General features: G+C 68.1%; 55 protein-coding genes and 11 pseudogenes (2 of these 66 running past the window's edge). 37 read left to right on the top strand and 29 right to left on the bottom strand.

Features of this window, described 5'->3' with window-relative positions:
* Together CP976_RS42265 and trxB are read left to right on the top strand one after the other, a co-directional pair.
* Positions 1-4, top strand: partial view of an arsenate reductase ArsC gene (locus tag CP976_RS42265; RefSeq protein WP_150485088.1) — the 3' end only. The gene continues 416 nt to the left of window position 1, outside the view; only the last 4 of its 420 coding nucleotides appear in the window; its start codon lies off the left edge, out of view; it ends in the stop codon at positions 2-4.
* A gap of 5 nt (positions 5-9) precedes the next feature.
* Positions 10-993 (top strand): thioredoxin-disulfide reductase, encoded by a 984-nt coding sequence (trxB, locus tag CP976_RS42260; RefSeq protein ID WP_150485748.1) that lies wholly within the window; start codon positions 10-12, stop codon positions 991-993.
* Between the two features lie 234 nt (positions 994-1,227).
* Here trxB and CP976_RS42255 read toward each other — a convergent pair whose 3' ends face one another.
* The gene (locus CP976_RS42255) at positions 1,228-1,797 is read right to left on the bottom strand and encodes a hypothetical protein (RefSeq protein ID WP_150485087.1); all 570 of its coding nucleotides are present in this window, start codon (positions 1,795-1,797) and stop codon (positions 1,228-1,230) included.
* A gap of 609 nt (positions 1,798-2,406) precedes the next feature.
* Here CP976_RS42255 and CP976_RS42250 point away from each other — a divergent pair.
* A complete protein-coding gene (locus CP976_RS42250; RefSeq protein WP_150485086.1) occupies positions 2,407-3,165 on the top strand; it encodes a hypothetical protein in 759 nt (252 codons plus the stop codon).
* 176 nt (positions 3,166-3,341) lie between these two features.
* Here the strand turns inward: CP976_RS42250 and CP976_RS43370 are convergent.
* From CP976_RS43370 to CP976_RS42220, 5 genes and pseudogenes are all read right to left on the bottom strand, one after another.
* Positions 3,342-3,715, bottom strand: a pseudogene (locus tag CP976_RS43370) (transposase family protein); the annotation flags it as partial.
* 364 nt (positions 3,716-4,079) lie between these two features.
* The gene (locus CP976_RS42240; protein ID WP_150485085.1) at positions 4,080-4,349 is read right to left on the bottom strand and encodes a hypothetical protein; all 270 of its coding nucleotides are present in this window, start codon (positions 4,347-4,349) and stop codon (positions 4,080-4,082) included.
* A gap of 143 nt (positions 4,350-4,492) precedes the next feature.
* Complete coding sequence (locus CP976_RS42235; RefSeq protein ID WP_150485084.1) at positions 4,493-5,455, bottom strand: quinone oxidoreductase family protein; 963 nt, start codon at positions 5,453-5,455, stop codon at positions 4,493-4,495.
* A 209-nt stretch (positions 5,456-5,664) separates the two neighbouring features.
* The gene (locus tag CP976_RS44210; RefSeq protein WP_229876575.1) at positions 5,665-6,045 is read right to left on the bottom strand and encodes a carboxymuconolactone decarboxylase family protein; all 381 of its coding nucleotides are present in this window, start codon (positions 6,043-6,045) and stop codon (positions 5,665-5,667) included.
* A gap of 415 nt (positions 6,046-6,460) precedes the next feature.
* Positions 6,461-7,366: a S41 family peptidase gene (locus tag CP976_RS42220; protein WP_150485083.1), complete on the bottom strand. Its 906-nt coding sequence runs from the start codon at positions 7,364-7,366 to the stop codon at positions 6,461-6,463.
* 95 nt (positions 7,367-7,461) lie between these two features.
* On the opposite strand from CP976_RS42220, the gene CP976_RS42215 reads away from it, so the two are divergent.
* The 3 genes and pseudogenes from CP976_RS42215 (at position 7,462) to CP976_RS43350 (ending at position 10,684) form a co-directional block, all read left to right on the top strand.
* On the top strand, positions 7,462-8,007 hold the full coding sequence (locus CP976_RS42215) for an ArsR/SmtB family transcription factor (protein WP_150485082.1): 546 nt from the start codon (positions 7,462-7,464) through the stop codon (positions 8,005-8,007).
* 677 nt (positions 8,008-8,684) lie between these two features.
* Positions 8,685-10,275, top strand: a pseudogene (locus CP976_RS44565) (Tn3 family transposase); the annotation flags it as partial.
* Between the two features lie 97 nt (positions 10,276-10,372).
* Positions 10,373-10,684 (top strand): Tn3 family transposase, encoded by a 312-nt coding sequence (locus CP976_RS43350; protein WP_208838958.1) that lies wholly within the window; start codon positions 10,373-10,375, stop codon positions 10,682-10,684.
* A gap of 48 nt (positions 10,685-10,732) precedes the next feature.
* Here CP976_RS43350 and CP976_RS42205 read toward each other — a convergent pair whose 3' ends face one another.
* Complete coding sequence (locus CP976_RS42205; protein ID WP_150485081.1) at positions 10,733-11,368, bottom strand: TetR/AcrR family transcriptional regulator; 636 nt, start codon at positions 11,366-11,368, stop codon at positions 10,733-10,735.
* 94 nt (positions 11,369-11,462) lie between these two features.
* On the opposite strand from CP976_RS42205, the gene CP976_RS42200 reads away from it, so the two are divergent.
* From CP976_RS42200 to CP976_RS42190, 3 genes are all read left to right on the top strand, one after another.
* Entirely contained in the window at positions 11,463-12,917 is a 1,455-nt protein-coding gene (locus CP976_RS42200; RefSeq protein ID WP_268250164.1) for an amidase, read from the top strand.
* Between the two features lie 3 nt (positions 12,918-12,920).
* On the top strand, positions 12,921-13,154 hold the full coding sequence (locus tag CP976_RS42195) for a helix-turn-helix domain-containing protein (protein WP_229876573.1): 234 nt from the start codon (positions 12,921-12,923) through the stop codon (positions 13,152-13,154).
* A gap of 266 nt (positions 13,155-13,420) precedes the next feature.
* Positions 13,421-14,296, top strand: a complete 876-nt coding sequence (locus tag CP976_RS42190; RefSeq protein ID WP_150485745.1) for an aminoglycoside phosphotransferase family protein — start codon at positions 13,421-13,423, stop codon at positions 14,294-14,296.
* Positions 14,297-14,517: 221 nt separating this feature from the next.
* Here the strand turns inward: CP976_RS42190 and CP976_RS42185 are convergent, their stop codons facing one another.
* From CP976_RS42185 to CP976_RS42175, 3 genes are read right to left on the bottom strand one after another with little or no spacing between them, the layout of a single operon-like run.
* Positions 14,518-15,033 (bottom strand): DUF6262 family protein, encoded by a 516-nt coding sequence (locus tag CP976_RS42185; protein ID WP_150485080.1) that lies wholly within the window; start codon positions 15,031-15,033, stop codon positions 14,518-14,520.
* On the bottom strand, positions 15,030-17,528 hold the full coding sequence (locus CP976_RS44200) for a tyrosine-type recombinase/integrase (protein WP_229876571.1): 2,499 nt from the start codon (positions 17,526-17,528) through the stop codon (positions 15,030-15,032). The genes CP976_RS42185 and CP976_RS44200 overlap by 4 nt, the downstream gene beginning before the upstream one ends.
* Positions 17,525-18,667, bottom strand: a complete 1,143-nt coding sequence (locus CP976_RS42175) for a tyrosine-type recombinase/integrase (RefSeq protein ID WP_150485079.1) — start codon at positions 18,665-18,667, stop codon at positions 17,525-17,527. Before CP976_RS42175 ends, CP976_RS44200 begins: the two co-directional genes overlap by 4 nt.
* A 314-nt stretch (positions 18,668-18,981) precedes the next feature.
* Between CP976_RS42175 and CP976_RS44795 the strand changes: the two genes are divergently transcribed.
* Positions 18,982-19,338, top strand: a complete 357-nt coding sequence (locus tag CP976_RS44795) for a Ku protein (protein WP_373304933.1) — start codon at positions 18,982-18,984, stop codon at positions 19,336-19,338.
* An 85-nt stretch (positions 19,339-19,423) separates the two neighbouring features.
* On the top strand, positions 19,424-19,606 hold the full coding sequence (locus CP976_RS44790) for a hypothetical protein (protein ID WP_373304932.1): 183 nt from the start codon (positions 19,424-19,426) through the stop codon (positions 19,604-19,606).
* Here CP976_RS44790 and CP976_RS42165 read toward each other — a convergent pair.
* On the bottom strand, positions 19,603-19,938 hold the full coding sequence (locus CP976_RS42165) for a DUF6233 domain-containing protein (protein ID WP_150485743.1): 336 nt from the start codon (positions 19,936-19,938) through the stop codon (positions 19,603-19,605). The genes CP976_RS44790 and CP976_RS42165 overlap by 4 nt on opposite strands.
* A 67-nt stretch (positions 19,939-20,005) precedes the next feature.
* Here CP976_RS42165 and CP976_RS43175 point away from each other — a divergent pair, with 67 nt between their 5' ends.
* The 9 genes and pseudogenes from CP976_RS43175 (at position 20,006) to CP976_RS42120 (ending at position 26,099) form a co-directional block, all read left to right on the top strand.
* On the top strand, positions 20,006-20,323 hold the full coding sequence (locus CP976_RS43175) for a hypothetical protein (RefSeq protein WP_167537237.1): 318 nt from the start codon (positions 20,006-20,008) through the stop codon (positions 20,321-20,323).
* Positions 20,254-20,454, top strand: a pseudogene (locus CP976_RS42160) (transposase); the annotation flags it as partial. The gene CP976_RS43175 and the pseudogene CP976_RS42160, both read left to right, overlap by 70 nt.
* Positions 20,455-20,781: 327 nt before the next feature.
* Positions 20,782-21,024, top strand: a complete 243-nt coding sequence (locus tag CP976_RS42150) for a hypothetical protein (RefSeq protein WP_373304936.1) — start codon at positions 20,782-20,784, stop codon at positions 21,022-21,024.
* A gap of 545 nt (positions 21,025-21,569) precedes the next feature.
* Positions 21,570-22,835, top strand: coding sequence for a nucleotide sugar dehydrogenase (locus CP976_RS42145; protein WP_150485078.1), 1,266 nt, complete (start codon positions 21,570-21,572; stop codon positions 22,833-22,835).
* Positions 22,836-22,862: 27 nt separating this feature from the next.
* The gene (locus CP976_RS42140; RefSeq protein WP_020269611.1) at positions 22,863-23,036 is read left to right on the top strand and encodes a hypothetical protein; all 174 of its coding nucleotides are present in this window, start codon (positions 22,863-22,865) and stop codon (positions 23,034-23,036) included.
* 38 nt (positions 23,037-23,074) lie between these two features.
* Positions 23,075-24,367 carry a glycosyltransferase family 2 protein gene (locus CP976_RS42135; RefSeq protein WP_229876569.1) on the top strand — a complete coding sequence of 431 codons (1,293 nt, stop codon included), beginning with the start codon at positions 23,075-23,077 and terminating at the stop codon, positions 24,365-24,367.
* A gap of 150 nt (positions 24,368-24,517) precedes the next feature.
* The gene (locus CP976_RS42130) at positions 24,518-25,414 is read left to right on the top strand and encodes an aminoglycoside phosphotransferase family protein (RefSeq protein ID WP_150485076.1); all 897 of its coding nucleotides are present in this window, start codon (positions 24,518-24,520) and stop codon (positions 25,412-25,414) included.
* A 60-nt stretch (positions 25,415-25,474) separates the two neighbouring features.
* Entirely contained in the window at positions 25,475-25,732 is a 258-nt protein-coding gene (locus CP976_RS42125) for a hypothetical protein (protein WP_190147056.1), read from the top strand.
* Between the two features lie 112 nt (positions 25,733-25,844).
* Entirely contained in the window at positions 25,845-26,099 is a 255-nt protein-coding gene (locus CP976_RS42120) for a hypothetical protein (protein WP_150485075.1), read from the top strand.
* 468 nt (positions 26,100-26,567) lie between these two features.
* Here the strand turns inward: CP976_RS42120 and CP976_RS42115 are convergent, their stop codons facing one another.
* Positions 26,568-26,768, bottom strand: a complete 201-nt coding sequence (locus CP976_RS42115; RefSeq protein ID WP_150485074.1) for a DUF5133 domain-containing protein — start codon at positions 26,766-26,768, stop codon at positions 26,568-26,570.
* A gap of 891 nt (positions 26,769-27,659) precedes the next feature.
* Between CP976_RS42115 and CP976_RS42105 the strand changes: the two genes are divergently transcribed.
* Positions 27,660-28,376, top strand: coding sequence for a site-specific integrase (locus CP976_RS42105; RefSeq protein WP_229876568.1), 717 nt, complete (start codon positions 27,660-27,662; stop codon positions 28,374-28,376).
* Positions 28,377-28,810: 434 nt separating this feature from the next.
* Here the strand turns inward: CP976_RS42105 and CP976_RS42100 are convergent, their stop codons facing one another.
* Positions 28,811-29,992: a cytochrome P450 gene (locus tag CP976_RS42100; RefSeq protein ID WP_150485072.1), complete on the bottom strand. Its 1,182-nt coding sequence runs from the start codon at positions 29,990-29,992 to the stop codon at positions 28,811-28,813.
* Positions 29,993-30,097: 105 nt separating this feature from the next.
* On the opposite strand from CP976_RS42100, the gene CP976_RS42095 reads away from it, so the two are divergent.
* Complete coding sequence (locus tag CP976_RS42095; protein ID WP_031144747.1) at positions 30,098-30,715, top strand: TetR/AcrR family transcriptional regulator; 618 nt, start codon at positions 30,098-30,100, stop codon at positions 30,713-30,715.
* Between the two features lie 81 nt (positions 30,716-30,796).
* Here CP976_RS42095 and istB read toward each other — a convergent pair whose 3' ends face one another.
* The 4 genes and pseudogenes from istB to CP976_RS42075 all read right to left on the bottom strand — a co-directional run bounded on the left by istB (position 30,797) and on the right by CP976_RS42075 (position 34,049).
* A complete protein-coding gene (istB, locus tag CP976_RS42090) occupies positions 30,797-31,594 on the bottom strand; it encodes an IS21-like element helper ATPase IstB (RefSeq protein WP_150485741.1) in 798 nt (265 codons plus the stop codon).
* A gap of 492 nt (positions 31,595-32,086) precedes the next feature.
* Positions 32,087-32,380: pseudogene (locus CP976_RS44785) on the bottom strand (Mu transposase domain-containing protein); the annotation flags it as partial.
* A 26-nt stretch (positions 32,381-32,406) separates the two neighbouring features.
* The gene (locus CP976_RS42080) at positions 32,407-33,177 is read right to left on the bottom strand and encodes a transposase (RefSeq protein WP_150485740.1); all 771 of its coding nucleotides are present in this window, start codon (positions 33,175-33,177) and stop codon (positions 32,407-32,409) included.
* 101 nt (positions 33,178-33,278) lie between these two features.
* Entirely contained in the window at positions 33,279-34,049 is a 771-nt protein-coding gene (locus CP976_RS42075) for a transposase (protein WP_150478511.1), read from the bottom strand.
* Between the two features lie 130 nt (positions 34,050-34,179).
* Here CP976_RS42075 and CP976_RS42070 point away from each other — a divergent pair, with 130 nt between their 5' ends.
* On the top strand, positions 34,180-34,629 hold the full coding sequence (locus CP976_RS42070; RefSeq protein WP_167537520.1) for a nuclear transport factor 2 family protein: 450 nt from the start codon (positions 34,180-34,182) through the stop codon (positions 34,627-34,629).
* Between the two features lie 22 nt (positions 34,630-34,651).
* On the opposite strand, the gene CP976_RS42065 is transcribed toward CP976_RS42070, so the two are convergent.
* The 3 genes and pseudogenes from CP976_RS42065 to CP976_RS44195 form a co-directional block, all read right to left on the bottom strand.
* A protein-coding gene (locus CP976_RS42065) for an IS5 family transposase (RefSeq protein WP_373304893.1) occupies positions 34,652-35,523 on the bottom strand; the annotation gives its coding sequence in 2 pieces (ribosomal slippage) (positions 34,652-35,169 and positions 35,169-35,523; 873 coding nt in all).
* 42 nt (positions 35,524-35,565) lie between these two features.
* Positions 35,566-35,835, bottom strand: coding sequence for a DUF6233 domain-containing protein (locus CP976_RS42060; RefSeq protein WP_150485071.1), 270 nt, complete (start codon positions 35,833-35,835; stop codon positions 35,566-35,568).
* A gap of 144 nt (positions 35,836-35,979) precedes the next feature.
* A pseudogene (locus CP976_RS44195) lies at positions 35,980-36,192 on the bottom strand (DUF2182 domain-containing protein); the annotation flags it as partial.
* 301 nt (positions 36,193-36,493) lie between these two features.
* Here CP976_RS44195 and CP976_RS42050 point away from each other — a divergent pair.
* The 3 genes and pseudogenes from CP976_RS42050 to CP976_RS42040 all read left to right on the top strand — a co-directional run.
* Positions 36,494-36,760: a hypothetical protein gene (locus CP976_RS42050; RefSeq protein ID WP_150485070.1), complete on the top strand. Its 267-nt coding sequence runs from the start codon at positions 36,494-36,496 to the stop codon at positions 36,758-36,760.
* A 307-nt stretch (positions 36,761-37,067) separates the two neighbouring features.
* Positions 37,068-37,247, top strand: coding sequence for a hypothetical protein (locus CP976_RS42045; RefSeq protein ID WP_150485069.1), 180 nt, complete (start codon positions 37,068-37,070; stop codon positions 37,245-37,247).
* Positions 37,248-37,323: 76 nt separating this feature from the next.
* A pseudogene (locus CP976_RS42040) lies at positions 37,324-37,563 on the top strand (IS5/IS1182 family transposase); the annotation flags it as partial.
* Between the two features lie 187 nt (positions 37,564-37,750).
* On the opposite strand, the gene CP976_RS44560 reads toward CP976_RS42040, so the two are convergent.
* On the bottom strand, positions 37,751-38,533 hold the full coding sequence (locus CP976_RS44560; RefSeq protein WP_150485068.1) for a Rid family hydrolase: 783 nt from the start codon (positions 38,531-38,533) through the stop codon (positions 37,751-37,753).
* Positions 38,534-38,605: 72 nt separating this feature from the next.
* Here CP976_RS44560 and CP976_RS42030 point away from each other — a divergent pair, with 72 nt between their 5' ends.
* Entirely contained in the window at positions 38,606-39,514 is a 909-nt protein-coding gene (locus CP976_RS42030; protein WP_150485067.1) for a LysR family transcriptional regulator, read from the top strand.
* 150 nt (positions 39,515-39,664) lie between these two features.
* Here CP976_RS42030 and CP976_RS42025 read toward each other — a convergent pair whose 3' ends face one another.
* Complete coding sequence (locus CP976_RS42025; protein WP_150485066.1) at positions 39,665-40,663, bottom strand: YdcF family protein; 999 nt, start codon at positions 40,661-40,663, stop codon at positions 39,665-39,667.
* A gap of 230 nt (positions 40,664-40,893) precedes the next feature.
* On the opposite strand from CP976_RS42025, the gene CP976_RS42020 reads away from it, so the two are divergent.
* The 7 genes from CP976_RS42020 to CP976_RS41985 all read left to right on the top strand — a co-directional run bounded on the left by CP976_RS42020 (position 40,894) and on the right by CP976_RS41985 (position 45,920).
* Positions 40,894-41,040, top strand: a complete 147-nt coding sequence (locus CP976_RS42020; RefSeq protein ID WP_268250151.1) for a hypothetical protein — start codon at positions 40,894-40,896, stop codon at positions 41,038-41,040.
* Positions 41,041-41,092: 52 nt separating this feature from the next.
* On the top strand, positions 41,093-41,317 hold the full coding sequence (locus tag CP976_RS44555; RefSeq protein ID WP_341874650.1) for a sulfurtransferase TusA family protein: 225 nt from the start codon (positions 41,093-41,095) through the stop codon (positions 41,315-41,317).
* Positions 41,318-41,714: 397 nt separating this feature from the next.
* The gene (locus CP976_RS42010) at positions 41,715-42,218 is read left to right on the top strand and encodes a GNAT family N-acetyltransferase (protein ID WP_150485065.1); all 504 of its coding nucleotides are present in this window, start codon (positions 41,715-41,717) and stop codon (positions 42,216-42,218) included.
* A 247-nt stretch (positions 42,219-42,465) separates the two neighbouring features.
* Positions 42,466-43,335 (top strand): IS5 family transposase, encoded by an 870-nt coding sequence (locus tag CP976_RS42005; protein WP_150485064.1) that lies wholly within the window; start codon positions 42,466-42,468, stop codon positions 43,333-43,335.
* 131 nt (positions 43,336-43,466) lie between these two features.
* Positions 43,467-44,276, top strand: coding sequence for an AbiTii domain-containing protein (locus tag CP976_RS42000; protein ID WP_150485063.1), 810 nt, complete (start codon positions 43,467-43,469; stop codon positions 44,274-44,276).
* A 346-nt stretch (positions 44,277-44,622) separates the two neighbouring features.
* On the top strand, positions 44,623-44,979 hold the full coding sequence (locus tag CP976_RS41990) for a PadR family transcriptional regulator (protein WP_150485061.1): 357 nt from the start codon (positions 44,623-44,625) through the stop codon (positions 44,977-44,979).
* A complete protein-coding gene (locus CP976_RS41985; RefSeq protein ID WP_150485060.1) occupies positions 44,976-45,920 on the top strand; it encodes a hypothetical protein in 945 nt (314 codons plus the stop codon). The genes CP976_RS41990 and CP976_RS41985 overlap by 4 nt, the downstream gene beginning before the upstream one ends.
* 1,077 nt (positions 45,921-46,997) lie before the next feature.
* On the opposite strand, the gene CP976_RS41975 is transcribed toward CP976_RS41985, so the two are convergent.
* Positions 46,998-47,531, bottom strand: coding sequence for a DUF7822 domain-containing protein (locus CP976_RS41975; RefSeq protein ID WP_150485058.1), 534 nt, complete (start codon positions 47,529-47,531; stop codon positions 46,998-47,000).
* 282 nt (positions 47,532-47,813) lie between these two features.
* On the opposite strand from CP976_RS41975, the pseudogene CP976_RS41970 reads away from it, so the two are divergent.
* Positions 47,814-48,245, top strand: a pseudogene (locus CP976_RS41970) (DUF475 domain-containing protein); the annotation flags it as partial.
* Between the two features lie 8 nt (positions 48,246-48,253).
* On the opposite strand, the gene CP976_RS41965 reads toward CP976_RS41970, so the two are convergent.
* The 4 genes and pseudogenes from CP976_RS41965 to CP976_RS41950 all read right to left on the bottom strand — a co-directional run bounded on the left by CP976_RS41965 (position 48,254) and on the right by CP976_RS41950 (position 52,466).
* Positions 48,254-50,554 carry an FdhF/YdeP family oxidoreductase gene (locus CP976_RS41965; RefSeq protein WP_150485057.1) on the bottom strand — a complete coding sequence of 767 codons (2,301 nt, stop codon included), beginning with the start codon at positions 50,552-50,554 and terminating at the stop codon, positions 48,254-48,256.
* A 176-nt stretch (positions 50,555-50,730) separates the two neighbouring features.
* Positions 50,731-50,924 (bottom strand): annotated as a pseudogene (locus tag CP976_RS44180) (MOSC domain-containing protein); the annotation flags it as partial.
* Positions 50,925-50,953: 29 nt separating this feature from the next.
* A pseudogene (locus CP976_RS41955) lies at positions 50,954-51,307 on the bottom strand (VanW family protein); the annotation flags it as partial.
* A 38-nt stretch (positions 51,308-51,345) separates the two neighbouring features.
* A pseudogene (locus CP976_RS41950) lies at positions 51,346-52,466 on the bottom strand (MFS transporter).
* Positions 52,467-52,554: 88 nt separating this feature from the next.
* Between CP976_RS41950 and CP976_RS41945 the strand changes: the two are divergent.
* Positions 52,555-53,535 (top strand): winged helix-turn-helix domain-containing protein, encoded by a 981-nt coding sequence (locus CP976_RS41945; RefSeq protein ID WP_150485056.1) that lies wholly within the window; start codon positions 52,555-52,557, stop codon positions 53,533-53,535.
* Here the strand turns inward: CP976_RS41945 and CP976_RS41940 are convergent.
* Positions 53,487-54,198: pseudogene (locus tag CP976_RS41940) on the bottom strand (IS5 family transposase). The gene CP976_RS41945 and the pseudogene CP976_RS41940 sit on opposite strands and share 49 nt — an antisense overlap.
* A gap of 113 nt (positions 54,199-54,311) precedes the next feature.
* The gene (locus tag CP976_RS44780) at positions 54,312-54,482 is read right to left on the bottom strand and encodes a DUF4259 domain-containing protein (RefSeq protein WP_167537519.1); all 171 of its coding nucleotides are present in this window, start codon (positions 54,480-54,482) and stop codon (positions 54,312-54,314) included.
* Between the two features lie 156 nt (positions 54,483-54,638).
* Between CP976_RS44780 and CP976_RS41930 the strand changes: the two genes are divergently transcribed.
* On the top strand, positions 54,639-55,123 hold the 5' portion of the coding sequence (locus CP976_RS41930; protein ID WP_150485054.1) for a DUF6338 family protein. It continues 166 nt past the right edge of the window; the window shows 485 of its 651 coding nt (coding positions 1-485); its start codon is at positions 54,639-54,641; the stop codon falls past the right edge of the window.

Genomic DNA, 55,123 nt, shown 5'->3' with positions numbered 1-55,123 from the left:
GTGAGCTCCGTGCCGCAGCCCGACCAGGAGCGCGAGGTCATCATCATCGGCTCCGGCCCCGCCGGGTACACCGCCGCCCTCTACACCGCCCGCGCCCAGCTGAAGCCCCTGCTGTTCGGCAGCTCCATCTTCGTCGGCGGATCACTCACGACCACGACCGAAGTCGAGAACTTTCCCGGCTTCCCCCAAGGGGTCGACGGCCCCGCCCTGATGGAGAACATGCGCGCCCAAGCCGAGAGGTTCGGCGCCGAGATGATCGACGACGACATCGTCTCCGTCGACCCGACCGGCGACATCGAGCTCCTCACCGACTCCGCCGGCACCGTCCACCGCGCCAAGACGGTGATCATCGCGACCGGCTCCGGCTACCGCAAGCTCGGCCTGCCCAAGGAAGAGCAACTGTCCGGGCGGGGAGTCTCGTGGTGCGCGACCTGTGACGGGTTCTTCTTCCGTGACCGCGACATCGTCGTGGTCGGCGGCGGTGACACCGCCATGGAAGAAGCCACTTTCCTCACCCGCTTCGCCAGGTCGGTCACCGTCGTCCACCGCCGCTCCACCCTGCGCGCCTCGAAGGTCATGCAGGACCGGGCCTTCGCAGACGACAAGATCTCCTTCGCCTTCGACAGCGAGATCACCGAGATCAAGGAGACGAACGGCATGCTGAGCGGCGTCGTCCTGCGCGACGTCTTCACCGGCGCCACCCGCGACCTGGACGTGACCGGGCTGTTCATCGCCATCGGCCACGACCCACGCACCGAACTGTTCAAGAGCCAGCTCGACCTGGATGGCGATGGTTACATCAGCGTCGCCTCCCCGTCGACGCGCACCAGCCTGCCCGGTGTCTTCGCCGCCGGCGACGTCGTCGACCACACCTACCGCCAGGCCATCACCGCCGCCGGCACCGGAGCGGCCGCAGCCCTGGACGCCGAGCGCTACCTCGCATCCCGCAAAACCGCCCAGGCCGAACAGGAGCCGGCAGCGGTCCCGGCCTGACCGAACCGCGCCGCGGGCCCGCCACTGTGAGCCGAGCTCGCAGATCTGCGTTGTTATGCAGCCGCCGGGCCCGTGGTCCCGAACGCCATGAGGTCAGTCGTAGTCTCACCCCACAGCGGTGCGTCCCGTCCGAAGGGGGCGAACCCGCCCTGGCCCTTGAGGACCAGGGCGGGTTCGGCGTGGCCTTCGCAGGCATCGGATGGGCCACGGTGGTGGGCGACGCCGGGGGCCGGGTTACGCGCGGTGGAGTTTCCAGTCGCCGACGTTCTGGGCCCGGTTGTAGTAGGCGTTGGTGCACACGTCGTACTTGCCGCCGGCGGGTCCGCCTCCGTTCGTTTCCAGGAAGCCGCCGTTGTCGCCGTAGGTGTTCCACAGGTGGATCACGTCGCCGGGCCGGACATGCTGGTCACCGGGGCTGGACGCCTGGGCGAAAAGGCGCCAGCGGCCGGTACCGGGGGCGCGGTCCTGGTCTTTGGACGTCGAGACGTTGTACTTGCCGCCGCTGTTCTTCTGGTCGGCGGTCGCGTGCCCGTTGGTGTCGAGGTAGCCGCCGTCACCGCCGTAGAGGTTCCGCAGGTAGACCAGGTCCCCGCTGATCACGTTGGCACCAACGGCTTTGCCAGTGGCGGAGAGGATCTGCCAGGTTCCGGTGCCTGCTCCCCGCGTGGGCGAGTCCGCCGTCGACACCGCGTACTTCGCCCCGCCGTCGCTGCTGTGGCCGTTAGTATCCAGGTAGCCACCCGTCCAGCTGCTGTAGCCGTTCTGCAGGTGGACCTGATCGCCGTACTTCAGCTCGTTCGCCATGCTTCTCCCTTGGTCGGCGGAAGGCATGCGACGGTTCCCGCCCCGATGGGCAGGTCATCCCCCCGCAACCATCCGAGTCTCACAGTCCTTCGAGATGCCTTGGCCCGCTCCAGATGCCAAACCGCCCGTGAGGGGGGCACTGGAAGCGCGACCGCGGTTCACAAGCACCAGGGCGCACGGAACCCGGCTTCCGGCCGTCGGACCCACCATCGCCCCTGCCCGGACGGCTGGTGCTGTGGCCACCGGCCTGCCCACTACGGGGCTGTGCGGTCATCCGTGGACAGGCTGGTCGTTGCCCTCCGGGTTCGGCAGCCAGGCTCCAGAACGCCTCCAGGGCAAAGAGCAACCGCTGACGCAATGGGTGAGAGAGCGCCGCGCCGCACCATGGCGCGGAAATCAGTCCGGCGGAGTGCCGGTCCGGCCCCGGGCCCGGGGGTGGTGGAGTTCGCGGACCCGGCCCACACTGTGGGCACTTCTAGCCACTACTGTCGCCTCATCCGATGGGGAGGACGGGGGCGGATGAGTCAGTGGGGAAGGCTACGGTCGTTCTGGGCTGATACTGCGCTGTCAGTGAGGTGGGCGACGTATGTCTGCCTGCCTCTGGGGGTCGTGCTTGCGGTAGTTGGCATCTATGGAGACAGCCGCGGCTGGTGGGATGACCGTGGCTTCCTGACCAACCTGCTTTCGAGCATGACGAGCGTGTTCTTCGGTGTACCTTCTGCGCTGATCTTTCTGGGAAGACTCGGGTCTCACCAGGCTGAGGTTCTGCAGCGTCGCGCAGTGCAGCGACGTGCACGCCTCACACGCCAGCGCTTCCGCGAAGCAGTGCTTCAGGGATTCGCAAGCCAGGATTTGGAGGCACTCAAGCCCAAACTGGCTCAAATAGGCATGACACATCACCTGTACAAGGGCGCCATTGAGAACTACAGGAACGACCCCGAGCGGCGCGCCACGTTGCAGACAGTGCACGACGACTATGAGCGTCTGCTGAGCGAGTGCATACGGGAGCGCTCACCCCACGGCGTGCGGGAGTGGCGCGGCGATATCGTCCTCCTCTGGCGCACCCTGGACGAAGAGATTCGGCCACGTGTCGAGGAACTGGGACTCACTTGGCTCTCCACCAGGCACTATCTACATGTTCGAGAAAGCATGGCGGAACTTGAGAAGACATGGACCGGCGCTCGCCCGTTCACTGACGTAGAGCAGGCTCTCCGCATCCTCCTAGGTCAAGAAGAAGCACGCCGCCCAGGCGGCATAGAACGCGCTCGATCACGGCTTGGATCACGGTGTGACAGCAGCTACCAGATGACGATCGCGATGACGGGCCTGCTGATGCGCTTGGATGACCTGGACCGCATTGGCACCTGAAGGGTGTCGCAGAAGGCTCCGGTCGTCGATTTCCCACCATGATCCGACTGTTCAAGGATGCCGTCTTGTCCCGTTTCCCGGCGTGTGGTACAGCCAGTTGATCTCTGGGATAGCTCACCGGGCGATCTCCGAAGTCGTTCTGCAACACCCTTTAGGTTCTGTCTCTTTGGGCAGCGTCGGGTCCAGATGAGGATGCCCGCGAGGTGGAGTGCGGCCTGGTAGGCGATCGCGAGCTGTCGGTTCGTGTGGCCAGGCCGCGCCATAGGCGGTTGATGCACCGCTCGACGGTGTTCCGCTGCTTGTAGACCTCGCTGTCGAAGCGGGGCGGACGACCACCGAGTCGGCCTCGCCTCAGGCGGTGGCCGACTTGGTCGACGGCTGCGGGATGACCGCACGGATACCCCGGCGCCGCAGGTGGCTACGGATGGAGTGAGGAACACGCGCGGTCGGCCAGAACGGCCAGGGGCCGGGTCCGGGCCCTGCCCGGACCAGTGCGGAGCACGCGGATGCGGGACATCACTGTCTCGAACGCGGGTGCATCACCTGCCCGGACCTCCTCTGCACCGCGGTGGCTGCGTCGAGGCGTACTGGGGTGAGGGGGTGCTCCACCGGTAGGTCGGTGTCGATGCCGACCACTCGGACGCTGCCGAAGTCGTCTTTTCAGGAGCCGTGTTCGGGGTGCTCGTAGGCCGGGTGGATTTCGACCCAGCACGTCCGCCGGCCGCCATACGGAGGGGCGTGGGCGCGGAAAGTGTTGGTCATGAGCGGGGCCTCGCTGTGTGAGCACGCTGGCAGGTCCAGGCGTGTTGCTCTTGCCAGCGCAGGCAGGAGGCGCCTCCCCGAAGGACGGGGAGAGGGCGCGGGCCCCGCGAAGCGGGGAGTACCGCGGCAGTCGGGCCGCGGTACTCCTGACTCTACTGAGCGGGCCCGGGCGCCAGCGGGCGTTGCGAGGAGGCCGCCTCCGTGGTGGTCTCGGGCGCGGCCTCGGCGGCGGCACGGCGCTTGCTCCACTTGTCGTAGGCCACGGTCCCGGCGATGGCGCCGTCGGTGATGGCTCCGCCGATGCGGCCTGCACAGAAACTGTGCCGGAACGAGACCCAAGGGCGCCTCTGACGTGGCAGCCCCAGGACGTGCCCGTCCTCTCTGTCCGTGGCGAGACTGCCGCCGCAGGCAACGCTGTTCACCAGGTCTCGTCGAACGGAGCAAGGGCATGGCCAAGAAGCCGAAGAACCGCAGCACCGCAGCACCGCAGCATCAAGCAGACCCGTGAGGCACGTGGTCGTCTCGCCCGAGCGGCAGGAGGCGGTGGCAAGACTGGCGTTCGTCGTCAAGGAAGGAGGACCAGCTTCCCCTTCGTACGGCGGCCGAGCAGGTCCTCGTGCGCGTCGCGGGCCCGCGCCAGGTCGTACTCCGCGCCGACCAGGGGCCGCAGGCGACGCCGCGCCGTGAGGTCGAGCAGCTCCGCCAGCTCCCCACCGCCGGCACCGTTCCTGGCGATGAGCGGGATGACCCAGAAGCCGGCGACAGTGATGCTGTCCACCGCCAGTCGGCTCGGCGCAATAACGGAGGCTGTCTGCCGGGACGAGGCGCCGTAGGCCACCAGCCGGCCGAGGTATCCGAGTGTGTCCAGGGCGGCGTCGAGGACGGGGCCGCCGATGGCGTCCAGGACAATGTCGACCGGATGTCCGTGATTGGCGTCAAGGACCCGCTCTCGATAGCCAGCCGCGTCGCCGTCGATCGCCGCGTCCGCGCCGAGTTCGAGAGCAAAGGCACGCTTCTCGTCGGACGACGCCGTGGCGATGATCCGTCCTGCCCCGAACTCCCGGGCCAGTTGGACGGCGAGACTGCCGGTCCCGCCCGCGGCGGCATGGACCACCACGCTCTCACCGGCCCTGATACGCGCGACCGACCGCAGCAGATGCCACGCCGTCAGCCCCTGTAGAAGAACTGCCAGCGCCTCGCCCGCACCCACCTCCGGCGGCAACGCGACCAGGTGGCGGTCGGCGACAACCGTCTTGGCGGCGTAACCGCCCTGCGGAACGTACCCGAGGACTCGTCGGCCGGCTTCGGTCCTGCCGACGACCTCCATGCCGGGAATACGGGGCAGCGCGCCTTGGGGAGCGTACGGTCCGTCGGTGTGCTCTCCCGCGATCTGCTTGATGTCGCCGAAATTGACACCCGCGGCCTCCACCTGGACCAGAGTCTCGCCCGGCCCCGCCAACGGATCCGGCACATCGGCCTCCTCCAGGACCTCCGGGCCACCGAACCTCCCGAACCGCATAGCACGCATGAATACCCTTCCTCGAGATCACTGTTTCCAGCCCGTCCGAAGAGCTGCCCCGCAACGCTGGTCAACGGCCAAGCATGTGCGGAGTGCGGTCACCGGCCCGGGGAAGCGGGCGCCCCAGGATTCCTCTTCCAGGAGGAGCCCATTGGCCAGGTAGCTGATCGTGCGGTACAGCCGGCCGGCACGAGGAGTTCAAGCAGCTGGCCATCCTCCTAGTGCACGCGCAGGGCATCCCAGACAGCCTGCGAGAGCTGCGCCGTCTCGTGCAGTTCGTCGACCGCGCCGAGCAGTGCCGCATGGTGGGGCGGCCATGAGACGTTCGCCGCGGGATCGGTGTCGGTCGCTGCCTGAAGCTGTTCGGGCCGGAGCCCGGCCTGCCGGGCGAGGCTTGCGGAGTGCACGCCCCACTCGTAGGAACAGCCGGTGCGCGCGGTGACGCGGGCGATGACGAGTTCTCGGTCGATGTCGAGGAGGCTGCCGTGCCCCAGGAGGCCGGCGCCCAGGGCGAACATGCGCGAGGCCAGTTCCGGGTTGCGGTACAGGACGCGGAACAGCGCGAGCGGCTCATGCGGCACATCGGGGGGGGCATCCACCGGCGGAGTGCCTGGGCGACAGGGGCCGTGTACGGCGGAGTGAGCGGTTCGATGCGCGGCATGCGATGCCCCTTGCTTCGATTTTCGAATCAGGCCTTTCGGCCGGCCTTCGAGTGAAGGTGTCCCGCGTGCGCCTGGCGTCTTCGAACTCACCTGGGACGGAAACGGTCGAGCCACCTGGTCCTACGGGCCGGAGATGGTCCCGCGCGAGCAGCACCTCATCTGGCGTCGCATCGGCACGCACGACATCCTCACTGTCCCTTGTCACCCAATTCAAGCGGTTGACAGCGAACCTAGTCGTGCGGGATGAGCGCGCTGGGGGCCGCCGGAGACGGGGGGCCTCCGCCGACGAAGTCAGTCACCGACGTGGGTGGGGGGAGGCGCTGCGCGCAGTGCTGTCGATGAGCGGACTGGGTCAGCCTGCCAGTCGTGCGAGGGCCAGGGCGTGAGCGTGGTCGAGCGAGTCAGCAGCGGCGCAAGGGATGTCCGGCTGCACACCGGTGCCCTCCCAGTTCGTGCTGGAGACGGGGTTGACGGCGCGGCCGACGGGGACGGTGGCTTCAAGGTGTGGGTGCAGGGTCCAGCCCTGGCACGGGTGCGCGCCGCCGCGGGTGGGCTCGCCGACGACTACGGCGCGGCCGAGCTGCTGGAGGTCGTACGCCAGCTCCTCAGCGGCAGAGAAGGTGCTGTCGCTGGACAGCACATACAACGGCTTGCTGCCGCCGAAGCGCACGCCGGGAACGTGCGGCAGGCTCCAGGACTGCTCGCTGCGCTCGCCGCCGCGCCAGTACATGGTGTTGAGGTGGGTGCGCTCGTCCAGTAGGTAGCTGCAGACGAAGGCGACCGCGTCCGGGTCGCCGCCCCGGTTGGCGCGCAGGTCCACGATCAGCGCCTGGGCGCGGGAGGCCAGGGTGAGCGCGGCGCTCAGCGGTTCGGCGGCCCACTCCAGCGGAAACAGCATCGGTGCCAGCTCCACCACGGCGACCCCTCCGTCGAGCAACTGCACCCGGGGCGCACCGCCCAGAGAGGAGTCGAAGTCCCGGCGCATGGCGTCCCGGTTGGCAGCCCCCCGCTTCGGGGAGACCGGGGCGGCGTGGTGCTTCAGTCTCAGGTGCCGGTCGCCGTTGACAGACTGCAGGTCCGCGGTGACCAGGCGGGCGAGCTCCTCGGCGTCGTCGACGTCGTAGGCGCCCTCGGTGAGGCGTCGTTGCAGCAGGCCGGCCAGCTGCTCAGCTATCTCGGGGAAAACGTAGTGCTCGGTGAGCAGCCGGGCCGTCTCGTCGATGACAGGGGCCGGCGCAAGCTTCGTCGGAGTCGTCATGGCACGGAGTAGAGCACTGCCCTTGCGAAAGCGTCAAAGAGTTTAGACGCTTTCGGTATGCGTGATCAGCCTATTCACCGCCTCCTGAGGACGTCTTGGAGATCGGTGCGCCTGAGCAGTTCGCGGCGCTCTCTCACCCATTGCGTCAGCGGTTGCTCTTTGCCCTGAGCCACCGGCCTGCCACCACCAGCCAGCTTGCGGCCCAGCTCGACGCGAAGAAGGGCAACGTGGCCCACCACCTCAAAGTGCTCCGCGAAGCCGCGCTGGTCCACATCGCCGGGACCCGCCAGGTCCGCGGCGGCACCGAGCAGTACTACCAGCGCACGGCCCGCCAGATGGTCGTCGCCGAACCTCAAGCGGCAGGCACCGCCGCGATGCTTGCCGCGGTCGCCCAGGAGCTGGACCGCTCCCCCGTCGAAACCCACCTGACACTGCGCCACCTGCGTCTGAGCCCTACGAAGGCAAGAGAACTCGGCGAAACCCTCGCCCAACTGGTCGATGAGGCCGAGGAGGATGCAGAGGACCAGCCGGTGCACGGTGTGTTGGTGGCGCTCTATCAGCAGGCCCTGCCGACCAGCACCACTGGGGCGCGTATCGAGTCACGATCAATCAGCCCTGGCCCGTCCTCCTGGATAGGGTGACCAGGTGACGCAAACGCTCCCGTCCCTGACCACCGAGGCGGCGGCACTGTCCGTCGCCGGAGCCGGGCTCCGCCAGTACCAGATGGGCTCGGCCCTGATCGGGGCGGGGGCGGACGCGACCGTCGTCATCCTCGAGCCCGGGGACAACTCGGAGGTCAGCGGCGTCCAGGACTCCACCGAGGTGCTCCTGCGCGGCGACGCGGTCCCGGCGCTCCATTCACGGTTCGACTTCCGGGAAGCCTTGCCCCTTCACCTCTTCGCCGCTGGCCCCGCAAGCTGCCGTAGTGCTGAACAGCCTTACGGCTGCATCAACGCACCGGTCTGCGGCGGCGTGAAACGCACCAGGTCCCGGGCTGAATCTCCAGTCTTGAGCACGTACGTCGGGAAGCTAACAGAAAAAGCTTCTGACCTGCGAATATTCTCCTGTTAGTTCAGTCAACAGCACCGTGCCGATCACCGTGGCCAGCGCGACCGAGGACCACTCGATCAGATTCCACCAGTACCACCTGGAGGACATGGGTTCTCTGGGGCAGCACCCGTAGCGCGAGGCAGGCTCATTCGGTTTTGCGCAGCTCAGCGTCGGTTTCGTGGACGCTAGCAGGTGCAACACGTGTGGTGGTATCGCCGTTTCAGGTGAAGCCCCGGCACCGACGGCTGACGGGCAACAACTCCTGGAGATGCCTGCCCTCGTCGTCGCGAACGCTCTCGGCTACCACGACAAGAGCATCACCCGGCTCCGCAACGAGGTCGGCGGGACATGGAGCCGATATGCTTCCGGTGATCATTTACTTCACCAGCGGGCGGGTTCCCCGGGGTACTGGCGGCAGTTGTACAGCTCGTACTACCGGCAGATGCTGCCGCCGCTGCTGCGGACGCTGGGCTTCCGCTGCAACAACACCGCCTACCGGCCGGTGATGGACGCGCTCGCGCTGCTGGAGAAGTACGCCAGCGTCGACGGCAAGACCCACTTCTACGACGCCGGCGACACGGTGCCGATGGATGGCGTCGTACGCAAGGACTGGCGCGAGGCCGTCGTCGACGACAAGGGCAGGGTCGAACGCATCCCGTACGAGCTGTGCGTCCTGGTCGCGCTGCGCGATGCGATCCGGCGGCGCGAGATATACATCGAGGGCGCGGCCCGCTGGCGCAACCCGGAGGACGATCTGCCCGGAGACTTCGAGGCCACCCGCACCGTGCACTACGCGGCGATCCGTCAACCGCTGGACGCGCGGGAGTGCATCACGGACCTGAAGCAGCGGATGACGAACGGCCTGGACCGGCTCACGGCCGCGCTGACGGACGGCTCGGCGGGCGGGGTCAAGGTGACCACCCGGCACAGCGAGCCGTGGATCTCCGTGCCGAAGTTGGAGAAGCTGGACGAGCCCACCGGCCTCCAAGCGCTCAAGGACGAGGTCGTACGCCGCTGGGGTGTGCTCGACCTCCTGGACGTGCTCAAGAACGCCGACTTCGACACCGGCTTCACCGACGAGTTCGCCTCGGTCGCCGCGTACGAGCGCATCGACCGCGCCGTTCTCCAGCGACGGCTTCTCTTGGCCCTGTTCGCCCTGGGCACCAACATGGGCATCCGCGCCATCGTGGCGACCGGCGAGCACGGCGAGAGTGAGGCGGCGCTGCGGCACGTGCGCCGTCACTTCATCACCGTCGACAACCTGCGGGCCGCCGTACGGAAACTGGTCAACGCCACCTTCGCGGCCCGGGACACCGCATGGTGGGGCCAGGGCACCGCTTGCGCCTCGGACTCGAAGAAGTTCGGATCCTGGTCCAGCAACTTCATGACCGAGTACCACGCCCGCTACGGCGGGCAACGGCGTGATGATCTATTGGCATGTGGAGCGGAAGAACGTCTGCATCTACTCCCAGCTCAAGAGCTGTTCGTCGTCCGAGGTCGCGGCGATGATCGAGGGCCTGCTGCGGCACTGCACGGACACCGAGATCGAGTCGAACTACGTCGACACGCACGGCGCGTCGGTCGTCGGGTTCGCCTTCACCGAGTTGCTCAACTTCCGTCTGCTGCCGAGGCTGAAGAACATCGGCAGCATCCGCCTGTACCGCCCGGACGACACCCCGCCCGGCTGGCCGGCGCTCGGCGCCTCGCTGACGACTCGGTCGATCAAGTGGGACCTGATCGCCCAGCAGTACGACCAGATTGTCAAGTACGCCACCGCCCTACGCCTGGGCACCACGGAGGCGGAACAGGTCCTGCGGCGCTTCACCCGCGGCGGCCCCAAACACCCCACCTACGCCGCGCTCGAAGAACTCGGCCGCGCGGTCCGCACCATCTTCGCGTGCGACTACCTCGCCAGCCCCGGACCTGCGCCGCGAGATCCACGGCGGCCTCCAGGTCGTGGAGAACTGGAACTCGGCGAACACAGTGCTGCACTACGGCAAAGACGGCGCCCTCACCGGCCCGGACAAGGAGCACGCCGAGACCTCGATGCTCGCGCTCCACCTTCTCCAGTCCAGCCTGGTCCACATCAACACCCTGCTGCTTCAGCGCATTCTTGCCGAACCTGCCTGGGCCAGGAAGCTCTCGGACGAGGACCGGCGCGGGCTGACGGCGCTCTTCTGGTCGAACATCAACCCGTACGGCACGTTCCGGCTGGAGATGGACAAGCGGCTCGACCTGGCGCCCGTGACAGTTCCCCGCATCTGGTAAGCAGGCTCAGCTGACACGGCACGCGCAAGACGATCAGCTCCACGAGTGTCAGACGGCCTTTCCGGGACGGCTGGTGGGGAGGCGTTCCCAGAGGCGGACCAAATGCACGTGCAGCGCATCCTCGGCCTCCTCAGAGGTCAAGTGCCCTATGAGCACATGGCTGGTCAGGCCGTCCGCGAGGGCGAGCAGGGCCCGGGCCTCGCGCTGCGGATCGAGCGTCGCAGCGTCATCGTCGGCCGGGCCGCTCTCGCTGGCCTCCGTGATGAGGCGAGCGAGGAGGTCCTGGAGAGCCGCGTAACTGATTCTGAGTTTGGCGGCGAGTGGCTCGCTGACGGCGGCTTGGGCGACGAACGCGAGCCACACCCGTGCCTCGGCGCGGTGCTTTCTGCGGAGCAGGGCGATCTCGGTGGCCGCGTGGCCCAGGGCGGTAGCGGCTGACTGGGCTGGGCTGCTGGACAGGCGGGTCCGTACACGTTCGGTGATGCGCTCGCCGACGTGGTCGACGGCGAACAGGAGCATCTCCTCCTTATTGCGGAAGCAACGCTGAACGGCACCCAGGGAGACCTCCGCGCGGGTGGCGACGTCGCGCATGGTCACTCCCTCAGGTCCGTGTTCGTCAGAGAGGAGGCAGACGGCCTCGGCGATCCGTCGGCGTCGGCTCTCGTAGTCCACCTGCTTGGGCATGTTCGGGCGCCTCCTTTTTCAATACGATCGTATCGCTTCTGGGTTATGGTTCCGACGCGAGCGCTTCGACACATGAATCGCGAGCGCCACATGAATGGGGAGGACAAGAATCGTGCGGGACGCCCTATGGAAGATGCCGGCCGCGGCCCAGGCAGAGGCAGTCCGAAATGGAGACGTATCGGCTGTCGAACTGGTCGACAGCCACCTGGACCGCATCGCCGACGTCAACCCGCAGGTCAACGCGGTCACTCAGCTGATGGCCGAGCGCGCCCGTGAAGCCGCGGCGCAGACGGATTTGCGCCGGACCGCAGGCGAAGAGCTGGGGCCTCTGGCAGGGGTGCCGTTTACGGTGAAGGAGACCACCGCCGTCGAAGGTGTGCCGACCACGATGGGAATCGCGCGCTTCCGCGATCTGGTGGCGACGGCCGACGCACCCCCGGTGGCCCGGCTGCGTGCTGCCGGAGCCATACCGATCGGGCACAGCAACATACCCACCCTGATCTTGGCCGGGATGCACACCCGCAGCGAACTGTTCGGCGACACCGTCAACCCCTGGAACCGGAGCCGGACTCCGGGAGGTTCCAGCGGCGGCGACGGAGTGGCCGTCGCCACCGGCATGGCCGCGCTCGGGCTCGGCAACGACTCCGGCGGATCGGTACGGATCCCGGCCTCGTTCTGCGGCGTGGCGGGACTGAAGCCCACCGCCGGGCGATTCCCCGCCGACCACCGTATTCTCGGCCCGGACGACCCCGGACCGGCCTCACAGATGCTGGTCACCGACGGGCCCCTGGCCCGCAGGATCGCCGACCTGCGGCTGGCATACGAGGTGCTGGCCGGGGCCGACCCGCGGGACCCGCGGGCCGTACCGGTGCCCCTCCGCGGTGAGCCGCTGCCGGGACCGGTGAAGGTCGCGGTCGTCGCCGATCCCGGCGGCCACGGCGTCCACCCCACGGTCCGCGGAGCTGTCGCGGACGCGGCCGACGCGCTGCGGGACGCCGGGTACGATGTGCGGGAGATGGCGGACGTTCCGCGGCTGGATGAGGCACTTGAGGCGTACCACCGGATCGTCGTGACCGAATTCGCCCCGACCTGGCCGGTGGTGCGGACACTGCTCGGCGAGGGCGGAGATCGCTACATCGAGATGACGATGGAGAAGACCCCGCCCGCGACCGCAGCGGAGTTCATGCAGCTGATGGGGGTCTGGCTGGGCATCCGCCGCTCCTGGGCGGAGTTCCTCGACGAGTACCCGCTGCTGCTCGGGCCGGTGTTCACAGAGCCGGCCGTCGAGCCGGGGCTGGAGTCACGCGACCAGGCCGGACGGGAACGAGTCGGCTCGGGTATGCGCCTGTGCACGGTGACCAGCTTCGCGGGGGTACCGGGGGTCGCCGTACCGACCGGAGTGACCGACGGCCTACCGTCCAGCGTGCAGATCGTCGGGCGCGCGTTCCGGGAGGATCTCTGCCTGGATGCTGCCCAGGAGGTCGAGGACCGCCTCGGAGTGCTCACACCGATCGACCCTCGCCCGGAAGTCCCACCGGCCGCGCGGTAGGCAGTGCTACGACAGTGGGCAGGGAGACGGGCCCTCCTTGGCCGGGTCGGCGGGCGCCGGCCGAAGCTCACCGAGGACCAGGCCGCGCTCGCCCAACGGCTCTACGACGAGCGGGAGAAGACCGTCCAGCAGATCGCCGATATGTTCGGCGTCCCGCGGTCCACGGTGTACGGGCACCTCGACAAGACCAGGACTGTGCCTCATCAGCCGAAGAAGTCCGCGGTCATGAAGCCGTGAAAGCTACTAGCGGGTTACTTGTTCCCTGGTGTCTGGGCTAGGACTCCGGGGCCAATACGAGAGCCCACCAGTAAGAAGCCGCGTCACAACCGAGGATCTGTGACGTTCCGTGACTGGTGGGTCGTAGGGCTGGCCTGGGTAGGCCTTAACTCCGCTCTCCTTGACGGCGATATCGCGTCAGTTCGGACGGCCTGGCCGACCAGATCCGCTTCTGTCGATATGCGTGTGCATGGCGGCAGTTTGGGGTGCAAGCTGCCGGGGTGAATATGGAAGAGGTCCGCGCTCGGTTGGTAGGTCGATTCGGTCCCGAGGCAGAGGGTTGGCTCGCTGAGGTTCCGGACCTCGCTGCGCGTCTGGCTGCGCGGTGGGGTTTCGTGCTCGGTGAGCTGTTCGCGAGTGGAGCCTCCTCTGTCGTCTGTCGCTGTCAATGGCCTGACGGAACGCCGGCGGTTCTCAAGCTCAGTCCGGATCGGGCGCTGTTGTCCAAGCAGGTGGAGATGCTGCGCTTGTTCGCGCCGTCGGGTCGGGTGCCGGCCGTATTGTCTGCCGACGCGGAGGCCGGGGCGATGGTGTTGGAGGAGGTCCTGCCCGGCACCGAGGCCGACAACATGCCGCAGACGTCCTTGCCGCAGCAGTGGGGAGAGTTGCTTGCCGCGCTGCACGCCGTGGCCCCACCCGCGCACTGCCCACTGGATCTGCGCGGTCGGTTTGACGAGGCCTTCGTCCGGATCGGCCGGCGGCTGTCCGAGCCGGCCATCGGAGCACGGATTGACCAGGCCGCGTGGCAGCGGGCGATACGGCGCTGTGAGACGTTGCTGGACAGTCAGGCCAGGCTCGTGTTGCTGCACGGCGATCTGCACCTCGGCAACGTCCTGGACGGCGGCCCGTCGCGCGGTCTGATCGCGATCGACCCGAAGGCATGCGTGGGCGACCCATGCTTCGACGCCGTCGACTATGTGGTGGCCGGCGCCGGACAAGAGGGCGTCGAGGCCCGTTGCCAGCGGGTGGCGACCGCGTGCGGGCTCGATGGGGACCGGTTGTATGGCTGGAGCCGAGTGATCGCGCCAATGGCAGCCATCGCGCACCTCACCTATGACGGTCCAGAGCCGGTGATCGACGAACTACTCTCCCTGTCTCGCTGATCCCACGCGAATAGCAGTTCCTGCCGAGTGACCTCGGCTCTCGTCAGCCGCGTGTCGTGCGCCCGGCCGGGTCGCTCCAGGACACCCCGCTTCGGTAATCAGCGTAAGGCGGCGGGGGCCAGGCGGATCGCTTGTGGCTGCATTCGCCGGATGCGTATGGGTTTGGGCTTGCCGGCCGCTTTCACGGGTTCGACGGGCTTCCCAGCCGCGGGCGTCGGAGGTCACGCGCGCTGATTCAAGGCGCGGGTCAGTTCTCGGTTGGCCGCTCGGGCAGCCTCCAGTTCATCGTCACGTTCATCGAGCTGGCCTTGGATGTCGGCGAGGTTCTGTTCCAGCATCGTGATGCGTTGCTGAAGTTGGTCGATGTCGGCCGGCGCCCCAAGGCCCGACTCGGCCCAGGCAGCCTCGCCGAGGGTCTGAGAGAGGCGCTTCTCCAACTGCCGAACCCGCGTGGCAAGGCGTTTGTTCCGTTCCAGCGCGTTGGCCAGGTCGGCCTGCAGGGAGGCCCGGCTGACAGCGGCGATCCGCGCCTCCTGCGGAGGGGCGGCCGCGGCCGTGTGGACGCGTTGGAGGAGGTCGCGGTGCCGGTAGAGGAAGGTGCGGTCCACTCGCGCGGTGCGGGCGAGTGCCGAAACGGTGATGTCGGCGTCGCTTCGCAGCATTGTGTCCAGGGCCTTGAGGACCCGTTCACGGCGGCGGGCCGAGTCGGCCCGCCGGCCGTCGCTCATGTTGGTCATGCTGTTCTGCCGGGATGGAAGTCGGGCATGGGTGGTCCGACGCGGGGCATCCCGAGGCCGACGATGTGCCGTCGGCTGCGGCGCAGGACGCTGGTGGCTTCCTTGATCTGCGCGCGGTCCTCGTCGGTGAGGGCGTCGAGGTCCTCTCGGACACGCCGGACCAGACGACGGACCCGGGTGATTTCCTCATCGGAGGGTGTGGCCTCGGCTTTTGCCCAGTCGTCGGCGGAGGTGAACGCGGCTAGGCGCTCTCGGTTTCGCAGCAGGTCGGCGAGGTATGCCTCCAGGTCGGGGAGGTAGGAAGCGTCGGTGCGGAAGTCGTCGCAGCCGATGCAGCGGAATCGGACAGCGCAGGCGTGTCCGCCGGCCGCGACGTTGGACGGCTCGACGCAGACGCCGTAGGGTGCCTGAACTTCGCCGACGGCGCGGCGTGCGTACTCGTCGTCCAGCAGTTCCTTGGCTTGCCGCCAGGTGCGGTTGCCGTGGCGGTCGAACTGCATCGTCGATACGCGGTCGACGGCCTCGCGTTTGCGCTGCTCACCGACCCGGTAGTAACGCTGAGTAGTTGCCAGTTGGCGATGGTCCATCAGGCTTTGGAGGACATCGGGCTGGATGCCCTGGTCAGCATGCCGCTGGCAGTAGGTGTGCCGGTAGGCGTAGAGGAAGATCTTGGGCTTTTCGAAGGGCAGCATCTTGGTGACCTGCTGCCCATTGATCTCGACGCGGGTGGGAACCAGGAACTCGGGCAGTGACTGGATCCATTCGCGGTGGCGGCCGGACAGCCAGCCGGCCCCGATCGCTTTGCGGCCGTGGGGGTTGCCTACCCGTGTCGGCAGGAGCATCAGCTCAGCGGTGGGAGTCAGGGGGAAGTCGGTGCGGATCAGCTCCTGCTGCCTGGTGATCACTCCTGCGGTTGCCTGGGAGATCGGCAGTCGCCGTCCTTTGCGGCCGGACTTGTAGTTGTCGTAGATCAGGACGTTCTGGCCGGTGCTGTCCTGTTCGAGGCAGTCCCAGCGCAGTTGGCAGATCTCGGTGGGCCGCCTGCCGGTGTCGATCAGCAGTTCTGTGGCCACTCGGTTCTCGTTGCCGTTCCGCTTCGTGCCGGCGAGTGAGGGCAGGTGTTCGCAGACTTGACGCATGACCTCGGGCGGGAGGTCTTTGCCTGCTTCAGTGTCCTCGGGGTCGTCGGGGATGTCCTCGGCCAAGAGGGCGAAGTCGTCCGGCAAGCCGTGCAGCGGTTCGCCGGAGCGGGTCAGGCCCAGAGACCGCATTCGGGCCAGGTTGCTGCGTACGTATCGGCTGATGACCACTGTTCTGCGGGCTGAGATGACGCCGGTGTGGCGCAGATAGCTCAGCCGGTTGGTGAAGGCGGTGATGTCTCTGCGGCCCACGGCCTGGATGTCGTTGCCGCAGTCCTCGCGCTGCAGCTGCAGGCTTTCGGAGAGGAGTGCGAAAGCGCTGACGACTTCTTGGCATGTGGCGATGGCCTTGCCGCGGCGCTGAGGCAGGGAGAAGAACGCCCATTCCTTTGCGGCACTGCGGAGCCACGGCTGGTGGATCCCGGTGAAGCGCAGATAGCCGGCATGGCCGAAGACGGCGCCGTTCCACACGTCCTTGGCCCGTTCGCCCTCCGGGGTGAGCCCGAAGCGGCCGACTTGGGTGACCAGGCTGCTGCAGAACCCCCGTTCGCCGCGGGATACCTGGTCTAGGTCCACCGCGGTCAGCGAGGGCAATTCGAGCTCGCGCAGCCGGTTGGTGAGCGTCCGGAGCACGGGCTGCGTCGTGTGCAGCCCCTCTCGGGTACGGGCCTGGATGCCGTAGAGGATTTCCGCGACCACCCGGTCGGCCAGCCCGCGCAGGCTGACCTCGTTGTTTGCCGAGACAGGCGCGGTAGTACGCCGCCATCGGGCTTCGTCGTGTGTGCTCAGTCCGCGTTTGACGGCCGAGGACCAGCGGACGCGATGGCCATGGCAGTACGGGGATCTGCCGTCTCGCTTGCGGTGGCAGGCCAGGACCTCGCAGTGCCCGAAGGCCGGCAGGGGGACAACATCGTCGCGGACCAGGAACTCCTCCAACGTGACCTGAAGCCGGGTGAGCTGGCCGAGGTGGGTCGAGCAGACCGGTTTTCTCCATGACTGGAATGGCCGCGGGCATCCCTTCACCGAACAGTCCTCAACCCCGGTCCGGCGCGTACCGGGGCGAGCATGCTCCACGTACTCGTCCACGTCGGGCCTGCCTGCCTGCCTCCACCGCAGTCGGCACCCCTCGCACAGTTGTCGGGCAACACTGGCCTGCGAGCAGCCCGTCACCCTGCACTTCGGCATGCCCAGGAGGTGGTGGTCGTAAGGGAAGAACAGCATCCCGACCTCGTCCGACCAGCCCAGCAGGTCCAGAATTTCCTGACCCACCGCGGCCCGCAATTCCGCGGTCCTGCTGGCGTCCTTGTCCTCCTCCGAGCCCGCTGTGGGCCGGAGCGGAGCAGCGGTCACTTTCATCGGGCGCCCTCCCCGCCCAGCTCTCGCGGCGAGGGGACACGGTTGACTGCCTCACGCAGCCGTGATGCCGCCGGATGCAAGTAGGGGCGCGCGGATTCGGGGTGCTTGTGCCCCAGGAGCATCTGAACCTCGTCCAACTTGCCGCCCGCGTCGACAACGTTGCTGGCCATCGCGTGCCGGCACATCCGAGGCCCCACCCTGCGGCCCAGCCCCGCCCGCCGAGACAACGACTCGCACAACTCCCCGATTGCGTCCGCAGAGATCGGCGCACCCAGAGGGCGACGGAAGAGGTTGACGAGCAGAAAGTCGCTGCCGTCGGACTCCAGACGCTCATGCCGTTCCAGCGCGTACTGGTCGAATGCCTTCACGACCAGGAAGTCCACGGGCATCACCCACGACTTCTTCGACTTCGACCACGCGTTGTTCTCGTTCTGACGACGGACGACATGCACGTGGGCGCCTTCGACATGGCAGCCCAGTGACCACGAGTCCAGCAGCAGGTGAGGATCACAACGACGAAGGCCAGCGACCTGCCCTGGACGTAGCCCGACCCGGGACAGCAGGAGCATGATCAGCCGGTCGCGCGCCGAGCGGCAGGCGAGGAACATCGCAATGACCTCCTCATCGCTGGCTCGATCGACCTCGGTCTCGGGTTCTTGGAGTCGATGGTGGGCTCGCAGACGGTGGCGCATCGCACCACTCTCACCGCGGGCCGCCAAGGGCAGGTCGTGGTCGTCGCTCAGTTCGTAGATTTGCTCCAGCACCGAGGCCTGCACGGCCTTGTTGATGACCGCGTGGACCAGGAACATCCGCACGGCTGTGAGCACTTTGTTGATCCGAGTGTCCCCGCGGACCGGCTTGGTCCCGGGCCCGGGCACTACGACCTGGCGCTGCCCGCCGTTGCCGGGTGTCCACCTCAGCCAGAGGATGAACAGCCCCATCTCGCGAGCCGCCGTCCGCCAGTCCCGCCCCGTGCTCACGCACCAGCGCAAGAACAAGACGAGACCCTCGGCGTACGCCTTCGTCGTCAGCTCCGCCCGCCCTCGCGCCAGCCGAATCTCCCGCAGGAAATGGTCAGCGTCCTCGACGACCTCAAGATCGTCATCTACCACGGTCCAGTACCGGGGGCCCGAAGGCATCCGAACAGGAAATGCACGCACTTGTACCCCTAGTCCACGAGTCGATCGCAACGATCCACCGCAGAGCCACACCCCCGGAGAACCTGTCCTACGACCTCAACGAGGAGGTGCCGTACGACGTCACACCACAGTCCTGGAACCCCCCGAGAACATGGGCCGGGTACGAGTGCGCAAGTACTGCGAGATCGAGGACCGTGAGGTCGACCAGGGCGAGATCGGCAGGGGCTACCAGCTGACCAAAGAACAGGTCATCCCGATCAGGACTGCGCGACCTGCCGCTGCCGACGGCGAAGGCCATCGAGATCGTCGCCTTCGTGCCTCTGGAGTCCGTCGACCCCCTGAAGATCGGCGAGGGCTACTACCTGGCACCGAGCGGGCAGGTCGCCGCGAAGCCGTACAAGCTGCTGCGCATGGCCCTCGACCGGAGCAGCAAGGTGGCCGTCGCGAAGTACGCCTGGTCCGGCCGCGAATGCCTCGGGCTCCTCCGGGTCCGCGAGGACGTCATCGTTCTGCACGCCATGCGCTGGCCCGACGAGATCAGGTCGCCAGAGGAACTGCTGCCGCCGCCGGTCGAGCTCAGCGACGAGGAGATCGACGGTGCGCTCGCGCTCATGGACAGCATGACCCGCGAGGACCGAGGAGTTCCAGGACACTTACACGGAGGCCCTTGAGCAGATCATCGAGGCCAAGCGGGAGGACCGCGAGCCGCCGAAGCTTCGGGAGCCGGAGTCGAAGCCGGGGCAGGTCGTCGACTTGATGGCCGCCCTGACCGAGTCCGTCGAGAAGGCCAGGGCCTCGCGCGGCGAGGACGCCGACGTGCACGAGATGCCGAAGAAGACGGCCGCGAAGAAGCAGCCGGCCAAGAAGACGGCGGCGAAGAAGACCACGAAGAAGGCAGCGGCAAAGAACACGTCCAGGCGCTGGCCGCGCAGCGCCTAGACCTCGATGCCGAGCGCCGTGTCCGGCCTGCACTTCGTACACGCCGGCACCTGATGACGTAGCGCCTCGATCGCCTGCGCCCTGGTCGCGGGCTTCACCCGCTTGCCCGGGTCCCAGCACTCACCCGTGTGTACGGCAACGATGTTGCTGCGGTCCAGGCCCCGCTCGATCAGCCACTCGGGCATCGGCGGGCGCCGCGCTTCACCGACACGCCGCTCCGCTTCACGGCGTTCCTCATCGACGATCCACCTGCGAGTGCGGGCCAGGTCACGCTCCTGCACGCGCTCCAGGAAACGGAGCAGCGCGAGTCGCGACACCCCGGAATCGTTCATGCGTTCTATTCTATGATCGGGGCGCCACACAGCCCACCCCCACCCCACCCCACCCCGCGGAGCAGGCATGAACCACGAGGAGGCCGCCCGCAAGCTGGGCGTCGACCCGGCCTCCCTCTCCCCTGCCCCGCCCGCGCCCCGCTTCGCCCAGACCTGGGCGCGAATGCAGCAGGAGCCGCCCTGCTTCGCCTGCGGCCGGCCGTCCCGCACCAGCGGCGTGCTCCACGACCGGGACCACGGGCCCCGCTGGCTCGACCCGATGCCGCGAGTGCTTCCTCGCCACACCGCCGCGCTCCGTGTGCCGCCGGCGCGGTTCCTCGCGGAGCTGCGCGCGGTCGCGGCCGATGGGCCGACCAACGCCGCACCCTTGAGGCCATCGCGTTGAAGTACCGCACCGGCTCGCCCTGGCGAGATCTGCCGGATGAGCTGGGCCCGTTTCAGACCGCTCATAAGCGACTGCTCAGGTGGGCCGTGGACGGCACCTGGGAACGGATCCTGGCTGCGCTTTTGGTTCGACCCTTGCATGCTGGCTGTCATCGGTGTACTGCGCTGCGTTGCGGAGTCCTTCGGCCCTCTAGGGAGTTGCACCTTCGTCTGCGGCGTCGCAGCGGCGGCCAGTGCCGCTCTCTCCAACAGTTCGACCGACGCCGCCGAAGCCGGTGGCAGGTTAGGCGAAGCGCCAGGGGATCCGAAGTCGAGAGTGAGAACGACGACGAGACGTTCCTCGCCGAGGTGTCCGGCACCAACCCGTACCTCAGGGTGCACCCGGTTCTTCGCGGCCTTCACCTCGGGAACCGCTCCCGGACAACGCACCGCGTCAGCCGTTGGTCTCCCCGCGGGTGCTTGGCTCTGGACGACCCACAGGACCCCACGCACAATCGGTTCACCGGCAAGCGGTTCGAGAAGGCGCTCAACGTCACCCTCAGCTCCGTGATCTTCTGCTCCAGCGGCCAGGACCTCACCACCACCGGTACCTACATCGAGGTGGGCTCCCGCCTCCTGGAGCCGGCCCTTCTGGCACTCGCCGCGACAAATGGACATTTACGCTGTGATCTGGGCAACTTGGGCAGCACCTTGAGCGCGTGACTCGGCACACATCAGCCGCAGCGGTCATCGGCAACGCCCTCTACGCGATGCCCGTGGACCACCTGTCTCAGCCTCAGGAAGTCGTCCAGCCTCGACTAACCCCGGGTAACCGCAGCTTTGCGGAAGGGGTGGTGCCGGGGGCGCACATGGGGGCGCGCGAAATTCGCGAATGCATCCACCGAGAAGCGCTACCCCCATCCGCCAGCCCATGAATTATGAAGATCATCTACATGAGACAAGCGCTGCTGATCAGGCACTTGACCGCGCGTCACCACCCAACCCGCGCCCAGATCAGCAGTCTTCACAGATATCGAATCAGTAAAGGGGGTTCCGCCTAGCGAATTTTTGTTTAACCATGAAGGTCCACAGATGAGGGGGATTTGTGAAGATCACTGGTTGCGCTTTGCGCACGCTCGGGCAGGGGGCCCTGGCAGACCGGTGACGCGGTGATGGTGCCGTTCCCACACCGCTTCTCACGCAGTACCACGCCACGGCCGCCTGCTTCAGGAACAGGCGGCCGTACTTCAGGGGTGAGGAAAACCACCATGCACATATGTGTGCTGGGGCAGGGCTATGTCGGCCTGCCCCTGGCCGTGAGGGCCGCCGAGGCCGGTCATACCGTGACCGGCTACGAGCCCGACCGGACGCGTTGCGAGGCGCTGGCCGCCGGTTCGTCCTACGTCGAGGACATCGACTCCAGCCGGCTTCAGGCGGTGCTCGCTTCGGGCGCCTACACCGCCAGTTCGGACCCGCAGGACCTCAAGGGCTTCGACGTCGCCGTCATCACCGTGCCTACTCCGTTGACCGACCGCGCGCCCGACCTGAGTTGTGTACGGGACGCCGGGCGTGTGCTCGCGGAGTGGATCGAGCCGGGTGCCACCGTCGTGCTCGAGTCGACCACCCACCCCGGCACCACCCGCGATGTGCTCGTGCCGTTACTGGAGGAGGGCTCCGGCCTCGTCGCCGGGCGGGACTTCCACGTCGGGTTCAGTCCCGAGCGCATCGACCCGGGCAACGCCGACTGGCGGCTGGAGAACACGCCGAAGATCGTCGCCGGGCTGACCGAGGGCTGTCTGGGGCGGGTGAAGGAGTTCTACGACACCGTCACCGATGTCACCGTGCCCGCCTCGGGGCTGGAAGAGGCCGAGCTGGCCAAGGTGTTCGAGAACACCTACCGGCACGTCAACATCGCCCTGGTCAACGAGCTTTCGCGGATGGCCCACACGCTGGGCGTGGACGTGTGGCACACGCTGGAGCTGGCCGCGACCAAGCCCTTCGGGTTCACGAAGTTCCTGCCCGGGCCCGGTGTGGGCGGGCACTGTCTGCCCATCGACCCGGTCTACCTCAGTCATCACGTCAAGGCACGGCACGGGCAGACGTTCCGGCTCATCGAGCTGGCCCAGGACATCAACGAGAGCCAGCCCGACTATGTGGTGCGCCGGCTTCAGGACGCCCTCAGCCGGCGCTTCCGGCGGAGCGTGCACGGGGCGCGCATCCTCGCCCTCGGGGCCGCGTACAAGCCGGACACCTCGGACGCCCGCCAGTCGCCGGCCGTCGAAGTCACCGACCGGCTGCGGGCGATGGGGGCCGACGTCACCGTCGTAGACCCCTATCTGCCGGTGGCGGACGGCGGTTGCCGGGAGATTCCCTTCGGGACAACGACCGCGCCGGCGACCGTCGCCGACTTCGACGCCGTCGTCCTGCTCACCCCGCACGGCGAGTTCGACCTCGTGCGACTCGCCGCCGAGGCCGCCTACGTGCTCGACACCCGCGGCGTCATGGCCGTCGCACCCCACATCGAACGGCTCTAGAGAGCTACAGAAGGAAAGAGGGACAACATGTACGGACAGAACGGTGTGGGCGCCGCCATCGGGACCGCCACCGGCGGAGCCGCCCTGGCCGCCACCGGCGGAACCGCACTCGGGTGGATCGTGCTGGGCGCCATGCTCCTCGTGATCGGCGGCGTCGCGGTGTTCCGCACGGCGACCCGCGGCAAGCGAGTGACCGCTTGAGCACCTTCCCGGGCCGCGCCTCGAGAACGAGGTTCGCCGTGGTGACGACCGTGGTGGTGGCGGCTCTGGCCGCTGCCACCGTGGTGGTGCACCTCCAGTCGAAGAGCCCCATCCTGACGTTCTACTGGTGGCTGGGCATGACGGTGATCGTGCTCTGTCTCGTCTCGTTCCTGAAGGGCCGGTCCTTCACCCACCTCCCGGTCGCTCCGGGCCGGACGGTGGCGATCATCCCGGCCTTCGAGGAGCCCTCGGAGAACCTGCACCGCACGGTGCGGTCGCTGCTGGCCCAGACGCATCCGGTCGACGAGATCCACGTGATCGACGACGGTTCCCAGCAGCACCCCGTGGAACCCTTCGAGCACCCCCGGGTCTTCTGGCACCGGCAGGAGAACAAGGGGAAGCGCGGGGCGCAGGTCACCGTGTTGCGACACCTCCAGGAGCAGGACAAGCACTTCGACTACGTCCTCACCATCGACTCCGACGGCGAGCCCTTCCGGGACGCGCTCGAACAGCAGCTGCGGGCCATGAGCAACCCGAAGATCCAGGCCACCACCGGCATGATCTACATCCGCAACTTCGAGGAGACCTGGGTCTCCCGGGCCGCGGACATCGACATCGGCACCTCGTGCGTGATGATGCGCTCCTCGCGCTCCATGCTCGGAGCCCTGGAGACCACCTCGGGGGCGCTCGCGCTCTACCGGGCCGAGCTGCTCTACGACCACCTCGACGCCTACGAGGTGGAGTGCGGCACCGGCGACGACCGCTGGCTGGCGCTCAGGGCGCTCATGCGCGGTGAGGTCGTGGCCGTCAACGAGGCCGGCGTCGTCACCGACATGCCGACGACGCTGAAGAAGACCTACCGACAGCGTCTGCGCTGGGCCCGGTCGTGGTGGTGGATGCTGCCGTTCGTGTACGCGCGGCTGTCGCTCAAGCAGCTCATCTCGCCGACCTTCGGGCTGCTCCAGCTCGTCATCACGCCGGTGATGCTGGCCTGGATCGTCGTCATGACGCTCATGACCCTGGGCGGGCGGTACCACAACCCTGGAATTGCCCTGGTGTACCTCGCCGTGTACCTGGTGGTGCGGTACGGCCAGTCCGGGCTGTACGTCCTCATGCGGCCGGACATGACCACACGCCAGCGCTGGCGCTCCTGGCTCGTCGGCACCCCGGCGGCCGTGTTCATGAACATCGTGCTGCTGTGCCCGACGCGGTACTGGGCCCTGTTCAAGCTCCGCGACAACGCCTGGCAGTCGCGCGGGCTGACGGCGAAGACGGCGCTGCCGAAGGGTGGTCGCCATCGTGCCGGTAACAAGGACCTGCTGAACGCCTGACCGTCGGGCACGACCCGGGCGATGAGTTTCCCGCGTGCGTCCGGTCTATGGATACACAAGGGCCGCTCCCGGCCCCCGCACCCATAGGAGCCGCGATGACCACGGTCGTGATGCAGCCGCTTCGCCTGGGCCTCAGTACTGTGACTTCGCATGACCGACACCGAGATCGAGATCACCGCAGACCTGGTGCGCGACCTGCTGCAGGAGCAACATCCAGACCTTGCAGGGCTGGCCATCCGCGAGATTGCGGGCGGCTGGGGCAACCAGATGTGGCGCCTCGGGGACGAGTTGGCCGTGCGCATGCAGCGCATGGACCCCACCCCGGAACTCCAGCTCAAGGAGCGACGGTGGCTACCCGTGCTGGCCCCGCGCCTGCCGCTGCCCGTGCCGACCCCGGTGCGGTGCGGTGAACCCTCCGAGCGCTTCCCCAAGCACTGGACCGTGATGACATGGGTTCCCGGCGAGCCGCTGGATCACGGCTCGATCAGCCGCGGCGACCACGCGGCCGACACGCTGGCGAGCTTCCTCCGGGCGCTCCATGTGGAGGCGCCCGCCGAGGCGCCGATCAGCTCGGACTACGGCGCCCACCCCAAGAAGTGCACCGACGGCTTCGACAACTTCTTCCAGGCCGTTGTCCCCGACGACATCGCTGCCGACATCCGGGCCGTCTGGGACGATGCCGTCGCGGCCCCCGAGTGGGATGGCCCGCCGGTATGGGTGCACGGCGACCTTCATCCCGCGAACGTCGTCGTCTCGGACGGAACGCTGTCGGGCATCGTCGACTTCGGCGCCCTGTTCGCCGGCGACCCGGCATGGGACCTCGCCGCCGCATGGGTGCTGCTCCCCGCGGGCACGGCCGCACGGTTCTTCGACACCTACGCCCATGCAGACGAGGCGACGATCCGGCGCGCCCGCGGGCTGGCCGCGATGAAAAGCCTCTTCCTGATACTCATGGGACAGAACGGAGATCGGGGTCTTCCCGGCGGCAAGCCGCACTGGGGACCTGCAGGCCGGGCGGCACTTGACCGTGTTCTGAAGGGCGTTTGACGCACGCTTCTTCGAACTCTTTCTCGATCTTGGTCGAGGACCGTGCGGCACTCCACCTTCGTGGGTTCATCGATCACCACGCGTGATGGGGATGCCGAGGTCGACGGCCGTGTGCTGCCCGGGGCTCTGATCGAGCCGGCGGAGCTTCTCCTCGGCGTCGGCCAGGCTGACCCGGAGACCTCCGACCTCGCCGAGCCGGCCTTCCGTCTCGGCTTCGGCGATTCGGGCGATCAAGTTGTCGCGGATCTCGGCAAGCCGCGCCCGTTGGGCCGGGGGGCTCTCGCCCAGCAGCGGCGCAAGCAGTTCACCAGGTCATAGGAGCAGTCCAAGCTGCTCTGCTGCATCCGGGTGGACCCTTACGCCGGCCGCAACCGGCTTCCCCTCACGCGAAGTCCCCCTCCACAACCCAAGCGTTGAAAGGACCCTGCCCATGACCCACACCACCACGCCTGGCCGACCGTCCTGGGCACACGACGACTTCCTCCTGCCACCGCCCAACCCCACCCAACGCATCAACCTCACCCTCCCCGCGCGGGATGTGCACCGCCTGGAACTCCACGCGGCACTGACCACCGCCGGCGTCGCCCCCAAGCCCGGCGACCGCGAGGCCATCGACCACCTCAGCACCCTGCCCGACTACGTCCACACCGCACTGCACCGCTGGCTCACCCACACCACCCAATAACCAGCCCCCACCCGGGAAGTGATCATCGACACACACTTGGTGCGGTCAGCCGCTAAGGGCGAGCTGCCGGGCATGCCGGGCACCGGTCGGCCCGCCGCACTGAGTGTTCGGCTCGCGGGGCCCCAGCGCCGACGGGACAGCCTGGGCAAGCCCCCGTTCAGGAGAGGCTTGCCCAAGGGCCCTTTCGGCTCGCCCGGTCAGGTCCGCCGGCGGACGAGGCCGCAGCGGCCTCCACCCGAACCCGACACGCCCCTCATACCTGCCACGCTCCCCTGATCAACCGGCGCACGCCGTCGCGCGGAAGGCGTCAGATCCCCACGTACGACAAAAGCCCCCTCACCCATGCACTGAACCGGCAGTGTTGCCGCGTCCGGTCTGGGCGACGAGATTTGATGTCGTGGCCGTGCCTATCAACGTCCAGAGCGCCACCGAGGACCACTCGATTCAACGCCGCAGAAGCCGCTCGCGTCACATGGTGTCGGCCAGCTGTCGGCGAGCCGCAGATAGCGCCGTGTCCAACTGGCGGGTGCCCGTGAGCACACACAGCGTGTACGCCGCGTCCTCAAGCTGGCGCCGGGTCTCCGCGCTACCCCCGGACGCCAGGCACCGCCTGAGCATCTCGCAGCGTTCAACAAGCTCCCGCAGGAGCGAAGGATGCGCCGTGAGCATGACGACCGCCTCCGTCCTCGCCCGATCGGACCCGCCTTCTCCACTCCTACGGTCGCAAGTCCCGCAGCCCCCCGCACCCGGAAGACGAGCAGCCCGCCGGGCCACTTGTGCTTTTGTGAATCGCGCTGAGGTTGGGTCGGCCCCCGGTGACGACTTCTCCCCCAGGGTCCGTGGAGCACATGCGCGGCTGCCATAGGCCTCATAGCCTGGTGTTGCTCGGGGTAGTCGCGGAGGTCTGTCATGCCCCGGAACATCTGGAGCGGCGCGATCAGCTTTGGTTTGTCACGTTAACCGAACTAACCCTTGAGTATTCGCAGGTCAGCGGCCTCTTCCGCTAGCTTCCCGGGATGCTTCAAGGCGACCTCCCCGAGAGGGACTTGACCGCGTTCGTCCTGCCAGAGATCGGCAGACTGCACGAGACCGGAGAGCGGTGGACGCCCTACCAGTTACTGGGCTCCAGCGGTGCCGTCGTCGAGCCCGTCCAGGTCTTCTTCGCCGAGCTCCAGGCTGAGGACAAACCTGCCTCCACGATTCGCTCCTACGGCATGGACCTGCTGCGCTGGTGGCGGTTCCTGTGGGCACTCGACATCGAGTGGAATCGGGCGACGCGGACAGATGCACGGGACTTCACCCGGTGGATGCAGATCGCGAACAAGCCGCAGCGCCTGCACTGGCGGCATCGCAAGGCTGGCTACACCGCCGAGACGGCCCCGCAGACGGTGCGCAAGAAGATCGCGGGTACGCCAAACGCGATCACCGGCAAGCCCTCACCCGGCCCGCGGTACGCGGCGCGGACGCGGGCCCACTGCGAAACGGATCCGGGACCCGCGGACCGGCGCCGTCCCGCAGGTCGCCGCCTACGACTACAACGAACGCGTATGGAATCCGCCCATGCCGCTGCTCTTCCAGTACGATCGCAGCGGCGAGATCTCCGCCATGAACGGCGACTTCCTCCGCAAATGCCTCAACGACGTCCTCGACGCCACCGGCCTGACCGACGCCGACGGCTGCCCCCTGGACTTTGACCCTCACGACTTCCGGCGCATCTTCATCACCGACGCCATCCGCAGCGGACTCCCCCCACACATCGCCCAAGTCATCGCCGGACACTCCGACATCAACACCACCATGGGCTACAACGCGATCTACCCGGCCGAGGCCATCGAAGCCCACCGCGCGTTCATCGCCCGCCGCCGCACTCTGCGCCCCAGCGAGGAATACCGCACCCCCACCGCAGAGGAGTGGGATGCCTTTCTCGGCCATTTCGAGCGCCGCAAGCTCTCGATCGGCATCTGTGCCCGCGCTTTCGGCACTTCGTGCATCCACGAGCACGCCTGCGTCCGCTGCTCGATGCTCCGCCCCGAGCCCGACCAGCGTGGCCGGCTCATCGAGATCCGCGACAACCTCGTGGCCCGCATCACCGAGGCCGAACGCGAAGGCTGGCTCGGCGAGCTGGAAGGACTTGAGGTCAGCCTTGCCGGAGCCCAGGACAAGCTCGCTCAGCTGGATGCCGAACTGGCTCGCCGGAGCACCGCCGTGGATCTCGGTATCCCGACCTTCCGCGACATCGCTGGCCGGGACGGCACCTCACCTCGGCAGTCCGGGTGAGGTGCCGTCGGCTCCAGCGGCCTGAGCACAGCAACTTCCCGCCCGGGCCTCGCCTGCCTCGACCGGCTCGAACGCTGCCTGAATCAGATGACGGCCCGGCTGGTTTCGTAGGTGGGAACGGACAACATTTGTCGGCGGTTTCCGCAAGCACTTAGCGATCACTCGGGTCGGAAATGTCGACGAGAAGTGACAACACCGGAGGCCGCAACTGATCCATGCCGTGCACCTGGGTGAGTTTGATCCAGACGATCGTGGTCCGATGCGGGTATCCGCTGGACGCGTTAGTCGGGGAGGTGTCTGGGGGCGGTGATGCGGGCGGTGCTTGAAGGGCCGGATGGCGGTGGGGAGCCGGCAGTGAAGGGGCGTTGCTCAAACTCGCAGACGTCGCGCTGCAAGTCGCCGAGCACACGTCGTTCTTCTCGACCTTGATCTGCCTACCAGGTGACCGGAAGTTCACGCACGCCGTAGACCGTCATGGCCGACCGCAGTGGCACTTCCTCGGGCGCGACAGTGAGACGTAGCGCCGGGAAGCGGCGAAGCAGTGCGGGGAGGGCGATGCGCATTTCGGCGCGGGCCAGTCGCTGCCCGAGGCACCGGTGGAGGCCGTGACCGAACGCGAGGTGTCCGGCCGTGGAGCGGGTGAGGTCAAGCGCGTCCGGGTCGGCGAAATGGTCAGCATCCCGGTTCGCCGCGGAAAGTGCGACAGTGACGGACTCGCCAGCCCTGATCAGGCAGCCGTGGAGCTCGCTGTCCTCGAGCGCGACGCGGACCACGTGAGGGATGATCGTGAGGTAACGCAGCAGCTCCTCGACCACTGCAGGGGCGTCTTCCTCCTTGCCGCGGACCTCAGCCAACTGTGCGGGGTTGGCCAGCAGAGCGAAAGTGCCCAGCGCAAGCATGTTCGCCGTCGTCTCATGCCCCGCGATCAGGAGCAGGAGCGCCAGTCCGGCCCTCTCGTCCGCAGCAAGTCCCTCGTGCGCAGCGAGCCCGCTGAGCACATCTTCCTCTGGCCAGGAACGCTTGTGGCGCAGCAGGTCCCGTAGATATGCCATGAGCTCCCTGACCGCCTCTTGCCGGCGCTCCGGTGTGAGGTCGACGTTCAAGAGCGTGGCGGCGTTCCGCTGGAACCCCTGCCTGTCGGAGTAGGGCACCCCGAGCAGTTCGCCGATCACTTGTGACGGGATCGGCAGCGCGAATGCCTTGAACAAGTCGGCCGGGCCCCCGGCGAGCTCCATCGCGTTCAACTGGTCATTGACGATCGCTTCGATCTCCGGTTCGAGGAGCTTTATCCGGCGCACCGAGAAGTCACCGGTGAGTAACCGCCGATAGTGGTCGTGCTCGGGCGGGTCCATGCGGAGGAAGAATCCCGGCGGCACGGGCGCCGTTGCCGGCTGGGCAATCGGTGAGCGCATGTGGTCCGGGCGGACGCTGAATCGAGGATCCGCCAGGATCGCCCGCGCCGCGGCCAAGCTGGTCACCAACCACCCCTGACCACCGTCGGCGTAGGTCATCCGATGGATCGGGCCGAGCCCCTGCCGGCGGCGCAGTTCCTCGGGCGGATCGAACGGGTTCTGGCGGGCCGTGGGCATGACTACTGCCGGGGACGTGCTCTCCATCAGCCGCTCCTCGGTCGGTACGGACCTCCCGATAAAACAGCACTCACTGCAAAACGTCAATGAATGCAAAATTACATCGCATGCGGTAAGCGGTAAGGTGCTGTCGTGACCAGCGAACCAGGGCTGCGCCAGCGGAAGAAGATGCGCACGAGGCAAGCGCTCATCGAAGGCGCCCTGCGATTGTTCGCCGAGAAGGGTTACGACCAGACAACCGTGGCGGAGATCGCGGCCACCGCAGACATCGCGACACGGACCTTCTTCAGCTACTTCGACAGCAAGGACGACATCGTCTTCTTCGACGACAGGTCGCGACTGGAGCGCGCGGTCGAGATCATCGGAGAACGGCAGCCCGGCGAACCGGTGGCCGACCTGCTGCGGCGCGTCATCGACCAGAGTGTTTTCGCGGACACGGACTCGGAGCTGGCGCGGAAGGTCGGCCCGGCTCGGACCCGGCTGATCGCGTCGGTCCCGGCACTTCAGGCGCGCGAACTGCACCTGCTGTTCGACATCCAGCTACAGCTGACCGAAGCGCTCCACCTCGCTTGCCCCGAGCTGGACCTCGTCGAGGCCGCCGCGGCGGTGGGCTCGCTGGTCGGGGCGATCAAGGTCGTCGTCGCCGCATGCCAAAAGCGGGGAGACCGGCCGGAGCAGACCTACAAAGCCGTTCAAAGGGCCACAGACATCGCGATCGACGGCCTCAACTCGCTCCCCCGCCCGGCTTAGCGTGTTCAGCGCACGCGCACTCGGTCGTGGCACGGATAGCGGTGAACGCAGTCTCTGGCCGGTTTTTGAGGCTCGGACGGGTCAGCCTGAGGCTGCGCTCTGCGCCCGGGCGGCCCTGGCGCTGGCGAGCCGATAGGAGTCAGTGCCGGTTTCGATGATGTTCCCGCCGAAGGTGAGGCGGTCGACGATGGCCGCGCAAAGCCGTGGATCGGTGAATGTTTTTGTCCACCCTCCAAACGACTCGTTGGAGGCGATGGCGACGCTGTTCTTCTCCTCACGCTCCGTCAGCACCTGGAACAGCAGCTCAGCGCCCCTGCGGTCCAGCTCCATGTAGCCAAGTTCGTCGATGCAGAGGAGATCGACGCGTCCGTAGCGGGCGATGGTCTTGGTCAGGACCTTCTCGTCCGCCGCCTCGACCAGCTCGTTGACCAGCTTGGTGGCGAGTGTGTAGCGGACCCGGAAGCCGGCCATGGCGGCTTCGGTGCCGAGCGCGATCAACAGGTGGGACTTGCCAGTGCCGGAGTCGCCGATCCAGCAGAGCGGCAAGCCCTTCTTGACCCACTCGCAGGTCGCCAGGGTGTGAATGACGGCTGCGTCGACGTTCCCGTTGGCCTCGAAGTCGAAGGCCCGCAGCGACTTCTCCCGCGGGAACTGCGCCGCATTGATGCGCCGTTCGGAGCGGCGGCGGGCCCGGTCGTCGCACTCGGCCATCAGCAGTTCGGCGAGGAAGCCGCGATAGGACATCTGGTCGCGGGCGGCGGCTTCGGCCAGTTCGGGGAACTGGGCCCGGATGGTCGGCAGCCGGAGCATGCGGCATGCCTGGTCGACGGCGGCGGTGGCCGCCTGTTCGGTCAGCCCGCGGTGTCGTTTGAGTGTCACGGCATCTCTTTCTGGAGGGCGGGGCGGTCGGCGGTCGGCCGGCTGCCGGACTCGCAGCAGCTGGTCGTAGGCCGCGACCGAGGGCAGCGGCCGGGCGTCGGGCGGCAGCTGGGCCAGCCGCCGTTCGGTCAGCAAGGTCACGTTCGTCCGTTCCGGCTCCGCAGGGACAACCGGAGCCGCGACCTCGTCGGCTTCGGCCGCCTTCCGTGCCTCCAGGGCGACCGCGTCCGGGGTCAGGGCGCCGGCCCTGAGCGCGGAGGCAAGTCCGGCGACCAGGAGTTCATGGGAGACGTGGCGGCCCATCAACAGGACCTCGATCAGAGCCCGAGTGCCGTCCCGCTCGCCATGGGCAGCCTTCGCCGCCTCCCACCAGGCGTCATGAACCGGCGTGAACTTCCCTGCGGGGCGGGCCTGTTCAAGGGCGGTGGCCCCGGGAAACGCACCGGGCTTGCGGACCAGCGCCTCCAGGTAGTGGTCCAGATCAAGCCGGGTCTTCCCCTTGGCGATCAGCCGTTCATGGCGGGCGACCTCCTGCTGGCCGTCGTAGACCACCAGCTTGGACGCGTACAGCATGGCCCGGACGGTCCGGCCGATCAGCCGCACCGGCACCGAATAGCGGTTGGTACGGACACTGATCTGGCTGAAGCGGTCCACCCGCAGGCTGAACAGCCTCCCCGTCTCGAAGGGTTCGTCCGGTAACGGCTGCAGCAACGGCCGTTCGACGGCGAAGTACTCGCTCACCGGCCGCGGCCTAAAGGGTGTTGCAGAAGGCTTGGTGGTGGGCATGTCTGGGTGATGGCTGGCCTGCTGTTTCACCCTGCCATGGCGAGGTTGTGCATGGTGGCTACGGCCTGGACGGCGTGGTGGAGGCCGTCGCCCCTCTGGCGGCAGTCGCGCAGGATCTTCCAATTCTTCATGCGGGCGAAGGTGTGCTCGACGCGGGCCCGCACGCGCCGGTGTTCGGCGTTGTCTTCCTCCTGGCCGCGCAGGAGTGGACGTCCGGCTCGTCTGCGGTGCGGGACGATCAGCCCGGTGCCCAGGTAGGCGCCGTCCGCGATCACCGTCGTGCCCGCCGCCACGTCCGGCAGGACCGACTCGCGCCAGACATGCGCGTCCGCCTTGTTGCCGGGTGCCGGCCGGGCCGATGCCACCACCAGGCGGGTGTCGGCATCGATGATGACCTGCACATTCGCCGAGAACCGGTAGTTGCGCGAGGAGGCTGCGACCTGCCGGTCACGGACCGGGACCAGGGTGCCGTCCACGATCCATAACCGGTCGGTGCCCGGCACCGGCCTGGGCGCCGGCTCCAGCGCAAGCAAGGGTCCCAGCCGCTGGATGACCCGGCAGACAGTGGCAGGCGAGCAGCCGAACAGCGGCGCGAGCTGCCGCATCGTGAGGTTCGTGCGGTAGTACACGGCGACCAGCAGCACCCGCTCGGCCAGCGGAAGACACCACGGCCGGCCACCACCGGGGCCATTGCCGCCTCGCTCCCGCACCACCCGCAGCAGCTTTTCAAAGCGCCCCATCGGCAACCCGGTGAACGTCTCCACCCACACCAACTCAGCCCTCAACACCCCACCCATACAGGCAAAATGCCCGCCACCAAGCCTTCTGCAACACCCTTTAAAGGGTGTTGCAGAAGGCTTGGTGGTGGGCATGTCTGGGTGATGGCTGGCCTGCTGTTTCACCCTGCCATGGCGAGGTTGTGCATGGTGGCTACGGCCTGGACGGCGTGGTGGAGGCCGTCGCCCCTCTGGCGGCAGTCGCGCAGGATCTTCCAATTTTTCATGCGGGCGAAGGTGTGCTCGACGCGGGCCCGCACGCGCCGGTGTTCGGTGTTGTCTTCCTCCTGGCCGCGCAGGAGTGGACGTCCGGCTCGTCTGCGGTGCGGGACGATCAGCCCGGTGCCCAGGTAGGCGCCGTCCGCGATCACCGTCGTGCCCGCCGCCACGTCCGGCAGGACCGACTCGCGCCAGACATGCGCATCCGCCTTGTTGCCGGGTGCCGGCCGGGCCGATGCCACCACCAGGCGGGTGTCGGCATCGATGATGACCTGCACATTCGCCGAGAACCGGTAGTTGCGCGAGGAGGCTGCGACCTGCCGGTCACGGACCGGGACCAGGGTGCCGTCCACGATCCATAACCGGTCGGTGCCCGGCACCGGCCTGGGCGCCGGCTCCAGCGCAAGCAAGGGTCCCAGCCGCTGGATGACCCGGCAGACAGTGGCAGGCGAGCAGCCGAACAGCGGCGCGAGCTGCCGCATCGTGAGGTTCGTGCGGTAGTACACGGCGACCAGCAGCACCCGCTCGGCCAGCGGAAGACACCACGGCCGGCCACCACCGGGGCCATTGCCGCCTCGCTCCCGCACCACCCGCAGCAGCTTTTCAAAGCGCCCCATCGGCAACCCGGTGAACGTCTCCACCCACACCAACTCAGCCCTCAACACCCCACCCATACAGGCAAAATGCCCGCCACCAAGCCTTCTGCAACACCCTTTAGGGCGTGTTGCGGAAGTGCCGACGGCGCGGCACAACGATGTCTGATTGCCGCCAGCAAGGTCCTGCTGTGGTGCTCATGCTGGCGGCATGACGATGTCATCCACTACGGAGTCAGCAACAGTTCTCACCGCCTTGTATGCGGCTGAGGCGGAGTACCTGGCGGCGGGAGGCCCTGGCGAGGCTTCGTTCGACCTGCTCGCTCCCTTCTTTGCGCCGGATGTCGAGCTGCATCAAGCAGATGCTCTGCCCTATGGAGGCATTTGGCGTGGGCACAAGGGCATGACGCAGTTCTTCCTCATGATGGGAGAGGTGTGGGAGTCGTTCGACATGGTGGAGCAGGAGTTCCTGGCCACCGGCGAGACTGCGGTCGTGCTCACACAGGTCCGTGCTCGCGCTCGCGCGACCGGCCGTGAACTCAGCTTCCCCATTCTGCAAGCGATCACGGTCAAGGACGGGCGGATCACCGAGGTCCGTCCCTTCTACTGGGACACGCGGGCTATCGCCGACGCCTGCGCCGTGCCGAAACCGACAGCCTGAGGTCGACGGCAGAACCCACTGGTCACAACCACTCGTTGAGGACTGCCACCAACACGGTCGCCTCGTAACGGACGGCAAGCTTGTCGTAACTCGTGGCCACGGCCCGGTGACGCTTGAGGCGGTTGATCCCGCATTCGACCGCGTGGCGCTCGCGGTAGTCGGTCTTGTCGAACTTCGGCGGCCGACCACCTCGGGAGCCGAGTTCCTGGCGGTTGCGGACTCGGTCCGCCGGGACCGGAACGGTCGCCTTGATACCCCGTCTTCGCAGGTAGGCGCGGTTGCGGCGGGAGTCGTACGCCTTGTCGGCCCGCACACGGTCCGGTCGCTTACGGGGTCGACCAGGACCGATCCGCGGCACCCGGATCGCGTCCAGGACCGACTCGAACTGCGGAGAGTCGCCTCGCTGCCCGGCCGTGATCAGCACCGACAGAGGCTTCTGCCCCTGCTCGACGGCAAGGTGGATCTTGGTCGTCAGACCGCCCCGGGAGCGTCCGAGGCCGTGGTCGGCCGGCTCGACGGCAATGCCGCCGGGCGGCTCCTTTTGCAGACCCCCCTTTTCGCTGCCCCGGCCGCGTGTTGGTGGGCCCGGCAGACGGTGGAGTCTACGTTCACGTCCCAGGTGATCAGGCCCTTCGCGTCCGCCTCGGCCTGGAGCTGGGTGACGATCCTGGCCCAGGTGTCATCCCGCTGCCAGCGGCGGAACAAGTCATAGACCCGATCCCAGGGCCCATAGCGTTCCGGCACGTCGCGCCAGGGGGCACCCGTCCGGGTCCGCCACCGTATGCCGTCTATCAGCTGCCGCCGCGTCCACACCGGCGGACGGCCCGGCTTGATGCCCAGCGGCAACAACGGCTCCAGCCGGGCCCACTGGCCATTCGTCACCACGCCCCACAGAGCATGATCATCCACGATCAAGATCGACTTTCGCAACAGACCCTAGTCGAGGAACCCCAGCGCGTTGTCGGGCTCGCACTGCAGGCAGGGCTTGGCCCCCTCGGCGAGGGCGTGCAGTGCCTGCTCCTGAGTGACGCCCTTCGAGCGCTTCCCCGCGTTCCAGCAGCCGCCGACGTGGACGTCGACCGCGTCCCCGCCGGACAGACCCCGCTCGATCAGCCAGTCCGGCTCCGGTGGCCGAGCCTCGATGCCGCGCTGGCGCTCCTCCTCGCGCCGCTCCGCGTCCGCGATGGTTCCTGGCTGGTTCCGCATCCCTCAGTTCGTCGTGGCCGAATCGGAAGACCTCGTAGCCTCTGAGCTTGAGTTCGCAGTCGCCAGCCATCATCTCGGCGTGCTTGCGGCTGTCGGGTACTTGACCGCCGTCTCGGGTGTAGTGCTGGGACCGCTGCTTCCGCGCAACAAGAACAGCGGCAGCGCCATCCCCATCGTGCCCGGCTCGACCCCCATGTCCCGTGCCTGCCCGACGGTCAGCACCCACGCCGGCACAACGACCAGGAGGATCAGCGACCACGCGACCGCGAGCTCCCGCGCCGGGAGCAGTCCTCCTCCCGCTCCGGTCGGCGCGGGCGACCGAGCGGAGGCGAGGACGGAAGTCCGGAGGTGACGCATAGCTGAGCTCTCCTGCGTACATTCTCAGGACAGCACGCCCCCCGCCGCACCGCGACTGCGCCCATATCTGAAGACATCGGACTCGGCTAGCGGGGCGGTGGCTGCGGGGCGTCGTCTACCCACTGGTGCAGCGTCCGGTCGTCCTGGTGCTCGTCGGAGTGGCCACGCCACCGCGTGCAGTACTGGCGCCCTCGGACGGCACGGCAGACATGGACGGGCACCGGTTCTGCCCCTGGTAGCGCGCGCAGCTCGTCGGCGTAGATTGTGGCCGGCTTCTACGGTCCAGTCCGCGGCCTCCAGCGTGGCGACCAGGATCCGCACCGCCTTCAGCGAAGCCTGCCGCTCCAGCCGTACGAAGGCTCGGCGGCTGACGTCCAGCGCCATCGTCCTGACCGCCCCAGCCGACACAGTGCCCCCCGCCCCCGCGCAGCTGGAGGAAGGCACCGGCGACCTCGCCGCCCTGCTCGCGGCCGGCCGCGACGAGCTGCTGTTCGGCGCCCGCATGGTCGTCGACTTTGCCCCGGACGCAGCGCCCGGTGAGGGCGGTCGCCGTCCGCACGGGCCTTGACGTACAGGGCGGGCCAGCGAGTGTCGGCTCCCGGCGGGCAGGCCGCCATCAGGGCCTCGCTAAGCCGCTTGGAGCGCGGTCTCTCGCCCCTGAGGCCAAGCGGATGCTGCGGCAGCACGCTGGTTGGAGTATCAGCGGTCGCGGCCCTCAGCCCCGATACCCAGCGTCGTGAGCAAAGACCGACCAGCATGAAAGGAGGGCTGGCGGGTGCCCATCCTTGCGTATCACCACAGCCCTGATTGGACCAAGGAGCTCTACCAGGCGACCATCGACCAGGATTCCTGACCCTAACAACCTGCCGAGTGGGATGATCGCCCACTACGCCGCGCCGCTGGAGGGAGGCGGTTGGCAGGTTGTCGATGTCTGGGAGTCTGCGGAACATCACGACCGCTTTCTTCGCGAACGGGTGATCCCGGCCGCCCGGGAACTCAACGCGCCTCCCTTCGAGACCGAAATGACCGAGCTCTACAACTCGCTAGTCGCTTAGGCCCTGTCCGATGGGTCGGGTGACTCATCTGTGGGCCGATCGTTCCGAACTTCGTGGGGCGGGTGATCTTTCGGATAAAATCAAGCACACCATCCCGGAGCCGCGGGACCAGCGCGCCAACCGCCGACGCCGTGGCGGTAAGGGCGGTCGGCCGACCGGCTTCGACCGAGCGATCTACCGCCGCCTTAATGAAGTGGAGCGCACGATCAACCGGCTCAAGAGCTTTCGAGCCGTGGCAACCCGCTACGATAAGCGGGCCTATGTATTCCATGGCACGGTCACCATCGCCGCGATCCGGCTCTGGCTCCACCCGTAGGACGCAGCAAGGCAGCTGTCGAATTCGCCGTGTCTTGCCGCGTGACGGGACGGTTGGCGGAGGTGTACTCGTCCGCGGCGTTAAAGACGCTGGCACAGCCCGGGGATTCCCTCAGGCTCGGGAGGGAAACGCCGACCCGTTCGATGGGAGCTGTGCCGGGGACGGTCGCTGAGGTGGTCTCGGTTGGTCAGCCTGCTGTCGGGCTCTGCGGGTCCTGCGCTCGCGTGAACCCGTTGCTGCGTTCCACTTTCGCCACATGCAGTGTGTAGCTCTGGTACCACTCGGCTCGCCCGCGCTGTTGCGCCGCGCGGTGCTCGGCGTTGGTCCGCCACTGGGTGAGGGCGTCGGCGTCGCGGAAGTAGCTGACGGTGATGCCAAGCCCGCCGGGAGTCTGCGCGTGGTCCATCCCCAGGTACCCGGGGACGTCCTTCACCAGGTCCTCCAGGCGGGCGTCGGTCTCGCTGTAGCCGCTCTGGTCCTGGGTTCGCACCGTAGTGAAGACAGCCACGTAGTACGGGGGTTCATACGCTTCGACGGGCGCAACAGGCGCTTCCGAGTGATTGCTCATGGCGCCACCGTGAGGCGGGAAGCGCCGCCGCGCGGACACCTCTATTTCGATCTTCATCCGCGGGTCGGCGAGACCGCACATGAGCATCGTGGCGGCCGGCTGCACGTTGCCGAAGGCGCGGCGCAGGACCGGCCAGCAGGGTTCGAAGTCCTCGCGGTCGGGCAGTAGGTAGCGCACACGCACCACGTCGGCGAAGGTGCACTCCGCTTCGGCAAGGGCGGCCTCGATATTGCGCAGGCACTGCTCGGCCTGCTCCACCACGTCGTCGGAGATCGTCATGGTGGCGTAGTCGAACCCGGTCGTCCCGGACACATGCACCCAGTCGCCGTCGACCACAGCACGGGCATAGCCGATCTGCCCCTCAAAGGTCGAGCCGCTGAGGATCGCGCGTCGCTCTGTCATGCGCCGAACGCTAAATGACCAGCACTGATACGTCTAATACGGTCGCATGTACGGTCTGATATCTCTAGGCGTATGGAGCGCCCCGAACTCCCCCTACCGCAGTTGCACGCCTTCGTCGTGCTCGCCGAGGAACTCCACTTCGGCCACGCGGCCGCCCGCCTGGGCATCGCCCAGCCACCGCTGAGCCAGCAGATCCGCCGCCTGGAGGACAAGGTCGGCCACGCGTTGTTCACCCGCGCCCCAGGGCGGGTCACCCTCACCCCAGCCGGCAGCGAACTGCTGCCCGCCGCCCGGCGGGCACTCACCGACCTCTCGGACGGCCTGGCCGCAGCCCGGGCCGTCGGCAGTGGCCGGGCCGGCCGCCTACGGATCGGCTTCGCCGCCTCCCTCGCCCTGACGATCCTGCCCGGCCTGCTGCGCACCTTCCGTCATCAGTTTCCTGGAGTGCACCTGGACATCCACGAGATGACGACCGCTCCGCAGATCGCTGCCCTGCATGACCAGACTATCGACATCGGTCTACTACGCGAACCCCCCACCGACGAGACAGAGCTCGTCTTCAGGACGGTACTCAGCGAGCCTTTCGTGGCCGTGCTGCCGTCCACCCATCATTTAGCAGGTCAACGGGCCGTACAGCTTTCACAGTTGGCGGACTCGCCCTTCGTGCTGCTTCCCCGCATGGTCGGCCCGCCACTGCACGACCAGATCATCGGCCTGTGCACAGCAGCAGGGTTCACACCGCAGGTGGTCCAGCACGCGGTGGAGTGGCAAACCGTGTGCGCCCTTGTTGAAACGGGCCTGGGCGTCTCCCTGGCCCCGGCGAGCATCCGACGCATCCGCCTCAAAGGCGTCGCCTTCCGCAGGATCGAACCCCACACCGCCCGTACACGAGTGGCCGTCGCCTGGCGCGAGAACGACCATAATCCCCTGGTTACACATCTGCTGGCGACCATCAGCCAAGATTCGCCGGACAGGACCTAGGGCGTGTCCGCAAAGTCCCGCCTGCCCCGCGACGCCCGGCACGCACTCTCGCCGCACCGGTCGGGCAGCCTGGCCAGCCCTCTCCCCTCCTCAACCGCGCCATGTACGGCGCCTTTGCTAGGACCTCTTACGAGGTCTGCGTCCGGCGCTTCAGTGCTCGAAGACCGCCGTCGCCACCGGCACTGCCAACAGCAGGCTGAGTCCGACCAGGGGGAGGCGGTCCAGCCACAGGATGGCGGCGAATTCGCGCAGTGTCGCGGCCAGCCAGTAGGCGGGGGAGGTCGGCGCGCCCACGACGTGCACGGGCACGCCGACGCGGCGGGCCAGCAGGGTCGTGCGGTAGACGTGGAAGCCGCTGGTGACCACCGTGGCACGGTGGTCGGGAGTGGTGCCGTCCACGAGGGCCGCGCTGAAGCGGAGGTTCTGCCCGGTGTTGACGGAGCGGTCTTCCCGCACGATCCGGTCGGCGGGCACTCCGCGTCCGCGCAGATAGTCGGCCATCGCGTCCGCCTCGGAGCGGACCTCGTCGTTGCCTTGGCCGCCCGAGACGACGAACACCACACGAGGCGTGTCCGGTGCGCGGGCGGCGTCGATCGCGAGGGCGCGCTCCAGCCTGCCGGTCAGCAGCGGGCCGGGCCGGTCGCCGTTGAGCCCGGCGCCCAGGACGACGACATGGGTGGTTTCCGGCAGGGGGGTGCTACGGCCCCGGACGAACACGTAGCCGGCGAAGACCAGGAAGAGCAGAGTGAGGTATCCCGTGGCCGCGTTCACCGCGACCAGGAGGGCACCGAACGCCTCGCCGCCGACCGCGTGGAAGACCGCGTCGAGGCCGAGCACCGCCAGCACCGCGCTGCCGGCGGCCCCGGTCGCCAGCAGGGCTGGCTGCGGTCCGTAGCGCCGGACCAGGAGGACGCCGTCGGCCAGCAGCAGCAGGCCCAGCGCGAGCGCCAGGAGCAGGGCGGCGACGGCGAGGACGGTGGCGATGGTCGGGTGGGCTGCTGCACTGCGACCGGCCACGCCGAGTCCGGCAGAGGTCATCGCGAGGCAGAACAGGACGGCGGTGGAGAACCGGTGCGGTGCCAGCAGGGCGTTGACGACGCCGCCCGCGGCGAACACGACCGCGGCGAGGTACTCCGGGTACTCCGGCATGTGCCACACCGCTCCGCTCTCCCGCCCGCCGAGCCGCTGCCCGTACCCGCCCGCCTCTCGCCGCCCGCGGGTTCCCGAACCCGTGCAATACGGGGACCCGCTACGGACGGCCGCCGGCCATCCTCCCAGACCCCCTGTGGTGCGCCGAACTCGGGCGGGCGGTGATGCGTTCGGCGGGACCCGCATGCCGTGCCGGTGGTTCCCCCGCCAAAACGCAAGGCCTGGTCGAAGTGTCCATCGCCGTCGCCGGCGCTACCGGCGGCATGGCCTCCGGCATCATGGTCGCCGCCACCAGCTACCGCGCCCTCGCCCTCAACGGCGGCGTCCTCTCCCTCGCCCTCCTGCCCGCTATCGCCTCCACCGCCTACCGCCGATGAACCCCTCCGATCCCGAACTCCACGCGCCCGGCATCACCTTCGACGGCGCGGCCTGCTCTGCGTCACCCTCCTGCTGCGCCTGCGCAACGAGATCGCCGACGCACAGCCCGGCACCGTCGTCCACGTCATCGCCACCGACCCGGCCGCCCCGCTGGACCTGCCTGCCTGGTGCCGGCCGGTTTACGGCCTCCGGTTTGCCGCCGATGGCAGGATCGGACGTCATGGTCGCTCATCTGCCCTCACCGACCAGAACAGATGGACGACCCGAGCGCGCTGATCAGTCGGATCGAGGATGAGGACTTGGCCGTCGGCCTGTCGGGCCTGCGCTTCCTCGTCGCAGCACGGCTCCTGCGTTCGGGCGGGCCCCACATGCGGCCCGTGCTGCCAACTGCGTTCGGGTCAGCGCCGCAGCTCGGTGCACGCCGTCGGCGCCGAGCGGGCGGTGTCCCATCGCGACCCGCCTGCAAGAAGGCTGGCCCCGCTCGCAGAGGCCAGGAAGGGGCGTTCACGGTGATTCCTTAGAAGCCGTTGCCGTACCGATCATGGAGTCTGTCGATCGAACGAAGGTCTCGATCGGGTGATCGCGGGCACTGGCCGGCATGAGAGCAGGGCCTGGCGGTATGCGGAGAGTATCCAGGGGAGCGGTCGGCCGCGCGCTGCTACGGTCGGGCGCTATGAGCTGGCTCCCCGATGACTTCGTCCATCCCGTCCTGGTACCGCTGCCGGGCGGTGGTCATCACCTGCGGCCGATCCGGGAGGCGGACACCCCGCTCGACTATCCGGCTGTGATGGGTTCGCGCCAGCGGCTGTGGACCATCTTCGGCCCAGCCTGGGGCTGGCCCGCGGCCACCATGACATACGAGGCCGACCAGGCCGACCTGTTGCGGCACGAGAAGGAGATCGCCGCACACCAGTCTTTCAACTACGCGCTGTTCGACGCGGCGGAGACAGCTCTGCTCGGCTGCGTCTACATCGACCCACCGGAGAGGGCCGGCGCGGACGGCGAGATCTCCTGGTGGGTGGTGGACGAGCTGGTGGGCACCAAGGTCGAGCAGGCCCTCGACGAGCTGGTGCCGCGGTGGATCTCCGCCGACTGGCCGTTCGAGCAGCCGCGCTTCCTCGGCCGCGAGATCTCCTGGTCGGACTGGCTCGCCCTGCCGGAGCACCCCGACGCGTAAGTAGCTTTTACCCTAAGGGGTCGTTTTCACCTGCAAGGCGCTGATACCTTCTGGTTTGCCTGATATCGGGCTGTGGTGCTCGCGCGGCTGCTGATTTCGTCGATCCTGGATGGCCGGGTGGGGTGACGCCCGGCGCGTGTTGGGGCTTACGCATGTCTCATTCCAATACGCCCCGTTCCATGGTCGTGCTTCCACGGTCGAAGACGCACGCCTGGGCGCACTCGCGTCCGGGCAGTACGCCGACGTTATGAGTGAGCGACGTCCGTATCCGAGTGATCTGTCCGATGCACGCTGGGAGTTGCACCAGCCGGTCCTGGCGGCCTGGTGCTTCGAGCGCCGCGGCCGGGCCCTGGACTTCGGGCGGCCACCCGTCCATGACCTTCGCGAGATCATGGACGCGATCTTGTACGTGGACCGCACCGGGGTGCAGTGGCGCTACCTGTCGCACGACTTCCCGCCCTGGGAGACGGTCTACGGCTACTTCGCCAAGTGGCAGAAGGACGGGGTGTTCGCCCAGCTCAACGGCCTGCTGAGGGAGTTGGTGCGGCAGCAGGAGGGCCGGAACGCGAGCCCGTCGGCCTGCGTGATCGACGCACGGAGCGTCAAGACCTCCACCAGCGTCCCCGCCTCGAGTCAGGGCGCGGACGCGGGCAAGAAGATCGTCGGCCGGAAGCGGAGCATCGTGACCGACACGATCGGTCTCCTGCTCGCGGTGCTGGTCACCGCGGCCAGCGTCCAGGACTCCGTGGCCGGCACCCAACTGCTCGACCAGGTCGCCGCCGACCACCCCGGCATCCGCAAGGTCTGGGTCGACGGCGGCTACCGCAAGCACTTCGTCGAACATGCCGCCATCCTCGGCATCGACCTGGAGGTCACCGCCCGCACCCCCGGGACCAGGGGATTCACCCCCGTACCGAAACGGTGGGCGGTCGAGCGGACCTACGGCTGGCTCATGCTCCACCGCCGCCTGGCTCGCGACTACGAAACCCTGCCCGCCCGATCCGAAGCCATGATCCACCTGGCGATGACCGACCTCATGGCCCGCCGCCTCACAGGCGAAGCCACCGTCTCATGGCGTGACCCGACATCGCCGGATCAAATCCGCATTGCCGGATGAAACGTTGGGGGAAAACGACCTCTTAGACCGACGTGCACGTCTCCCGGTAAGGCGCGCTACCTGCGGCACAGAGCCCTGTGACCTCACAGAGTGAGGCCGTGTTGTCAGTGGGGGCTCGCACAATGGAGTGCATGAATCGACGTGAGCGCACCCTGCTTGCCCAGATCGAGCAGGATGTGCTCGACGACGGTAAGCCATTGGCCGGAGCCCTGCGCAAGTGCGTGATGCTCGGAGGCCATGCCAACTCCGCAGCGCTGTGCGACTGGGCCCAGCGCGAACTGCGCGGCTACGACGGCGTGGACCTGGCGGACATCCCGTCGTACCGCGTTGTCGTGGCGCCTTTGAAGGTTGACGCGGCGGTGATGAACGGTTTTGTGACGGGCCAGCAGGTCAGCCCCCGGCAGCTGCCTGACATCGCCCGTGACGCGATCAGCAACGAACTCCCCCTGCGTATGGGGATCGGCGAGCTCGAGGCGGCCGCGCGTCGAGTCAGTGAGTCGGGCGACGTGCTGAAGCTTCAGCCGGGGCAGGCCGCTGATCTGGTGCGCCTCATGAATCACGAGATAGGCAATCCCCGTCAGCACATCACCGAGCTGTACTGGGCCGTGGCGGCACCTGCCCTGATGGGTGTTCTCGACCAGGTCCGAACGGCGCTGGCCGACCTCGTGGGTGAGCTGCGCGTCGCCATGCCCTCGGACGACGACCCCCTGCCCACTCCCGAGCAGATCGGCCAGGCGATGAACGTTGCCGTCCACGGCAACCGCTCCCGCGTGGTGGTGACCAACGCCCAGGCCTCCGGGGAAAGCAGCGCCAGCGTCGCGCCGGCCGCCGACGAGGAGCCGGGACTGTTCGGCACGACAGGCCGCCGCATCGGCGCCGTCGCCGTGGGACTGGCGACCGTGATCGGCACCGGCGCCGCTCTGTGGCCGCTCATCAAGTAGCCCTGCGGCCGTCCGCGATCGGCTGCTCCCCGCGCCCGCGGGAATGGTCCCAGCCTGATCACATCGGACGTCGGGGACACGCTCTGCTCCCCGCGCCCGCGGGGATGGTCACACCCCAGCGAAGATCCACCAACTTCGAACCCGCAGGTCGTTGGGGCTGGTGTGAGTGAGCGATCGTGTGCTCGTACTGGTCGGGGCGATTGTCCGCGCCCAAGATCGCCTGCCGGGCCCGTCAGCGTGCGACTTCGGTGTTGGTCAGCATCAGCAGGGCCCGCAGCAGCGTGGTCGCGTAACGGGGGATGAATCGATCGACAACATATGCCGGTCGCTGATATATATAGGCGGCATGAATGAGCGACCGCTTCAGGAGCCGACGCTGCTCCTGCTCACTGCCCTGGCCGACGAGCCCAGGCACGGCTATGGACTGATTCAGGAGATCGACGCGATCTCCCAGGGCCGTGTGCGGATGCGCACCGGTACTCTCTACGGCGCGCTGGACCGGCTGGTCCAGCAGGGCCTGATCCGGGTCGAGCGCGAGGAGGTCGTGGACGGTCGGGCGCGCAAGGTCTACGCCCTCGCCGAGGCCGGCCAAGACGTGCTCGCCGCCGAGACGGAGCGGTTGCGTGCTGTCGTCGCCGAGGCGGAGCGTCGACTGGCCGCCCGTCGCGCCCACGCCATCCGTCCGAAGGGGGCCCTGGCATGACGCAGCAGCACAGCTCACTCGCGTTCCGCTGGGCGCTGCGCCTCCATCCGGCCGCCTACCGCGCTGAGCACGAAGCCGAGTTGACCGCGATCTATGCCGAGGCGACGCAGGATGCCGGCCCGCTCGGTCGGCTGCGCGAGGCGCTCGATGTCGCCGGCCATGGCCTGCGGCGGCGCACCGGCCTGGGCTCCGACCGGATGGCGGGTCAGGTCCTTGCGCAGGCAGCCCCGCTGGCTGTCGCCGTGGCGGCGGGTAGCTTCGTGGCGGGCCTGTTGTGGCTCTTCGCCCCCGCCGTCCGGACCTTGCCGGCGTCCTCGCCCCCTAATGTGCTGAGCCTGGCCAACACGGGCCTCACACCGCTGCTCTGGCTGGCGGCGCTCGCGGCTGTCTGGACCGGGCGCTGGACCGTGGCCCGTGCACTGGTCGTGCCGGCGATGGTGCTGTGCCTGGCCGACGTCCTGCTGGCCGCGTTCGCCTCCTCCGGCTTCCACGGCACCCCCTCGATCGCAGTGATCCGACTGGCCGTGCCGCTGCTCACCGGCGCCGTCGTCCTCGCCGCACCCAGGGATCTGCTCGGCCCCTCCCTGTCACAACGCCGCATGATCATGGGAACCACCGCCCTGGCGGCCGTCCTGGTGTCGGGCGTGCAGCTCGTCGAGATGTACTACCCCTTTACGCTGGGCGTTCTCAGCGACATCGGCCCGCTGTGGGCCGGGGTCCTGTGGGCCGGGGTCCTCGCGATCGCCCTGCTCTTCGGGACGCGTGACCGGTTGACCGTCGCGGGCGTGGCGGTGGCCGTGCTGCCCACCACGCTGCAGGTGACGGTCCAGCTCAACCCCGCGGGCGTGGTTGTCCTGCTCCTGGTCCTGCTCAGCAGCACGGTGCCCTTCCTCCGCGCGCGCCGGCGCCACGTCCAGTCAACCCCGCCGAGCGCGGCATAGCTGGCTCCGGGACCCCGGGCCGCACCCCGGATCGGCCCGGCGCTTCTGCCGGGCCTCCTGCTAGCCGGAGACTCCGCACATAGGGAGTTAGGTCCCCAGCCAGCGGGGTCGTGTCTCGTCGATGCCGAGGAGTTCAAGCAGGTGTGCTTGAACTCCTCGGTTGATGAGGCTCACAGGTGCGTCGGTCACGCTGCTGGGGCGAGAGTCAGGCTGGACAGCTGGCAGAAGATCATGCGGCCAGTGGGGCGGACTGCGCGGTTGTCGGGGTAGAGACCGCGCGTCCGTCCTGCAGTCGTGGCTCGACTCCCCCGCCGCCGATGAGTACTTCTCCCGCTCCGAGGTCTACCGGGCTGTCGTCGCCTCGCGCAACCGCAGCCTGGAGCACCTGCTTCAGATCCCCGCTGACGAGATCCTCATCGGGACGGTATCCAGACGCTCGCAGACCACGACACTCGCGGGCTGGTGGGTCAGATAGCAGCGGCGCTCGTCCGCGAACGTTCCGCCCGGCCCGTACTTCTCGTACAGCTGCCCGAGGCTTTCACGGTTGGCTTCGGCGAAGGCCTCCAGCTGCCGTACGCAACCCTCCCGCTGCTCGGTACTGACGGACTTGAGGACGACCGCGAGGATTTCCTCCGACAGGTCGCGGTCGAAGCCCGTGTAGCCGGTCAGGGACGCGAAAACCCGCTCGGCCGCCTCGAGTACCTAGTGCAACCGGTCCTCCCCCACGCTGTCGACCGGCGTGGCGCCGCTACTGGTTCAGGCGGGATGAGATGGCAAGGCCGCGGCGGGGCTCTGTTGCTGCCATCGCCTCACAGGGCGGACGGTGCGCTCGCCGTCCGCCCGGCAACGCGTCAGCGACCGCGCGGTACTTCCCCGGGTACCAGCGAACCTCCTGGATCACTCGCACTGCCCGCTCCACCCGAGAAGGGCCCCTTCCCTGGGCAAGAGTGGCATTCAGCCCAACGGCCCCAGCGGCGCCGAGGATGCCTACGCCGACCGCGACGAAAGGCAGCACCGGGAGATGCCCCACCACATCCGGATCGGGCGGGAAGGCCCGGCACCCCGCCGCGGGCCCCGTCAGTTGGGGAAGGAGAAGTAGAGCGCCTCGCTGTAGAAGGACCCGAAGTGCCTCTGCCAGTCGGCTCGGACCGAGGCCAGCCAGTCGTCGTTCTGGCCGGCGATCGCCGCCTCGGCCTGGGCGACGGCGTCGGGGATATCCTCGGACGCCAGACGCAGCACGCTCGCTGCCGGATCCTCGCCCGTCATCGAGACGATCTCCCCGGTCTCCAGGACGAAGTACTTCGCCTGCTGCTTGTCGAGGTGGGCCGTGGTCGTGGCAACGCATTCGGCGAACTCGGCGTCGTCCTCCAGGCCCTTGCCGACCGCGCGCAAGAGGCCGCGCAGCAGGGCCGCCCCGTCGGCATAGTCCGCGGCGATGCCGATCGGAGGGTTCCAGATCATGGACGGAACGACCGTCGTTCCGCGCCCCACCATGAGCTTGTGCGCCAGCGGGATATCCCAGTTGTGCTCGGATATGCATCGGATCCGCTTGGGGATCTCCGCCTCGTTCGGCATCGAGTCCGCAGAGTAGAGGTATGAACGGTTCGCCATGGATGGCGACGCTAGCACCGGGGGCCGACAACGCCGGCGCCCTCGGAATCCTCCAACGCCGGTCAGAGCGCGCGGGAGGATCGCGGCCCGGGTCCGCCCCGGGTCCGGGCGTAGTTCAACAGGTAATAGGAGTAGTCCAAGCTGCTCTGCTGCATCCGGGTGGACCCTCGCGCCGGCCGCAACCGGCTGATCTGGCGGATGACGGTGCGCACGCCGAAGCTGCGGGAGTTCGTGAGCCTGGGCTATACGTTGTGACCGGCTGTAGCGAGCGGTCAAGCAGAGGGCAGGCAGGTCCCGGCGGTCGCCCTCGCCGGCAAGGAGGCGTTCTTCCTCTTCCTCTACCTGGAGGTCCTCGACGCGTCCTTCTCCTTCGACGGCGTGATCGGTGCCTTCGCCATCACCAATCACATCTTCTGGATGGCCCTCGGCCTCGGCATCGGCGCCATGTACGTCCGCTCGCTCACGGTCTACCTGGTCCGTCAGGGCACCCTCGACGACTACGTCTACCTGGAGCACGGCGCCCACTACGCGATCGGCGCGTTGGCCGCGATCCTGCTGATCACCATCCAGCACCAGATCAGCGAGATCATCACCGGCCTGGTCGGGGTGTTCCTGATCGCGGCCTCGTTCCTCTCATCGGTCCGCCGCAACAAGGCGCTCGCGGCCGCCGGGACCGAGGACCCGGCCTCACAGCAGGGTGAGTCCCGCCTCTGACCTGACCGTCACACCGAAGCTCCCCCGTCGGAGGGTTCGATGCGGATCACGATGGATTTGGTCACCGGCGTGTTACTGGTCTCGGCCGTGGAGTCCAGGGCGACCAGCACGTTCGTCTCCGGGTAGTAGGCGGCGGCGCAGCCGCGCGGCGTCGGATAGCGGACGGCGCGGAAGCCGGGGGCGCGGCGTTCACCGTCCGGGTTGACGCTGATCAGATCGACCAGGTCGCCGTCGTGGAGATGGAGGTCGCGGAGGTCCTTCCGGTTGAGGAAGACGACCCGCCGTCCTCCCTTGATGCCGCGGTAACGGTCGTCGAGGCCGTAGACGGTGGTGTTGAACTGGTCGTGCGACCGTACCGTCGTCAGCAGCAGGTGTCCCGGCGGAACTTCGGGCGCGGTCGGTGGGTTGACCGTGAACTGCGCCTTGCCGGTCGACGTGGGAAAGGTGCGGGAGTCGCGCGGTGCCCGGGGGAGCATGAAGCCGCCGGGCTGCCGGACGCGCTCCTCGTATGCGTGGAATCCGGGGCAGACGTGCTCGATGTGGCGGCGGATCACGGCGTAGTCGTCGCGCATGCCGCGCCAGCCGAGGTCGTCGCCGAAGAGAGCGTGCCCGAGGTCGGCGACGATCGCGACCTCGCTGCGCAGGTGCGGTGATCCCGGAAGGAGTCGTCCGTGCGACGAGTGCACCATGGCCATCGTGTCCTCGACCGTCACGAACTGCTCACCGGAGGCCTGCCGGTCGCGCTCGGTGCGGCCGAGGCAGGGCAGAAGCAACGCCTCGGTGCCGTGGCACAGATGGGACCGGTTCAGCTTGGTCGCGACGTGGACGGTGAGGGCGCAGTTGGCCAGCGCGGTCTCCGTGACCTGCGTGTCCGGCGTGGCCGCGGCGAAGTTGCCGCCGAGGCCCATGAACACGTCGACCTCACCGTCGCGCATGGCCTTGATCGAGCCGACGGTGTCCAGGCCGTGGGCACGGGGCGGATCGAACCCGAACTCGTCGCGGAGCCTGTCCAGGAACGGTTGCGGCATCCTCTCCCAGATGCCCATGCTGCGGTCGCCCTGGACGTTGCTGTGCCCGCGGATCGGGGCGGGCCCGGCACCGGGGCGTCCGATATTGCCGCGCAACAGGAGGAAGTTGACGATCTCGCGGATGGTTGCCACGGCGTTGCGGTGCTGGGTGAGGCCCATCGCCCAGCAGACGATGACGCTGTCCGCGGCGAGCACGTCGGCCGCGCAGTCCTCGATCAGGCGGCGGGGCAGGCCGGCCATCGTCTCGATCTGCGACCAGTCCAGGGCACGCCATGCCGTTGCGGCCGCTTCGAAGCCGTCGCAGTACCGGTCGATGAAGTGGTGGTCGAGCACGGAGCCCGGCTGGGAGTCCTCCCGGTCGACCAGGGTACGGTTCAGGCCCGCGAAAAGGGCCAGATCGCCGTTGATGCGCACCGGGAGCCAGCGGTCGGCGAGCTGCGTGCCCGGGCCGACCAGGCCGCGCGCGGTCTGTGGGTTGTGATAGCGGCCGAACCCGGCTTCGGGGAGCGGGTTGGCTGCGATGATGCGGGCGCCGCGCCGCTTGGCCTGTTCGAGCGCGCTGAGCATGCGGGGGTGGCAGGTGCCGGGGTTCTGGCCCACGATGATGATCAAGTCCGCGTAATCGGTGATGTCGGAGATCGTGATGAGACCTTTTCCGACGCCAATGGTCGCGCTCAGGGCCTCGCCGCTCGACTCGTGGCACATGTTCGAGCAGTCGGGCAGATTGTTCGTGCCGAGCCTGCGTGCCAGCAATTGGTAGAGGAAGGCGGCCTCGTTGCTCGTCCGGCCGCTGGTGTAGAAGACGGCACGGTTCGGATCGGCGAGGCCGAGCAGGCGATCGGCGGTGAGCGCGAGCGCGTCCTCCCACGAGATGGGCGCGTAGTGCGTCGCGCCGGGGGCGAGGTGCATCGGCTGGGCCAGCCGGCCCTGCGACTCCAGCCAGTGACCGTCCCGCTCCCGCAGGTCAGCGACGGAGTGCTCGGCGAAGAACGCCGCGTCGACGCGTTTGCGCGTGGCCTCCCAGGCGACGGCCTTCGCGCCGTTCTCGCAGAACTCCGCGATCTTCCGATGATCGGGATCGGGGTCGCCCCACGCACAGCTCGGACAGTCGAAACCGTCGACGTGGTTCACCTTCAACAGCGTCTGCAGACTCCGCTTCGGCCCCATTTCGGCCATGGAATACCGCGCGGATTCGGTGATGCCGTGAATTCCGACGCTGGCCTTCTCGGGCCCTGACGAGGTCACATCCGATACGGACGGGTTGATCGGTTTCTCAGCCATGACTGCCTCTTTGCCCTATATGTGGACTATCGTATGCGAGAGCAAAGTCGACCGCAGCCGTCGCCTCACCCCGAGCAATTCCCGGCCGTCAGAACAGCCAGTCTTCAGGGCAAACCGCAGCCAGGTCCGGCACCCTCACCTGACGTCGACCAAGTCGCCGGCTGCCGTGGACGGGCGGCCTGGTCGGAGCCGCCGTGGTGCTTCACGTCGTAGACCCGGTCTCCGACGAGACCGACCGCGCCGGTGCCCTTGGGGCCGGGGGCGATGACGGCGACCGGGCCGTCGACGGGCCACTTGTCGATGCCTGTCGCGCTGAGACCCTTCCAAGAGTGGGGCGGGGCCTGCCGACATTGACGGAGAGCAGCTTCACCGCCGGGGGTCGGGCCGGCCACTCTCGGATCACCGGGGCGTTTCGCAGGTGATCTCGTCACGTGGGGTGTAGTGGGTGCGGAACGGCTCCCGCCTCACTTCCTTGCCGTCGTTGTGGAAGACCCGCTCGACGGTGACGTCGAAGCCCTCGAGCGGGGTCTGCGGCACGCATTTCTTGTCGGCGCTCACCTTCTGCTCCGGCTCTTTCACATTGCTGCGGGGCCCCTTGACCGATGTGATCCGGTCGTAATTCCTGGTGCTGAGGAAGGTGATGGTCACCGAGGTGTCGGTGGACTCGGCCTGGACGTAGATGGCGTTGCCGGAGTCGTTGGCGAACCTGAGATCGAGGCTGCCCCAGGCGACCGTCGCCTCCCGGTGGGGTGGGATGTGTGACGGTTCGCGGCCGACCCGACTTGCGACGGTTACTGCGCAGGAGAGCTACACGCATGCTGTTCGGTGCCGTTCTCTGCTCCCGTTGAGCAGTTCGGGACGGGGACCGGGGAGGTAGGTGGGTGCCAGGTGAGAATCCAGCCGGCGGTAAGCGCCGCCGCGCCGCCTGCCAGGGCGATTGCACCGCCTGTTCCGATGCCTGCGGCCGCCGCGCCGAAGCAGGCCGGCCCGATGCCCTGCAGCGTCATGCTGCCGGAGCCGAGCAGTCCGAAGGCCTGGCCCTGGCCATCTGGCGGTAGGGCGTCCAGGAACGGCCGTTGCAGGCCGAGACCGTAGGCGAATCCGAAGCCGCAGAGCAGCAGCAGACAGGACGAGACGCCCACTCCGGGCTCGGCAGCGAAGCCGACCAGCGGCAGTCCCATCAGCGCAGCATCAGTCGTCGCATCATCTGTCCGCGCAGCAGCAGGCCGGCACCGTGCAAGCTGGTCCGGACGGTCCCGCCATCGCCCCGAGCGCTGCCGGGTGTGTCGCCGAACTCTCCCGGCTGCAGCCGGGGTAGCCGGATGCGGACGGCGAGCGCGCAGCCGAGGTAGAGGGCGGCGCTGACCGCGAGCGCCCGGCGCGGACCGAGTGCCGCGACGGCCGCACCTCCCAGTGCCAGACCGAACAATTGCGCGCCGGAGGCAGCGATGTTGTTCAGTGAACGGCCCAGTACATAGGCGTCGCCCTCCAGCGACTGCGCGACCAGCCGACTCGACGCGCCGTGGAACACCGGTGTGGCGAGGGCGACCAGCGCCACGACACCAAGGCTTGCCACGATCGGCATCCGCACCAGGGCGAGCAGCAGGGCGGCGGCGCACGTCAAGGTGTAGCCGCCGGTGATGAGCGCGCGGGGCGGCAGTCGGTCGGCCAGCGAGCCCAGCAGCAGCGAGCCGAACAGCTGCGGGATGAAGCCAATGCCGAAGGCCAGTGCGCTCAGCAGCGCGGAGCCGGTGGCGGAGAAGACCAGCACCGAGAACGTGGTGATCCGCAGCGCGTCCGCAGTGATCGCGACGGTGCGGGTTGAGAAGAGCAGCCGGAATCGTGGCTCGGCCAGCACCTCCCGGTAGGTGGCACGGTGGTTGCCCTGCGCGGGTTCGGCGGTTGGGGTCATGACGCGCAGCCTCGCCGTGCGCCCACGCCACTCACCAATGATTCGTCGCTGGACGAATCGGAACAACGTCCCGCGATAGCATCCCAGGGTGCTGCGCTTCGAAGTCTCCGTCGAGGACCTGCTGCGCAGCCGCTTCGCGCTGTCGCCCGCAATGGACCTGTGCTTCCTGCTGCGCTCGCTTGCCGGCGAAGACAGGCCGCTGCCGCGAGCCTGGGCCACCCGGCTCCTGCCGGCCTTTGAACGGCTTCGCCGCGAGAGCGAACTGAACGCCGCCCTCGCCCTGCACAGCCCGCAATCCGGACCGAACTTCGTCGCTCCGCCCCCGCGCGGCCTCAGCCAGACCTGGGCAGACGACCTGGCCATGATCCGGGCCACACCGCTGGAAGCGGCCCGCCACGAAATCGCCACCAACGCGACCGGCCCGTCCGCCCGTGATCCCCGCGTACGCGCAGTGCTGGACTCCACGGACGCCGTCTCCAGGATCGCCGAGGCGATGGACCAGGCCTGGCACGAGCTGCTCGCCACAGACTGGCCGCAACTGCGCGCGATCTGTGAGCGCGACGTCGTGCACCGGGTGGGAGTGATCGGCGAACACGGATGGGCCACGGCCATCGAGAGCCTGCACCCGAGCATCGCCTGGCAAGCCGGCGGTATCGAGATCGGCCACTTCCCTCAAGTCGGAACAGTCCGCCTCGCCGGCGACGGGCTCCTGCTGATCCCTTCGGTATTCGTCGCGAATATCGCCGCGCACCTGGAAGACCCCTGGCCCAGGACCTTGATCTATCCTGCCCGCGGCACCGCCGCCCTGTGGGGCGAACAGGAGAGCGTCCCCAGACCGGATGCCCTGACCGCTCTCGTCGGCCGGGCCCGAGCCCGGCTGCTGTTGGCGCTGGACGCCCCGGCCAGTACCAGCCACCTCGCCCGAAGCCTCGCCATGGCACCCGGCGCGGTAGGAGACCACCTCGCCATCCTGCGAGGCGCGGGACTGCTCGTCCGCGCCCGGTCCGGACGGTCCGTGCTCTACCGCCGCACCCCGCTCGGCGAGGCACTGGTCGCCGGTTTGGGCTGAGGGCTCAGATTCAGCACTGCTTTCTTGAGGCGCCGCCAGCAGATGATTGCGCAGCCGAGGGTGAGGAAAGCCTCGTGGAACCGGCGGACCTCGTCCCGGTAGACCTCGTGGTCATAGTCGCGGTCGGCGTACAGATACCTGGGGCGGCGCAGTGGCTGGCCGCGCTTGCCGCGGATCGGCGGGACGTCCTGGATCAGCGGGATCAGTTGGGTGACGTCGTTGCGGTTGCCGCCGGTGGTGATTGCCGCGAGCGGGATGCCGTGCGCCTCGACGATCAGGTGGTGCTTGCTGCCTGCCTTGCCCCTGTCCACCGGGAACGGACCGGTGGCCGGCCCGCCCTTCACCGCGCGGATGTGGCTGGAGCCGACCGCTGCGCGGGAGAAGTCCAGCAGGTCTGCGGCCCGCAGCTCGGACAGCAGCAGCTCGTGCAGGCGCTGCCAGACCCCAGCCTCGTTCCAGTCCCATAGCCGTCGCCAGCAGGTCATCCCCGAGCCGAAGCCCAGCTCCTGGGGCAGAAACTCCCAGCGGATTCCGGTGTACAGCACGAACAGGATCCCGCACAGCACCTTGCGACTATCCGGACGCTGACGACCTGTACGCCGCGGATTACGTGGGACGACCGGCAGCAGCAGCCTCGATGCGCGCCCACAACTCGTCGTCGATCTCCCAAGGCCTGTCAGCGGTCTTCCTCGTCTCGACTGGCTCGCCCCCCCTTCAGCCAGTAGCAATGAGAACTGACACACCGTCATTCCCAGAGGTCCAGAAGCCTCTTTTTGTTAGGAGTCGTTAGTAGCCCCAGAGACAGCGTTCGCAACTCGCTGGAATGCCTGCTCGAGCACGTTGATGACCTGCTGGGGAGCAAGACCCTCGAGTCCATCAACAAAGTCGGCGGCGAGGTCACTGTCGAACGGGCCGATTCCCCACGTTCCGTCGCGCGCCTCGACCACACGCCGGGGAACTGCGCCCCGGCCCAACCTCCGCGCCAAGTGCCAGGGCTGCCACCTGCACTACGACCAGGACCACGCCCGTACCTGTAGGTTCGCATGTCGCGTGTCCCGCAGTAGCCTGATCGAGCGGAGTCCGTGAGACATGGGGGGTGGTGAGTGCAAGCGCCTGCGACCGTCGTGCAGCTCGCTCTGCTCGTCCTTCTGGTGCTGCCCGGGGTCACCTATCAGTTCGTCCGGGAACGCCGCCGTGGGCCGGTGCCCGGTGAGCGTGATCTGGGTGAGCGGGTGCTGCGGGCGATCGTCGCGTCGATCGCGCTGGACGCCCTGTACGCAGTGGTGGCGGGGCCGGCGCTGGTTCGCCTGGCTCGAGGCGCCGGCGGCGGCTGGGACGGCTTCGTGGAACGGCCGCGAGTGGTCGGCTTCGTCGCCGTGGTGCTGTTCCTCGTCGTGCCGGCCGTGGCGGCGGTCACCGTTTCCCTGGTGGATCGGCAGCGGCGCAAGGCTCGGTTCCTGCGCACGCCCAGCGCCTGGGACCACGCGTTCCGCGACCGCGAACCGTGCTTCGTGCGCGTGCGGCTCAAGGACGGCAACTGGGCGGGCGGCTGGTACGGCAACCGATCGTACGCCTCCTCGTACCCCCA

It is taken from the genome of Streptomyces coeruleorubidus, assembly GCF_008705135.1.
GTDB classification, from domain to species: domain Bacteria; phylum Actinomycetota; class Actinomycetes; order Streptomycetales; family Streptomycetaceae; genus Streptomyces; species Streptomyces coeruleofuscus.
The sequence above is the reverse complement of the archived record's forward strand: the minus strand, read 5'-3'. Positions and strand labels throughout refer to the sequence as shown.

Excerpts from the sequence above, each read along its gene's own strand:
- CP976_RS42000 (WP_150485063.1), top strand. The coding sequence starts at position 43,467 with ATGAATCGACGTGAGCGCACCCTGCTTGCCCAGATCGAGCAGGATGTG.
- CP976_RS41965 (WP_150485057.1), bottom strand. The coding sequence starts at position 50,554 with ATGGCTGAGAAACCGATCAACCCGTCCGTATCGGATGTGACCTCGTCA.
- CP976_RS42070 (WP_167537520.1), top strand. The coding sequence starts at position 34,180 with ATGACGATGTCATCCACTACGGAGTCAGCAACAGTTCTCACCGCCTTG.
- CP976_RS42140 (WP_020269611.1), top strand. The coding sequence starts at position 22,863 with ATGTACGGACAGAACGGTGTGGGCGCCGCCATCGGGACCGCCACCGGC.
- CP976_RS42115 (WP_150485074.1), bottom strand. The coding sequence starts at position 26,768 with ATGCTCACGGCGCATCCTTCGCTCCTGCGGGAGCTTGTTGAACGCTGC.
- CP976_RS42185 (WP_150485080.1), bottom strand. The coding sequence starts at position 15,033 with ATGACCAACATGAGCGACGGCCGGCGGGCCGACTCGGCCCGCCGCCGT.
- CP976_RS44790 (WP_373304932.1), top strand. The coding sequence starts at position 19,424 with ATGGCCGCCCTGACCGAGTCCGTCGAGAAGGCCAGGGCCTCGCGCGGC.
- CP976_RS42100 (WP_150485072.1), bottom strand. The coding sequence starts at position 29,992 with ATGGAGAGCACGTCCCCGGCAGTAGTCATGCCCACGGCCCGCCAGAAC.
- CP976_RS42075 (WP_150478511.1), bottom strand. The coding sequence starts at position 34,049 with ATGGGTGGGGTGTTGAGGGCTGAGTTGGTGTGGGTGGAGACGTTCACC.
- CP976_RS42045 (WP_150485069.1), top strand. The coding sequence starts at position 37,068 with ATGATCGCCCACTACGCCGCGCCGCTGGAGGGAGGCGGTTGGCAGGTT.
- CP976_RS42005 (WP_150485064.1), top strand. The coding sequence starts at position 42,466 with ATGAGTGAGCGACGTCCGTATCCGAGTGATCTGTCCGATGCACGCTGG.
- CP976_RS41990 (WP_150485061.1), top strand. The coding sequence starts at position 44,623 with ATGAATGAGCGACCGCTTCAGGAGCCGACGCTGCTCCTGCTCACTGCC.
- CP976_RS41985 (WP_150485060.1), top strand. The coding sequence starts at position 44,976 with ATGACGCAGCAGCACAGCTCACTCGCGTTCCGCTGGGCGCTGCGCCTC.
- CP976_RS44200 (WP_229876571.1), bottom strand. The coding sequence starts at position 17,528 with ATGAAAGTGACCGCTGCTCCGCTCCGGCCCACAGCGGGCTCGGAGGAG.
- CP976_RS42025 (WP_150485066.1), bottom strand. The coding sequence starts at position 40,663 with ATGCCGGAGTACCCGGAGTACCTCGCCGCGGTCGTGTTCGCCGCGGGC.
- CP976_RS42220 (WP_150485083.1), bottom strand. The coding sequence starts at position 7,366 with ATGACGACTCCGACGAAGCTTGCGCCGGCCCCTGTCATCGACGAGACG.
- CP976_RS42030 (WP_150485067.1), top strand. The coding sequence starts at position 38,606 with ATGGAGCGCCCCGAACTCCCCCTACCGCAGTTGCACGCCTTCGTCGTG.
- CP976_RS42080 (WP_150485740.1), bottom strand. The coding sequence starts at position 33,177 with ATGGGTGGGGTGTTGAGGGCTGAGTTGGTGTGGGTGGAGACGTTCACC.
- CP976_RS42165 (WP_150485743.1), bottom strand. The coding sequence starts at position 19,938 with ATGAACGATTCCGGGGTGTCGCGACTCGCGCTGCTCCGTTTCCTGGAG.
- CP976_RS42190 (WP_150485745.1), top strand. The coding sequence starts at position 13,421 with ATGGAAGAGGTCCGCGCTCGGTTGGTAGGTCGATTCGGTCCCGAGGCA.
- CP976_RS42205 (WP_150485081.1), bottom strand. The coding sequence starts at position 11,368 with ATGCCCAAGCAGGTGGACTACGAGAGCCGACGCCGACGGATCGCCGAG.
- CP976_RS42105 (WP_229876568.1), top strand. The coding sequence starts at position 27,660 with ATGCCGCTGCTCTTCCAGTACGATCGCAGCGGCGAGATCTCCGCCATG.
- CP976_RS42175 (WP_150485079.1), bottom strand. The coding sequence starts at position 18,667 with ATGCCTTCGGGCCCCCGGTACTGGACCGTGGTAGATGACGATCTTGAG.
- CP976_RS44560 (WP_150485068.1), bottom strand. The coding sequence starts at position 38,533 with ATGACAGAGCGACGCGCGATCCTCAGCGGCTCGACCTTTGAGGGGCAG.
- CP976_RS42060 (WP_150485071.1), bottom strand. The coding sequence starts at position 35,835 with ATGCGGAACCAGCCAGGAACCATCGCGGACGCGGAGCGGCGCGAGGAG.
- CP976_RS42235 (WP_150485084.1), bottom strand. The coding sequence starts at position 5,455 with ATGCGTGCTATGCGGTTCGGGAGGTTCGGTGGCCCGGAGGTCCTGGAG.
- CP976_RS42010 (WP_150485065.1), top strand. The coding sequence starts at position 41,715 with ATGAGCTGGCTCCCCGATGACTTCGTCCATCCCGTCCTGGTACCGCTG.
- CP976_RS42145 (WP_150485078.1), top strand. The coding sequence starts at position 21,570 with ATGCACATATGTGTGCTGGGGCAGGGCTATGTCGGCCTGCCCCTGGCC.
- CP976_RS43175 (WP_167537237.1), top strand. The coding sequence starts at position 20,006 with ATGAACCACGAGGAGGCCGCCCGCAAGCTGGGCGTCGACCCGGCCTCC.
- CP976_RS41975 (WP_150485058.1), bottom strand. The coding sequence starts at position 47,531 with ATGGCGAACCGTTCATACCTCTACTCTGCGGACTCGATGCCGAACGAG.
- CP976_RS42130 (WP_150485076.1), top strand. The coding sequence starts at position 24,518 with ATGACCGACACCGAGATCGAGATCACCGCAGACCTGGTGCGCGACCTG.
- CP976_RS42200 (WP_268250164.1), top strand. The coding sequence starts at position 11,463 with ATGGGGAGGACAAGAATCGTGCGGGACGCCCTATGGAAGATGCCGGCC.
- CP976_RS42255 (WP_150485087.1), bottom strand. The coding sequence starts at position 1,797 with ATGGCGAACGAGCTGAAGTACGGCGATCAGGTCCACCTGCAGAACGGC.
- CP976_RS42120 (WP_150485075.1), top strand. The coding sequence starts at position 25,845 with ATGACCCACACCACCACGCCTGGCCGACCGTCCTGGGCACACGACGAC.